Origin of the sequence: Shewanella sp. MMG014 (assembly GCF_018100775.1) — a bacterium.
Lineage (GTDB): Bacteria > Pseudomonadota > Gammaproteobacteria > Enterobacterales > Shewanellaceae > Shewanella > Shewanella japonica.
The window spans coordinates 57,672-115,342 of sequence record NZ_JAGJDZ010000010.1 but is presented as its reverse complement, the minus strand read 5'-3'; the positions used below and the strand labels follow the sequence as shown (position 1 = coordinate 115,342).

Genomic DNA, 57,671 nt, shown 5'->3' with positions numbered 1-57,671 from the left:
TTCAAGTAACTGAGTCAGCACTTGCTTATAAGAGTCAACAGGGTGAGCACCGTTTAGCGCGCTGGTGCGGTTAAATACCACAGTAGGAACAGATGAAATACCCGCTGCTGTCCATTGGTCTTTTTCCATGTTGATGCGCGTTCGCACCTCAGGGTTATCCAGTAACGCCATTGCTTCATCAACTTGTAAACCGACAGTGGCTAACTCTTCAGCCAACACTGCTCTGTCTGAGATATCTTTATGTTCAGTGAAGTAGGCAGAAAATAACCTTAGCTTGAGCTGGGTTTGCTTATCGAATTGTTTGGCATAATCTAACAATATGTGCGCATCGAAGGTATTCACTATGTGCATGTTATCGCCAAAGTTAAATTCAAAACCTAACTCAGCGCCACGAGCGGTAATATTGGCGCGGGCATTGTCACTATCTTCACGGCTCGAACCATATTTGCGAGCCACGTGAGCACGTAACTCTTCACCTTCTGGTGGCATGTTTGGGTTAAGTTCAAACGGTTGCCACTCAATATCGACTTTATCTGCAATATCCAGCTCGCGAATCGCTTGTTGTAAGCTTTGATAACCAACAATGCACCATGGACAAACAACATCTGACACGATATCGAGTTTAATTTTATCTGACATGCTTAGCCTTGTTTTTGTGGTGATGAAACGAAAACCAGCGAAAGCTGATAATGCTTTCGCTGGTGCTATGTTTTACTTGTTATCTTGCCATGCAAATGGCTGAAATGGCGCATCTACTGGAGTATGTGCAATGTGATTAACGTAGTTGCTGATCACTTTTTGCGACAAACCTAAAATAATTTCCAGTAACTGCTGTTGACCATAACCTGCGGCAAAGAAGGCGTCCATTTCTGCATCGGATAATAAACCACGTTTACGAACCATGAGTAATGTGGTGTCGTGCAGCGCTTGTAACTTGTCAGTTGGCATAGCAGTGCGGTTTCTTAGTGCTTCGGTTAATTCACTATCAACCTTCATCATGCCTGCAATAGCGGTATGTGCTGGGACACAATATGTGCAGCCATGCTCAACATTAATGGTTTGCCACACTACGGTAAGCTCTTCGGCGTTAAATGATGAGTTAGTAAATAGTTTATGTAGGTCTTGATATGCCTCAAATGTCGCAGGAGACTCAGCAAGTACACCATGTAGATTGGGGATCATGCCGTTAGCTTTTTTAGATTGCGCTAATAAATCTTTACTTGCTGCAGGCGCAGTCTCTAAGGTGTGAATAGTAAATTTGCTCATGGTGTACTCCAGAATTTATATCATTCAAATGTGTTTAATTAATTCAAATATTATTAGCAGTAATACACCATGTTGTTGGCGTACATTTGCTTGGCTTGGTTAAAATATAGAATGAATTGAACGATCGTTCAAGTTTTATTTTGAACAATTGTTCAATATGGTTTAATTATCTATCTAAGGTGATGAAAATTATCAGCAAAATAATTGTGCTGATAAAAGTGTTACATTAGTCGTTATCTGAATTGGTTGATGGAGCTGTTGGGCGAGGGGCTTTATGTTTTGCTATTCGCTTGCTATAACTAGTTGTAGCTATAGCTGCTATATTTTCGAGAGTTTTTGCCGTTTATCGTTAGTTTTGATCATTATTTGGAAAGACATCTATGAGAGGCCAGTCGCCTTATTCTCGCGTTGAGCGAATCCTTGAATATATCCATCGCCATATCGATCAAACCTTAGGTTTGGATGATTTAGTGGAGGTGTTTGGCATTTCAAGATGGCAATTGCAGCGTATTTTTCAGCAGCAAACAGGTTTAAATGTGGCCCAATATGTCAGGGAGTTAAAGTTGAGTTTAGCTGCCGAAAAAGTACTGACGACCCATGATCGTATGCTAGATATAGCGTATCAATTTGGTTTTACCTCAGAGGTGAGTTTCAGTCGATCTTTTAAACAGCTTTTTGGCCTCAGTCCGAGCCAGTATCGCAGACGAGGAACCAAAGTGGGGCTGAGAAATCCTATTACCCAGCGAGCTGAACACTTTATCGATAGTACGTCATTACAAACCCGTATTGAGCATAAGTCCGAATTTACTGTGTATGGTATTTCTAGCCCAGTTAATGGACTGTTGGATGCATCACCGAATGTGGCAACGATTGTGCCTAGCTTGTGGGAAACCTTATTAAGTCGACTGGGTAATCCTAATGACTTGAAAGCCCAATTAGTTGGTGTTGTAGATACCCAACACCATACGCCTGAGCATGCAAACCTACGTTATTGGGCTGCACTGCAATTAGATGATTTCCCAGCTGAAACCTTACAAAACTATCTCGCTCAAGCGCAGTTATCAACCTTGGTTATTCCAACTCAAGATTATGCAGTGGTGTCTTATCATGGCCTAGCCAGTGGCTTTAGCCAATTGGTTGAATGGCTGATGTGTGATTGGTTACCGCAATCTGGCTATGACAGCGTAAATGGTTTTGAATTGGAACATTACGGTGATCTAATAAGCAATATTGATACACCCACAGATATGGAGTACTGGTTACCTGTTCGCTCCCTCCCTTAACGCTGCTATTTTGGAATTGTGACTTTACTCTCGAAATCATATTATTTTTCACATTTCATCGCTTCATGCACCAAATTGTTAAATGTATCTAGATGAAACATTATATTATCCGCGCTTGATAATCATTCTCATTACTATTCATGTTTACTGACATGGAACTGAACGATATAAGGCAGAGGGCGGTATGGTCTCATCTAAGAGCAATAAGTCATTTACATTAACCATGGTTGCAGCTGCAATCACCACTTCAATGGCGTATAGCCAGCAAGTGTTGGCTGAAGATAGCAATGACTTAAGTATTGAAGTGCCAAAGTTTGAGACCATCACTGTTCTTGGTCAGGCCTACAGAAATACGGCGACTAAAACGTCTTTAACTCCACTAGAGACGCCACAAGGTGTCACCGTGATCGACAGTGAGTTGTTAGATCAACGTGGTGTTAAGTCATTAAACCAAGCATTGCGTTATGTGCCGGGTGTGACCACTGAGCAAAAAGGTGGCGCAGTCACCATGTATGACACCTTCAATATCCGTGGTTTTGATGTAAACCAAAGCTACTATGACGGCTTGGTGCTGCAATCATTAACAGGCTGGAACTTACAACCACAAATTGACCCTATTGCACTTGAGCAAGTTGAAGTGTTTAAAGGTCCAACATCAGTACTTTATGGCTCAATGCCACCAGGTGGCATGGTTAATATGATTGCCAAAACGCCACAAGAAATGCGCAGCACTGATGTGAATGTTGCAGTGGGTTCTGACAACCTGACCGAAGCATCGATTGATACTACTGGCCAAATTGGCGATAGTGATTTCTCATACCGTGTGATTGCTTTAGCACGCAGTAAAGATGGTCAAGTAGACCATACTGAAGAAGAGCGTTTTGTATTCGCGCCTTCGATCGATTGGAATGTGTCAGATAGCACTTACATTAACTTTAACTTGTACTATCAAAATGACCCGTCAATGGGGATGAATTCATCATTACCTGCATCGGGCATGATTTACGACAACCCAAATGGCAGCACAAGCTCATCGACATTTGCGGGTGATAAGAATTGGTCTGAGTTTGAGCGTGAATTTGTGTTAGCTGGTTATAAAATCAATCACGATTTCAACGATAACTGGTCGTTCTTACAAAACTTCCGCTATATGGATGCGACGTTATCGCAAAAGAACACTTACCACTTAGGCGACAACTTTGACCCTATGACAGGTGACTTAGATCGTAACATCTACAGCACTGAAGAGAGCTCAACGGGTTACACCATAGATAACCAGTTATCTGGTTTAGTCTATACGGGTAACTTAGAGCACAACCTATTGTTTGGTTTGGATTACCAAAAACTGGATGGTGTGTCAGCGTACTCAGAGTACGGCACGACGAGCCAGTTTGGTACGTTCAATATCTTCAACCCAAATAATGACATGATTGACCCATCGCAGTTGTCATCAACCTATGATGCAAAAGATGATGTGATGGTTGAGCAAACGGGTTTGTATTTCCAAAACCAAATGCGCTACAACAACCTGATCATGATTTTAGGTGGTCGCTATGATGATTACACTTCATCAAGTGAATATTCAGATGACTACGGCGATAGTAGATCAGCAGCTGATCATCAAGAGTTCTCTTACCGTGTTGGTGCTATGTACGAGTTCGACAATGGTATTTCGCCATTTGTTAGCTATGCAACGAGCTTTGAGCCAGTTGCAGGGACTAAAACGGATGGTTCAACCTACAAGCCTGAAATGGGTGAACAGTTTGAGTTTGGTTTAAAATATGGCTCTGCTGATCAAAGTAAAACAGCGGCATTGTCATTCTTTAACATCGTGAAAAGTGACGCGCTAATGGCTAACCCTGATGACCCATGGGGCGATAAGCTGCAAATCGGTGAAATCGAATCTCGTGGTGCAGAGTTTGAAGGTCAATGGTATGTGACTGACAGCTTTGATGTTGCCGTTAACTACACTTACATCGACATGGAAATTACCAAAGACAGTGGTAATGGCTTACAAGGTACACAGCCTATCTATGTGCCAAAACATGCTGCATCGTTATGGACTAATTACCATATTGATGATGGTGCGTTAGCAGGTATGCGTATTGGTGGTGGTGTGCGTTACGTGGGCGAAATGCAAATGGATGCCATGAACACAGACCAAGTTGATTCTTACACCTTAGTTGATTTATCAGTGGGTTATGACTTAGGTGAGTTCAGTACTAGTTTGCTAGGTGCCAGTGTTAACTTAGTGGCTAATAACCTATTCAACGAAGAATACTACACCTGTTATGACTCAGTGAATTGTTGGTACGGTGCTGAGCGAAACATTGAATTAAATTTCAAATATAACTTCTAATCTAGTGTGAAGTGTTTGCCATAAAGCGGAACCGTATCGCTTTATGGCCCTAATTTATCGATTGGTCAGGCCATGAGTTTAGCTGTTTTTAACGATATATATCAGCAATGTGAACAAATCTCTCCTTATCTTAAAGGGGAGATTTTGGTTTCTGACCGCCCAGATTCTTCTTTGATTTCATACCATGGTTCTAACCTAGCGAATATTCGCTCACTGTATCAAAGTATCAAGTTGCAATCGCCTGAGGCAGGTCAAGCTTATTGGCTCACTCGTAGCTGGGATTTACTGACATGGCAGCCATTGTATGTTGCCATTACTGCGATTTATCACTGCCAAGTCTTGCCTGATTTATGCAATATGTCTCAGCGTCATCAAGATGGTGTCGTGGCAGGTTTTTGTTTTTCATGTACAGACTGCGATACCGGTGAGTATCATCAGTTAGTCAGCGCCGCAGGTCAGCAACTTTTGACTATTTTCGAGCATTTTCGCCAAGAGCTAGATCAATCTGTTCGCTGTCGCCCTCGATTTGTTGAGCACTTAATTGCAGATGCATTATTGTCTCGCTTACTCTTATTGCAACAGACTAATCCTGAATTCTCTGCTACTTTTATTCGTCAACAGGCCGTGTTGTGGCTCGATGCTTTGTCATTATCTGATGAGCACATCACGAAGATTCAGCTTTCACCTATAACAAACCAATTAGTGTTTACACGTTCTAGCTGCTGCTCCGTGTATAAAACCGTTACTGGCCAAAAGTGCGCTAATTGCCCCAAGTTAAAACAGAAGAGTATTTAATGTACCAACTGAGTCACGTTAAAGTTATCCGCGATGAGCGCACCATTCTTGATATTGAACAACTGAACATAGATCCCCACGCCTTAACCGTCGTGCTGGGTCATAATGGTTCTGGTAAGTCGACACTCGTTAATCTTTTGGCTAACCAGTTTCAGCCAGAAGCGGGTGACATTACCTTAGATAACCAACCGCTGAAAAAATATTCTGCCAAAGAGCTTGCTAGAACCGTTGCTTATTTGCCGCAAAAGCTACCTGAGGTGGCAGGATTAAATGTGTCAGAGCTTGTTCGATTGGGACGTTTCCCTTGGCGTGGCACGTTAGGGCGCTGGCGTGATGAAGACCAACAAATTATCGAAAAAGCGATGGCTGAAACTGGGGTTACAGAGTTTAAAGATGCGTTAGCAGATCAACTATCAGGTGGTGAGCGACAACGCACTTGGGTGGCAATGTTATTAGCTCAACAGGCCAAAATGATGATCCTTGATGAGCCCACATCCGCTTTAGATATTCAGCACCAATATCAATTGATGGATCTACTCAGTCGCTTGAATAAAGAAACCGGTGTAGGGGTGATTGTCATTTTGCATGACCTTAACTTAGCGCTGCGTTTTGCCACGCAAATAGTGGCATTAAAGAAAGGCCAGATAGCGTTTCAGGGTGATACTGATATTTTACTTGATGAAGCCTTGCTAAGTGATTTATATGCAACGCCAGTAACCTTAGTTGATCATCCTAACAAGCCACATAAGGTGGCGATTGTATGTTAAAACCATCTGCCTTGTTATGGTCGTATTTATTGGCATTTATTGTGATTATGCCAGCGTTAGCTGAGCCTAGTGTCGCTGTCGATACTGGCAAAACAAACACCCAAATTACCATTGAGGATAGTCGTGGTATTCAGGTTTTACCTCGCACTCCTAAGCGTGTTGCAGCGCTCAACTGGGATATTGCAGAGCAAGTATTAGAGCTGGGCGTTACACCTATTGCCATGCCAGATGTTGCAGGGTACAAAGAGTGGGTGATGAACCCGTTAGTACCCGATGAGGTGATGGATGTTGGCACTCGTGTAGAGCCTAACTTTCAACGTTTAGCAGCATTAAAACCTGATGTGATAATCATTGCATCACCACAGTTAGATTTATTACCCCGACTTGAGCAAATTGCGCCAGTATTATTTTTTCAAACTTACAGCGAGCATCATGACAATGCTAAGGCGGCGTTAGATAACTTTTTTAGTATCGCAAAAGTATTAGACAAAACCTCACAAGCTCAAGCCAGAATTGACAAAATGCATGCAGTGATTGATGAGCAGAAACAACAATTACTCACGGCATACCAAGGTAAACTGCCTAACGTCAGCACTTTTAGGTTTGCCAGTATGACCTCTGTTTATTTGTATGGTGACAATTCTACCGCTCAATATGCTTTATCGTTACTTGGTATCAAACCTGCTATCGAAGTGGAAGCCACTCAATGGGGCGTGAAACAGCAGAGGTTAAAATCACTTCGACATGTGGGAAATGGCGTCGCACTGTATTTTGAGCCTTTTGCCCAAGAAGCTGAACTTGAAGAAAGTGTCATGTGGAATGCCATGCCTTTTGTGCGTCACAACAAGATGAACAGTATTGAACCTGCATGGAATTATGGCGGGGCCATTTCAATTGAATACATGGCCCAAGCTCTCACTCGCAGCTTATTAGCGATTGCGCCAACCTCTGAGATTCATAAGGGGGCGATGCATGAGTAACCTTGCGATGTCGCAGCGCTACGTATTTACCTTTGTTGCACTGGTATTAGCGGTATTGATGTCGGCGCAGATTGATACCCAAATCCTTGTTTCAGAGCAGTTGTCATTGTTGATGAACTTTTCTGACCGACTCACTTTGGCAGATAATTTTGATGCCATCATGTTTGTCGAGTCTCAACTGCCACGTATTGTGATGGCAATCATGGTTGGCGCCATGTTAGGTCTGGTCGGCAGTTTAATGCAGCAGTTAACACAAAATCCATTAGTGTCGCCCATGACGCTGGGTACTGCTTCAGGGGCTTGGCTTGCACTGGTGGTGATGAATGTGTGGTTTCCGTCGTATGTGGGTGACTATGCACCGATAGCGGCATTAATTGGCGCCATGCTGACATTGGGTTTAGTGATTTTAATTGCGGGAGTACGCAACCTCGCTGGTTTACCTGTGGTGCTGGCAGGTATGGCGGTTAATATCTTACTGGGTGCTATTGCAACGGCGATTATTCTACTTAATGACCAATATGCTAAAAACCTGTTTATATGGGGAGCAGGGGATCTAGCGCAAAATGGTTGGGCGCAAATACAGTGGCTACTGCCTAAGTTGTCTGTAGCAGTACTTATCTTCATATTCGCACCACGGATATTAGCCTTGTTGCGCATGGGACAAGCAAGTGCATCTGCCCGTGGATTGAATATCATTCCTGCCATTTTAGGTTTATTTGCCATTGGCCTGTGGCTGATTGCAGCCAGTATTACCAGCGTTGGTGTGATAAGTTTTATTGGCTTGTTAGCGCCAAATATTGCTCGGCAGCTGGGAGCAAGAACCCCAAAAGATGAACTGTTTTACAGCATGTTGCTGGGCGGTCTTATTCTAGTGTTAACCGATGCACTTGCTGTGGGGTTAAGTGTATTAACCTTTGATTTAGTGCCATCGGGTACCGCTGCTGCCTTTATCGGTGCGCCCGCATTGATTTGGTTTACTCGCCGTAAGCTATCAGCTCAAGATCAGTTGTCTTTTTCAATGCCGAAAAGTCATTATGTGATGAGCCAAGCTAAATTAATGGTGTTAGTTGCTGGTTTAGTGTTACTCGGCTTATTTACGACGATATTTAATCAAGTCACTGTTGCTCAAGATGTATCGAGTGCGCAAGACATCATCTGGACTTGGGCAATACCTGACGCCTTTGGCTGGCAAATTCAGTGGCCAAGGTTGCTGACCGCAGCCTCTGCTGGGGCCGGGCTTGCGGTCGCAGGCGTGCTACTTCAACGTTTGATTTATAACCCGTTGGCAAGTCCTGATATTTTAGGTATTTCTGCCGGGGCGACATTAGCCCTAGTGGGCGGTGCGATTTTTGTTGGGTTAAATATTTTTAGCACTGCGCCTGCCATTGCCTTTTTAGGTAGCATGTCGGTGTTAGCTATTTTGTTGGTCTTAGGCAAACGGCATCATTATGCGCCTTCAATGCTGATTTTAATTGGTATCGCACTGACTGCATTGATTGAAGCTATAGTGCAATTTGCGTTAGCCAAAGGTGATGAAACGTCTTATATCATTTTGAGTTGGTTGGCTGGCTCAACCTATCGAGTGACACCATCTTCGGCATTAACCTTAGTTGCCATGGTGATTGGTTTAATTGGTTTTGCATTGGTGACATGTCGCTGGTTAACATTGATTTCAACGGGGCGAGAGTTTGCTAAAGCCAGAGGCTTGAACGTGCCCAAAGCTTTTGTCTTGTTGCTAAGCTGCGTGGCATTACTTTGCGCTGCTGTCACTGCCACCATGGGGCCTGTTGCATTTATTGGTTTACTTGCACCGCATATGGCAGTGATTTTAGGTGCCAAAAAAGTTGAAATGCAATTACCAACAGCTGCGGTATTAGGTGCAGGCTTGATGGTGTTTTCTGATTGGTTAGGGCAAAACCTAGTTTATCCGTCGCAAATTGCCGCTGGGACTATCGTATCTGTCGTTGGCGGAATTTACTTTATCTTGCTGCTATTACAAGGCAGGCGGTCGATGAATTAGTCTTATATTAGTTAAAAACTAAGTGGTATTGGACAACAGGTGCCAATAAAAAAGCCCAGTTACACTGGGCTTTTTTGTGGTTAAAACAGGATGTTTTAGGTCGGAGGTTGGCGAGAACTAGCCGATCCTCGGGCCATTCTTGATGGCGACCGAGCGAGCTAGAATCCCTAACGTTGTCCCATTATGCAATAACGCACTCATGGTTGGATTAAGCCAGCCAAGTGCTGCAGCGAGCATAATGCCACTGTTGACGTATTCAGCGACTTTAATGTTGCTGTTGATCATCTTCATTGCGATTTGAGACAGCTGATAGGTTTCAGCAACACCGTATAACCTATCTTGCAGTAACACGACATCTGCAGCTTGTCTGGCAAGCTCTGTGCCTTTGCACATGGCTACACCAACGTTAGCTTTGGTTAATGCAGGTGCATCATTTACGCCATCACCCACAAACATCACTTTATGGCCTTGCTGCTGCAATGACTCAATGATGGTTGATTTGGTTTCTGGTGTCGCCTCTGCAAACACTCTGTCGAGTTTGAGATCTTCTCCAAGCATGTTGGCTTTGTAGACACTATCGCCAGAGATCATCATCAATTGGCTAATGCCCAACTGTTTTAGATCTTCTAGGGTTTGATAGACATCTTCACGTAGGTGATCTCTAAGGCCAATCATGCCCATTAGTTCGCCTTGATGAGAGATAAAAATCAGATGACGCCCTTTGGCTTCATATTGACGAATTTGCTCTTCATAGGCACTAAAGTCGACAGATTCGTGTGACTCAAGGAAGTGACGACTACCCATAACAAGGCAATGGTCATTGACGGTACTTTTGAGCCCATGAGCAATGACGTATTCCACTTCACCATGATCAATGTGTGGCAGTTTATGATGTTTAGCAGCATTCACTACCGCTTGCGAAAGCGGATGGTTGCTGTGCTCTTCAACTGAGGCTGCAATGGCCAATAAATCTCGAGCGCAGTGCTCACCTTGGCAATTGAATGGCACCACGTCGGTGACCTCCATATCGCCATGGGTTAAGGTGCCAGTTTTATCGAATACACACACATTGACTTCGGCTAGCTTTTCAATGGCGCTACCGCCTTTGAGTAAGATGCCTTGCTGAGCGGCGCGGTACATAATGGACTTGAACGTCACTGGTGTACTGAGTTTTAGCGCACAGGAGTAATCGACTAAAAAGACAGATGCGACACGATTAATATCTTGAGTCAGTGCAAATACTGCAGCACCGATCCCTAAGGTAATTTTTACGCGGCGATTCGCCATGTCTTGGGTGACTTGCTGGATCTCGCTTTTTTCGCTCAGAGAGTCGTAAATCAGTTGAGCAATTTTAGCGGTAGTCGCTTCACTGCCGACCTTATCAACTCTGACCTTAATCGTGCCTTCATGCACGCTAGAACCTGAATACACAACGGCATCGAGTTCTCGTCGAATAGGAACACTTTCACCCGTCAACGCTGACTGATTAATTAGCGCAGCGCCATCAATGACAACGCCATCAATCGGAACAGGGTCACCTGGCACTAATTCGATAATGTCGTTCACCGCAAGCTCAATTGAGCTTACCTGCAAGCGAGTGCCATCAGGCATGATCTGCCAAACAATAGACTCTTGTGGGATCATCAAATCAGCGAGCAACTTGTCACTTTTACGACAGGTTTCTTGCTCCATGAATTCGCCAAGACTAATCAGCGTTTGGGTCATCATCGCAGTGCGATAATCTCCGCGATAGGCTGATAAACCTACGGCGATAGCATCAAGCACTTCAACTGATACACGTTTTTGCTTCAGCTCTGAAATGCCTTCAGCAAGGGTCGGTGCTATCAGAGTGGCAGTGGTCAACGCACCCCATTTATTAGGCAGCAAAGCCGCAGATAAAGTACCAATGACATTCATGGCGATATCGCCACGGGTAAATTGATGCTCAGACTCTTCAAGCTCAGCTTCGCTAAGATCAATCTGGGTTAGCCTAGCCTCGATAGTGTGAGGCTCTAGTAAGTTGTCATCGTAATCAATCACAATCGAGTGAGCGGCTTCATTAACCCGCACAGCACTGACTCCTTGGATCACCATGAGGCTTTTTTTGATCCACTCGCCAGTATCTTCAAGCTCGGTTGCGCGATTGAGCTTGAAGCGTATACGACCCGGAATATGGTGCTTAATTCGCAACGGGATCATTATTCACCTTTATGCAGATTACGGTAATAATCTAACTCAGCTTGGGTGTCTTCGAGGCGCTCTTTGAGCTCTTCTACTTCACCACGTACTGTAGACCAGGCTTTTTCGCCGGTTGATGCCACACTTTGTTGCACCTTTTTATTGCTGATCAAATACGCCACGGCAGCGCCTGCGGCTAATCCCATCATAAAGTGGGTTTTGGTGTTTTGTGCTTTATATGGTGCAGCGTTTTCAGTCGGAGCAGATTGTGCCTGTTGAGCCTGACCTGCTGGGCCATAACCGTAACCATAGCCATAAGGAGGATAATTATTCATGGTGATTTTTTCCTGAAAATTGATCGACGAGGTAAAGTCCCGCTGCGCCTGCAGCCAAAATCGTCATTAATGACAAGACTGGACGGCCAGCCATTTTACCAGCAGCATAAGTGGTGAGCCCACTGATTGCCGCCGCTTGAATGGCTGATTTAGTCGCCTTAGACACCATCATTTCTGCTTCTATCTCACCTTGTTTGTAAGATTGCCACTGGGTGGCGACAGAGGCGCCACCGCCTACCATGGCACCGACAAGCAAAGCACGGCTGGCAGGGCTTAGTTGGCTGTATGTATTACTCATGCTGGTTTCATTTCATCTGATGATTGCGTTGCTAGCACTGGTGCTTCTTCAGTTGGAGCTGGCTCTGCTTCAGCAGTCGCTTCTTCAGCTGGTGCTTGATAATGACGCTCTACAGATGCTTGAAAACCTTCTTTACCCGCACTGTAGGTGTCTTTAAATATTTCACTGCTGTTAGTCACGTTTTCTTTAACGCTACTCGCTGTTTGGCTTGCGGTTTCTTTTACTTTACCGCCACCCGTTTTGAGCATGTCACCTGCGCCAGATACTACGTCCATTAACTTGCCGCGGACTTTATCATTGCTAAGTAATAATGCGGCTGCAGCGCCAATCATTGCGCCTTTCCAAAATTCTTTATCGTTCATACCTAAGCTTCCTAATATGTCTTTAAACATGCCTGCGTCTTCACCTAATGCTTGTTCGAGCATGGCTTGCGCCTGTTCCATAAATGGATCGTTTTGCTCTGCATTTGCGTCAGGTTCTGACTGAGGTGGCATGTTAGGGTGAGGATAATATGCGGGGTGCATCATGTGCGGTTGTGACCACATTGGATGATGTTGCGCATAGGGTGAGTGATAGTGTGGATGCCCGTGTGGGCCATTAAAACCTGGGTGCATATGCGGATGGTTATGCTGCATGCCTTGATGCATGCCCGGATGCATATGAGCATGAGGGTGTTGCATGTGAGGGTATGCTGCATTAGGCGGCATACCGTAACCATAACCTGGAGGCATATGTGATTGGTAAGGATTCATTTCTGGTGGTACTTGAGCCTGCTGTGGCTGAGCTTGCGGATTTTGCTCTTGTTGAGGGACGCTTTGATTGTCGCCTTGTTGAGCATACTGTGGGGCATAACCCTCGGATGTGTATTTATGGCTCATGTTCTAATTCCTTCGGCATTTAAGTACTGAGCAAGGGCGAAATAAGCGTGTTCTGCCTGCTCATCTGTTCCTGCGAAAAGATCATCAACCAGCTCAGGTTTGACGAGATTGGCGTTGTATTCAATGACGATGCTACCAGTCGATTTATTGATCTTATAACTGACAAAAGCGGGTACTTGAGCAATCACATCGTCAACATTTTGCAAATTAAACTGCATCAGGTGTGACATGATCCCAAGCTTGTATTTGAGACGAATTCGGCCGGGAATATGATGAGCTATCATGACCCAGCGTCTCATTTTGATAACTTTGTTTAGATATTTGTCCATTCGAGCATTATACGAACCGAAAATCTTGAGTTATTTGTTTAAGATCACGTTTGAGTGAATTTTTATGGCAGGGATCGTTAATCATCCGTTTAAATTTGAAGTTGAGCGAAAAAGTGCTGTAGGGAGTAGCGTTAAGTTGATGATATTGAATGCTTTAATATATATATGCTGAAATAGACTTGGTTTTGTAAGTTTTGTAAAGATTGTGCGGGAAGGGGATATGTTATTGAAGTAAGCAGAACAGGGATAAAGAAATAATGTTTGAAGGTCAAAAATGTGATCGAGTGCTTTACGTACAATTGCTGTCAGTGATAATATTAGTGTAATGATAATGATTATCAATTATAGAGGTGTTCGATGAGTGTTTATGTTCATAAAACAAAGCAAAGATTAAGAGTGAGATCTGAATATATTCGCCACAATAAAGATCAAGTTATTGAGCTTATTGAGCAGCTAAATGAAATTGATGCTATCAAACATATTAAACACCAATGCCATGCTGGTTCAGTTGCAATTACCTTTGATGATAATGAGCTTGATTGTGAAAGCTTGTTAGAAATTCTAGAAAGTCATGATTGGCTAGTTGAAAGCAGTAAATCATCATTCGTTGAGAGTGCTGTTATTGCGGGGACTAAAACGCTAGTAAAAGGAATGGCAGGTATTGCATTATCTCGCCTCGTTGGGCCATCAATTAGCCGCGTTATTCTAAGCGTTTAATGGGTTATTAATTCAGATTAAATTTTTTCATCGCACATTTACAATTCCCCCCAGCGAGTGCTGGACAGCGTTTACAAGGTGGCGTTTTTAGCGGCAGTTGCGCAATCGAACGTGGCTGAATTTGGACGGCGTTTGTCGCTGCAGGTTTTGCTGTAGAGATAGGCATTTTTACGCGGCTAACAGGCCCAATATGAGATGGCTGACCACTGTCATTAAACCATGATAAAACTGGATTGAGTGGCTGAATAAGTTCCGATACGACATTACCAACAACTTGTCCTGACAACTGATTAAGCTCTTGCTTTAATTGTGGATTAAGCAAGGTGACTTTACTGGTGTTTGCCGTTAACGCATTCAATTGCTTTAATGACTTATTGGTCAATTTTTTTGACTTCTTCTTTAGCTTTTTTAGCGCGCTTTTTGAACTCACTGCAATGCCTACTACGTCATGGACTTGATGATAAAATAGCAAAATTTACAACGTAAATAAATATTATTCTCATTTGGTTGTGGTTTTTTTATACTTGCTAAGGTTATTCATCCCATAACAATTTATAAATTGACTCCCTAAGTTGGACTAATTAGGTCATTATTAGTCACACATCGAATTAAATTAACGGTAATTTCATGTCTTTAACCAAACAATTGGCGCTATTTGTTGATGTCGTTCAGCAAGGCTCGTTTACCAAGGCTGCAACTTTGCATGACATGGACAATTCGTTGCTGTCTAAACAGATTAAAAAATTAGAAACGGAACTTGGTGTGCAGTTATTGAATCGTTCAACACGTTCGTTTTCATTAACCTCAGCTGGGGAAGAGATTTTAGCTCAAGCGTTACAACTGACTGATACCTTATCCCAAGTTCAAAATATTGCAGATTCATACCAGTCAAAGCCTAAGGGGATTATTCGCATTACGTCTGGGGTGTATTTTGGCCAATTATATTTGCAGCCAGTGATCACTCGTTTTATGAAGCAATACCCTGAGGTAAAAGTCACCCTAAACTTAGATGATAAGCGCACTGACATTATTACAGACCATTTTGATGTGGCATTTCGAGTTGGCAAACTCACCGAGTCGAATTTAATTGCACGGAAAATTGCTAAAACTCACTTTGCCATTGTGGCGTCAGAATGCTTTATTCAAGAACATGGCATGCCTATGACACCTGAAGAGCTGATTCAACTGCCCGCAGTGGTCTACGGCAATGGTAATGTGAATTTAGATCAGATGTGCTTAACTGAAACTCCCCATGGCGATTTGTATAAAATGTATAAAATGCGTGGTAATTATAAAGTCAGTGATGTGCGAACGTTAATCGATGCAGTTAAGTCTGGGCTCGGTTACAGCTTGATTGATTTGTTTAATTTAGAAGAGCCTATCGCGCAATCTAAGTTAGTACCATTACTGACTAACTATGGTTTATCAACGATGGATACAGGCATATATGCGGTATACCCACATCGAAAACAGACTTTATTAGTCAGTGAGTTCATTAAGGCGGTGCAAGAATATATCGGTACACCGCCATTTTGGCTCGAACATATCCCCAACTACAAACAGCTATACCAGTAATCCTTGTGTCTGAATAATTAAAAAGCCCTGAATCATCAGGGCTTTTTATTGGTTAGGTTTGTCCTGTCCTAAAAGCTTACTCAGACTCAGCTGCTTTGGTTTCAGGATAAAGCGTGTTCCACCATTGTGGCTCGTCTTTCAAATGTAAGTCGAACCATGCCAAGGTTGCATCCCACCAATCAAAGCGAGCTTGGCGACCATTTATATGATGGTCTTGGCCGTTAAACTCAATGAGTTCAACTGGTTTATCTAGCATCTTTAATGCGGTGTACATGTAGTGGCTTTCACCTACAGGTACATTGGTATCAGCATTACCGTGAAGCAATAACATTGGGGTGTTAATCTTGTCGGCGTTATAAAGCGGGCTGTGTTCAACATACAAATCACGGTTATTCCATGGGAAACTGCCTTTACTCGCAATTCCTGAGTAGCCGTAACCCCACCAACCATGGCCCCAGTAAGCTGATAAGTTACTGATCCCAGCATGTGCCATTGAAGCGGCAAAAATATCGGTTTTAGTGGCTAAATACATGGTCATAAAGCCGCCGTAAGAGGCGCCCATGTTACCAACACGTTTAGGGTCGACAAAGTTATGTGCCTTCAAGAAGGCTTGTGTACCTTCGATAATGTCATCAGCGCTGTAGTCGCCCCAAGCGTTAACGTGACGACCACTGAATGCTTGGCCATAACCTGTCGCACCATTGGGTTGTAGTACATACACGACATAACCTTTGGCAGCCCATAGGTTAAATGGCCAACGACCAGTAAAGTTACGGGTTACTGGCGATGTACCGCCATAGTAATAAACAAGTGCTGGGTATTGTTTATTGGCGTCAAAATCAACAGGCAGATAGACACGGCCATCAATGTTGTGGCCATGTTTGTTGGTAAAATCGAAGTCTTGAATATCACCTAAGCGCGTATCAGCATAACTGGCTGCTTGGCTATCAAATAGCAGTGACTTTTTACCCGATTTCATCAAGTAAGCTTTTTGTGGCACGGTGGCAGAGGTGCCAGCATAAGCAATAACAGGTTTTGATAAGTCGCTGGCTACGCTGAAGCGATTAACCATATCCATGCCTGCATTAATTTTATTAAAGCGCTTTTTGCTAATATCGAACAAATATAATTGGCCACGGTCGCCTTCGCCAACGCGCAATACTAAGTCGTCATTACTCAGTTTTGCTGCGCCGCCAATAGCAGGATCAAAGTCTTTGCTGAGAGCGGTGACTTTACCTTCATTACTACGCCAGTAAAGCTGACCATCATAGTTATTGACAACCACGCTAGTGTCTTGAACCCCTAGACCGTTCATAAAATCAGGCCCGGCCATGATGTACATTCCATCATCAGTATAAGTGGCTGAATTGAAAGTACGGTATTCACCAATGAGCTTTTCAGATAGGTCTTTTACATTGAGCTCAACCAGTTGAGTTAAGCTATGAGCTGGTTCTTTATAATCAACAGGTGAACGAGTCAGCAGTAGTGTTTCTTTATCGGCATGACTGTCGAGCAAGTAGCTGCTGAGTTTGTCATTGGTTAACTGGCGAATGAAGCCTGATTTAACATCTAATTGATAAATTTGGCTGTTGTTACGCCAGTAACTCCATCTATCTTGCAGGGCTTGGAAGCGTTTATTGGTTGCTTTCTCGTCTGCTTTATAGGGCTTCTCCCAGCTAAATAGTAAGTTATCGCCGTACCATTGAAGGCCCGAGACGTTTTCCATGTCATTAGCGAGGATAGCAAGGTTAATGCCATCTACAGTGAGCAGTTGTATTTGATTGTCGGCAACAAAAGCCAATTGTTTGCTGTTATTTGCCCAAGCGGCGCTTGCTGGAGCACTGTGCTGCCAACGATAAAGCACATCTTTACTTGAGGTACTGATTAACTCGGTGACACTGACAGGTTTATTGTCATTATTGGCCGGATAATGGCTTTTGCTTTGGAGTAAATATTTGCCATTTGGCGATAGGTTCAGACTCGTGACGACTTCAGAGTCAAACAACTGCTCAGGAGACACTCGATGGGTTTTAGTTGCTGTAAAACTCGGATTATCAATATCTGACTTACCTTGCCAGTCAATACTGAACTCAGATTCATCATCACTGCCATCGGCTAAAATCATGAATTGGTAATCGCCACTTTGCAGTGCGATTTCAGCTTTAGCAGATGCTTCAAGTAGCACACCGTTAAGGTACATCTGCGGCTCATTAAGGCCTGAAACCGTTAATTTACCTTGGGTAAATCGCTCTGCACTAAGCTGGACTTTATAGCCAACCCAACCGGCTGCGGTTTTAGTATCAACAGCTTGCCATTGGTAGCTGTTACCAAAAATATCGATATCACTATTAGCAGACAAGCTTGATGCAAGGTTGGCTCTTAGAGCATCACTGTGACTGCCAGCAGATAAAGATTGTGAAGTGGGAATGGCGACAGGGCCAAATTGTTGAATATGACTATGGTCGATTTCTGTGCTGTGGCTGAATCCTGAAAACGCCAAAGCGATACTGGCACAAACCAGTGAAAGTGCTTTCATGGGGCATCCTTGTTGTTATTAATTCTTTGCTTGAATTTAAACCCAAAATTAGCGCTACAGTGTGTCAAAAATTGTGCGCTTATGCACCATGTTTTAATTCGTTAAAGTTAGTTGGCTTGTAAAAGAATATGTCACAATTTTTTAGAGCTCATGGCTAGTCTAATAGTGGAATACGATAAATATCAGCATCATTGATACCCTGCATACTGACAATTAAGTGACCGTCAGTGCTACTGGCAAGGCTGCGTTCATTGCGAATACTCATTGCTGGTAAGGTAAACGCTGTACTGATTTGGCCATTGGCATCACGTTTTTGAATGAGGTCATTCTCATCGCTTCGCTCAAGGTAATACAAGGCATTTTGTTGATAGAAAAAACTGCCCCAATCTTTGGCTCTCAGTGAGTCATTCACTTTGGTGTGAGTGCTTTGGGTTTCATCATTAGCGGCTTGAATAACTGACCCATCGCTGATGGCCCAATAATAAATTCCAGGCTCATTATCTAACGTGTAGTAAATACCATTTTTATCGTCTTCGATGGCAAATTTTATGTTTTTATCAAGGAGTAGGCTGATTTTTTTGGTGGCAAGGTCGAAGTGATAAAATCCCCAATGTTCGTTAACAAATGCCGAGTAATAAATAGCGCTACCGTCATTAGAAAAAGAGGCGTAGCGCACATTGCCTTTCACTTGTTCAATCTTTGCTAAGGTTTGGTTTTGAGTATCACCTAAGTACAGTTCATTGTAGTCAATTCCATGGGTGCGAATAGGCGCAGCATAAAGAGAACTGGTTGGAGAAGGGGAAGGGATTGAAATCATACCGATATCATTGGTTAGCATCATATTTTCATTTTGACGCTTAAGCCATAATTCCCAGTTCCCTGAGCGATTAGATAGAAAGATTAATTCGTTGGTTGCGGTAAAGTATTGCCCATATAAATCGCGAGATGAAGAGATTAGCTGTTTAATGATTTGCCCATCTCTTAACGAGCGATGTGTGATGTGTTCTTGTGAAATATGCCTTGCATAATACAGGCTCTGGTTAGCTTCATTGATTGTAATGCTGCTGATGGTCTCATCTTGGTGAAAAGCGCTTAATGTTTGGGTGTCGAAATCGTATCGTTGTATGACAAAGTCCGCTTCCCTTAGCGCAGTAAAATACAATTGATTTTGTGTATGTTCCCAGTCCATTCCAATGATAAGGGTTTCATCTGAAATAAGGTTGGTTGTGGTGTTGCTATCGAGTGAATACAGCATGATCTTTGCTTGCATGTTATCTTGGCTTCGCATGACAGCAAGCTGAGTTGAGTCTGCTGACCAGCTCATCATTAGGTCATGCTCACCAGCTAATGGGGCGGTTAACTGAGTCACTTCCTGAGTATCGAATTGATAGCTAAAAATAGCTGATGCATCTGTGGTCGCTTTGACATACGCAAGCGCTTTACCGTTTGGCGACCATTCAAGACTGTGTAAATACCCCTTACTAACACAGGCATTATCCAGTTGTTTATCTTGGTTTGTGATGAGATCACGAACATGCACAAAACACTGATTATCGACAGTGGTTCTTAGGTAGGCCAATGATTGTCCGTCAGGCGACCAGCTTGGCGTTGCTTCGGTATCGTGACTCATTGAAATTTGTCTTAGTGGGGCATCTTCGTCTTGTAAATTCTTAATGTATAACTGACCTTTTGTCCCACTTTTACGCCATTGAAACGCCATAAACCGTCCATCAGGTGAAATGGATGGTCGCTCTTCTACACCTTCAAAATGTGTGATTCGCTCTGGTTTAACCTGAGCATTAATCGGAGGCTGGGTTAACTTGGTTGCTGTTTGGCTGACAAAAAATGCAATACATGCAATTAACGCCAAAGAAAACCCTATAAATATGGGCTTTTTATTATCAGATTTTTGCTGTTGATGAGTGACCACCTTAGTAATGGGGACCGGATCAATTAATAGCTGGTAACCCACTTTTGTGACGGTTTTGAAGTAATCTTCAGGCTGTTGTCCAAGCTCAGAAAATGATTTTCTTAACTGCCAAATGGCATTCCCTGTTCCACGCTTTCCTACTTCAGTATTACCTTGCCATACTTTTTCAATTGCTTGTTCTTTAGTGACTGTTTGTTGAGGATGAAGCAGCAATAATTTCAAAAATTCGAATACTTTTGCAGGTAAGGCAACCGTATTGTTTTCTGAGGTGATGGTCATGTCGTAACAGTTGATAATGCATTGACCAATCTGGTAGCGCTGATAAGGAAGGGAAATCATATTAACAGCATAAACTCCTGAGCGTGTTTCTATTCGTTATTATGTTCAGAGTAATATTTGGTTATGGTGTCTAAAAATATTATTTAACGGTGCTGGTATATTTTATTAATGCGTTTTAGGCATGACCAAATAGCTTTGAGTAACATAACTGATTTATTATTTTTTGAAATACGCCATGCATTTTGGGATCTTGGATAAGGTTTACTGATAGGAGTGTTTTTATAACAATTACAGCGTCTTAAGTTATATTGCTTAAATGTTAAATTAATGTTTCAATTTGTATCTCGAGAAATAAAAAAGCGCCCTAAGGCGCTTTTTATTCATTTTAGATCTTATCTAAGGTTAGTGTTGTCTACGGCGTAACCCGAGTAAAGCGAGCAAGCTTAAGCTTAACCAGCCAAGGCTACCACCATCGTCACTTTTAGGTTCTGGCGCCGCTTCAGCCACAGGTGCATTAATGGTCATGGTAAAGCCAGTTTCGGTTTTATTGACCATGTCATCAGCTGTTACAACCACCTCATAAGTCCCAGCAGCAGCAGTACCAGTAATCATACCTGTTTTACTGTCGATACTGATGCCTTCAGGTAGACCCGTCGCGCTAAATGTCAGTGCATCACCTTCAGCGTCGCTGAAATACATTGAGGCATCAATTTCAGCCGTTTGTTGAGCATCCATAGTGACAGCTGGCATTTCAGCGACAACTGCTGGTGCAATATCATTAACGTTATTAATGTTAATCGTCACTGTCGATACCGCAGTGTATGCGTTACCTTGATAGCCAATGACTTCTAAGTCATAGCTCATGTGGCCTGCATCATAATCGATAGCATCAGGATTGTTGACGGTGATTTCTCCGTTGTTTGCAACCGAGAAAGGATCGCCAGGAATTGCTTTGGCTAATGCCAGTGTATATGGAGACCATTCTGCTTCATATTGACCATTAGCAAAGAAGGTTTCTGCATCCAGCTCAACATGGGCAACCACTTCTCCCATTTCTGCATCTTCATTAATGCTGTGACTTTGGCCGTCTTTGGGATGTGGAATAAAGGCATAATCACCTTGGCCCATAGGCGTCGCCATTGCCCAGTTATTTTCCAGGCTCATGATTAACATCCCGTCATTTTGACAGCCACCGCCACCAAACCCGAAAGAGAAGTTACACTCACTTGCCATCGCAAGTTCAGCTGTTTCACCAGCGGCTAGAGTGACCATCGGGCTGTAATCTTTGGCTTCACCTTCTTCCACTAAGCGAGAGATTAATGGTAGTCCACCATCTTTACTTTGTGTTTCGACCATTTCGCCGGTAAACCAGTCGAAATACTCAGTTGTGGCTGTCTTACCATATTGGACCGGATTAAACAGAATAATGGGTTCACCAAGGTTTGCTAAAGCGTCGCGGTCGGTGCCAAAAAGCCAGCCTTGGTTTTGGTCAAAGTCCTCTAAGCTCGCCATGTTTTCGCCATGATATAAGTCATCGAGACAGTATTGTGCGACAAAGTTTTGGCCATGACCTGTGACATACGTGGGTAAGCTAGATTTTGTGTAGCGGCCATAATGATCGGTCCAGTCGTACTCTTTGTTAAAATCAATGTAGTAGGAATGTGGCTGACCATTTTCATCAACTTCAATAAAACCACTCATGACCATTTGAGTCGCTTCATCCCATGCATAAGGATCGCCATTAACTGCTTTATCGAGTTCGTTGTCGATAACAAACTGCTCTTGGTAAGTACTCCAATAGACAAGTGCTGCACCCGCTTTATCAAAATGGTTCGCCATCCCGACATCATTCGGTTCAAAGAAGCGGCCAGCAACAACCATTTTTTTACCTGACGAACACATCGCTTCATCATAAATACCACCAGCAACCGTGTTGAGCATGTTACCTTTGGTATGCTCTTTACCGACATTGATGTTGGGTTGGTGTTTCATGGCAGGAAACACGGCAAATGTTGTTTCTGTTTCACTGTCATTGGTAAATTGCTGTGCATATGCACCAGCTGTTTCGCTAAATTTTTGAGTAAACTCAGTACCGTATATTTCTTCATACGTATCAAAGTGACGGGTGATAGACGTTTTCGCGCGTGGTTTGGCAAGCCAATTCACACTCAGTGTTGGTCGTTCTTCAGCCATTAATTGCAGCTGGCCTGAAAGCTCGATTTTTTGCCAATTTTCAATAGTTAAATCACTGCCCATTTTCATCGGCCAATTAGCCAGCTTGGTGTAATCAACAACCATAGTGACTGGGAAAACGACCGTTTGTCCTGCAGGGACACTGATATTGGCTGGGTGCTCCCAAGTCAGGGCCATGTCGCCATCTTTGCCCATGCTTGTTAGGGCAACATCGTATGTGACGGTTTCTTCTGAAAGGTTTTTAAGCTGTACTTGTTTGGTATAACGCTGCGTGCCAGTGCCCTCTGAAAAGCCAAAACTGAGGTTAGGCTGATATGAGCCTTTTTCCCACACAACCGCTGCAGAAGCTAATGCGTCTTCAAGGTTTTCAGCGCCGCTACCAATAAGCGTTAATTCACCTTGCTTGTTGTTTAGATCCATGACTTTGTTGTTGGCTGTATTCATGAGCAATGCTTTGATTTCAGTCATCGACAATGAAGGGCGTTTTGATTTTAATACCGCAGCGGCGGCAGCCATGCGGGCAGCAGCCATGACAGTGTCAGATTGGGTGTCCATTTCATCACCACCACCGACAACGGCGACTTCGATATCTTCAGCGTAGCTGACCATATCAGGTTTACTGAATGTTGATGCACCACGAACTGGGCCATATGGAGTCTTTTCTGTGACCATCATATTGCCTTCTTCGTCAGCAACCATGCCACCAACTGTTAATGCACTCGGCGCGGCGCCGCGCCATGTCATATTAAAACTATTGTCGTACCATTCTCCGCCATTACCAGCATTAACTACCACTAAGCTACCTAATGCCGAAGCCATTTCAATTGCATAAGCTTCAATCACTGCACCTGATACGCCATCATCATGCTCAGCATAAAATGCATTACCACCTAATGCATCGACGACAATGATGTCTGCTCGATCGTCAAAACTGCCGTCTTGATTTGGGTCAAGAGCGTATTCTAGAGCCAACATAAATGTGCTTGAAGTTTCTGATGACAAGCTATAGCCGTAGCCATATGGATCAGACACATTTGAGGTTTTATACGCTGCAATTTTGGCTGCAGGCGCTAAAGCGTGAACAACGCTGGCAAGTCGAGTACCGTGGCCTGTATTGTGTGTCGCGCCGTCGTAATCACGGGTAAAATACACATTTTGGTCGATTGGGTTTGGATCTAATCCCCAGCCTGCATCACTGGCTAAGTCCATCCCTTCAACAACCACATCGGTTGGAAACCCATCAAATGCATTAACGGCATTCTCCATTGCTGTTGCATAGGATTCATCGCTGCCATCGCCGCCAAGTCCTGTATGGGTATAATCAACACCACTACCAATGATGGCAACTTTAACGCCTTCACCCGCTGTCATGTCGTCAGAAAATGCTGGCGCAGAAGCTGGAGTGATAGAGTTAATCGAAGGACTTGTTGCTGTACGAAGTGCATTTGTTGGCACGCTAATAGGTGCTGCAGCCACAACCACGGCTTGTACACCATCAAGTTGTTTAATTTTTTCAATATAGCTGCTGTCGGCTTGTACTCGAATAAAGTTACCTACGAGTTTAGAACCAGGAAGCGTCTTGATATTGCCATCAAGTGCCATGATGTTATTAATCACTTGCTGCTGGCTTGCTTCTATTTGTTGTAGGCGCTGGGCAAATTTACTTTTGTTGTTGATAGTTGCTTTAGTTAACGACCCTTTATCAGATAAGTAAACATATAAGGTCGCATTTTCGGTTTGTTGAGCTGAGGCTGAGTAAGGTGACAACACATCAGACTGACTGGCAACGACGCTAGCTGCTGGCATCATTGAGGCGATTGCAATGCACGTCGCTAGTTTTGACTTGGTAAATGACATAGGGTTTCCCTTCAAATTATTGTTTTATATTTTTGCTTAACTTCATTTCTTTTTATTTCAAATAGAGTTGCCGCACTCTTAGGCTCATTGAGTCAGAATTCCTCTGCTCAATACTCGTACATAGGTTTTCATTGAAACCACCACAAAGCTCAAGCAAATGGGCGTTGATTTTGTTTCTTTTATCTTTCAATAATTTTTCATTTACTTAATAAACAATAAGATAGCATCTGTTTTTTATTGTTTAATTTGGAGAGTGCACCATAAAACTGTCATGAAGCCCTGTTATGGAGTTAAAAGAGAATATATCGCTAAAATTGGATACATTTAGATACAATTTGTTTTTGTAAGTTTATGATTAAAAAGGAATTGAAATAAAAGTGAAGCTTAAATGAAATGGAATAGTCGCTGTATATTTGCCTCAGATTATTATCTTCGAGTATCAAGGTTACAGACATCGTTATTGCTGCGAAATGTTGTCGTTAACAGCATGATTTATTGCCAAGCAATGGCTAACGAAAACAGATAAAGACGCGATAGATAATAATTAGAACGAGGAAGATATTGTGACATCGATATATAAGAAAAGCTTAATTGCAGCAGCGCTAACGCTGGCATTTAGCCCTAACTTGCAAGCGAAAGTGGTTGATACCCGAGGTCTTGATACCGATAGTGGTCAGCGAGGATACCAACCAACGACCAAGAATCCACGTCAAATTGATAACCTTTATATGGTGTTATTAGATGACCAGCCCCTAGCGACTTATCACGGTGATAAAGGGGATCTTAAGGCCACAAGCATTTTAGCTAACCCATCAAATTCCCGAGCTAAAACAGGCGTGCTGAATGTTAACAGTGCAGTGAGTCAGCAATATATTCAATACCTTAATACCCAGCGTAGTAAAACATTGTCTCTGGCGAAATCAACATTGAACCGCCAATTGGCTGTGCATGACGAGTATCAAATTGCCTTAAACGGTTTCAGTACTGAGTTATCAGAAAAAGAAGCACAAATGCTGGCCTCTGTTGCGGGTGTAAAAAGCGTTCAAAAAGTCGAACTACGTCATTTGAATACTGACTCTGGGCCAAAGCATATCCAAGCGCCAAGTGCTTGGGATGGCTCAGCAACAGGCGTTTCTAGTATGGGTGAAGGCATCATCGTCGCAATCATGGATACAGGGATTAACCATACAAGTGCTTCTTTTGCTGATATTGGTGGTGATGGTTATGACCACACAAACCCACTTGGAGAAGGTACCTACTTAGGTCATTGTAGTGATTCTGATTTAGCGCATTATTGTAATGACAAATTGATTGGTATTTGGGCGCATGAAGCGCTTTTAGACGACTATACCCCAGAAGGGGACGACCGAATTGGTATTGACCATAATGGTCATGGCTCTCATGTGGCTTCAACCACAGCAGGTAACATCGTTAAAGATGTGACGGTTTATAACGCCGTTGGCGAAGAAGCTGAATTTAGCTTTGGTCAAATTAGTGGTGTTGCCCCTCATGCCAATATTGTGTCTTATCAAGTATGCGCCGCCGATGCAGGATGTTGGCCTGATGTCACTGCATTAGCGGTTGAGCACGCAATTGAACATGGCGTTCAAGTTATCAACTATTCAGTCGGTGGTGGCGCAAGTGACCCATGGAATGATACTGATGCATTAGCATTTCTTGCTGCGCGAGAAGCAGGTATCCATGTTGCGGTCGCAGCAGGTAATGACGGCCCTGGCGCTGAGACCGTTGGTTCACCGGGTAATGCGCCTTGGCTTACCACCGTCGCCGCTTATACACATGATCGTAGCTTCACAGACAAGGAAGTCACCTTTACAGGCGGTGATTACGATCTTGAGCCATTAATAGGTAAAGGCGCAACAAGCGGTATCTCTGGCGAAATCATTAGTGCTGCAGATTTAGGCATGGCAGGCTGTCTTGAGCCTTTTGACGCTGACACAGTAACCGGAAAAATTGTTGTATGTGAGCGAGGTGATATAGCAAGGGTAGCTAAGGGGACTAATGTTCGTGCTGGTGGCGCTGCTGGTTTAGTCTTGATTAACTTAGAGGGTGGCGCTGAGACAGTCGATGCTGATTTACACGTCTTACCCGCAGTACATTTAGATGCTGATCAAGGTGCACTACTGACGGATTGGCTATCGTCTGGTTCTGATCATACTGTGAGTTTTAATGCGTCAGTACTTGAAAGCGATCCTGCTAAAGCAGATATTGCGGCGGAATTTACCTCACGAGGCCCTGAGTCAATAATGAACCGTTGGCTTACACCGCATATTTCTGCTCCTGGCGTTGAAATTTATGGGGCGAATACAGAGTACCAACCGTGGCGAGATACTGGAGATAAAACAGAATCTCCGACGACCTTTATGAGCGGTACTTCTATGGCGAGTCCGCATATTGCTGGTGTATATACCTTAATTGCTGCTTTAAAACCGGAGTGGACACCGGCTCAAGCTCAATCTGCTTTAATGCTCAGTGCTGAAACAAACACATGGATGGAAGACGGTGTGACGCCATCCAGTTTATTTACAGGTGGAGCTGGCAGCGCACGTGTCGCAGATGCATTAAACGCTGGCTTGGTGATGGATGTATCGCATGAAGATTATACGTTAGCAGATCCTAGTTTAGACGGCACACCCGAGTCATTGAACCTACCTTCAGCATTAATGAATAACTGTATGATGGCCTGTTCGTGGACAAGAACATTCACAGCAACAGCATCGTCAACATGGACTGTGGGCGAGTTATCTCAAACCCCTGGTTTGTCTATCTCTGCAACCCCTTCAAGTTTTACCCTTGCAGCTGGCGAAAGTATTAGCTTAGATATCACTGCAGCCATTGGTGAAGGCTATGCGTCAGAATATGGCATGGGATATTTAGTATTAACGCCAGAAAATACCGCGCTAACTCCCGCCAAGGTGCCGGTAGTGGGGAGCTTTGTTGCTGGCAGTATGCCTGAAATAGCGCAGTTAACCACAGGGCAGAATAAAGGTAGTGCTGCGATTTCTGGCATTAAGACCGTCGGCTCAAGTGATATTCAGGTTGGGGTCTTTGAGTTAGCTGAAGTTGAAGTGATTGAAACAACCATACCTCGAGACGACAGCGATACATCGAACTGGCCAACGAATGTGTATAACGATAGCAGTAAGTATTATTCGCAATTAGTGAACATTACGCCGAACACTAAGCGTCTTATTGCACGTGTTAAACATACCAGTTCACCGGATTTAGACTTATATATTGGCCGTGATAGTAACTATAACGGTAAGCCTGATAATGCACGGGAAATGGATCCTTTAACGTGTATGAGCGCAACAGAAACGGCTTATGAGTTATGTGAAATCAATGACCCAGATCCAGGTTCTTACTATGTCACAGTGCACAACTATGGTGATACGTCTGCGCCGTCAGATGTCGAAGATGATGTGGTGATTGAACTCGCTGTCATTGGCAAAGATGATGAAAGTGTAACTGTTGACTTTAAATCTGCTGTGGCAGCCGATGAGGATATTGGGTTAGTCCTTAACTGGGATAAAACACTTAAATCTGACACGCTTTATACGACTGTAGTTGAAATTGGTACCGGTGTGGATGCTGCAGATAACGTGGGATTAATGCCAATTGAGTTATACCGAAAAGCAACCTATGCCCAAAGTCAGCTGGATGTCGAATCAGCAGATACTGGCGATATGATCACATTATCTATTGCGCTTGCAGACAATGACACTGATGAGGAACGCACCTTATTAGTCACTGCGCAGTTGCCAGTCGGTTTGGTTATCGAAAGCGACAGTCATCAAGGGAGTGTTGATGGTGAAATGGTTTCTTGGGAAGTGGTGCAAGCGGCCAATGAAGCTGGACAAGAGATTGTCGTGGAACTTGATACACAAGCATTGGTGATGAGCCAAGACTTGGTATTCAGTGTCTCGCATACTCTTAATGAAGTGAGTCATACTGAAATGCTAGCGCCTGTAATGTTAAGTGGTGTACCTGTTGCCAAAATCAATGGTGAACAATCCATTTCGCTGACAGCTGATGAAGGCACGACAGTGAGCTTATCTGCAAGTGATAGTACCGCGCCTAATAGTGATGATGAGTTAACTTATGCTTGGAGCCAAGTGTCAGGCCCTGTGGTGATCTTCGCAGATGCAATGGCCATGGATACCGATGTAACGCTGCCAGCGGTTGATGCTGATGCCAGTGCCGTGATTGAGCTAACGGTCAGTAATGGTGTTAAAACAGCGGTAGCTGCAACAGCAACTATTGCTGTGACTGCTGAAGTGATAGCACCAGAGCCTGAACCTAAGTCTGATTCAAGCGGTGGTGCAATGGGATTATGGTTATTTGTGCTGGGCTTGTTAGGCCTTAGACGCAGAAGTTAATCTCAGCGCATCTTTATCTAAATTCTAAACTTTATATTTAAGCCGCTTCAATGATGAAGCGGCTTTTTATTTGTGTACGCTTTATGTGATTTTATCTATAAATTTGTCAGATTAAGTCTAGATTAATTGAGCTTAATCATCTTTTTTAGCTGGTTTTTATCATATTGTATGTCTTATTGGTTTTAACGTGTTTTGAATAAATAAGAAAAATAATATGAAGCTAAAACATAAGTTTAATCTCATTATTGTGCCAGCGGTTGTGTGTGGTTTTATGTTATTGGCAACACTGACTATTTACTTTAGTTTGACCACCATGAAACAAACGGCTGAAAATACAGTAAGTGGTAATAGTGCATTGCTGCAAAAGAACATTGATAGTTGGTATCAGCATAACCAAGGTATTATTAGCGCACTCATTCGCAGCCCATATATACGTGAAACGTTACAAGCTAATAATGCTCACATTGACAATCGCATCTCGACAGGCAATAACGTCTCGCAGGTTGCTGAGCAACTCTCTAAGCACTTTGCGGCCTTAGCTTCTGAATTTCAATTTAGAAACCTCGCTTTACTCAATAAACAAGGTGTCGCCATCGCAGCAAGTAATCAGCAGCGTATTGGCCAAAGCTATCAGCAGCTTCCTTATGTTAACGCTGCATTTAACCAAGCAGATATTGTTATCTCTAACCCGAGAAAAAGCCGAGTAGACGGTAAGTTATTGGTCACTTTTGCGAAACGGGTTCAAGGTGAAGGGGTGTTATTTGCCAGTATCCCACTGGATAATTTTTACCATGACTTTGTTGATATTAGCCAACATGATGAGCATAGCTATGCGTTTATTTTATCAGCGCAATGTGAGCTTATTGCTCACCCATTAATAGACAGTCAGCGAACGTTTGCGTCACACCAAGCATTGTGCAAACAACAAGGTGGCATCGTTGATTTTGAAGAGAATGGGGTCGCGTATCTTGGCTCAATCAGGCAACAGGCTAGTACGGGGTGGATCATTGTCAGTGCTACCGATAAAAAAGTTATGGCCGCAAGCCAGTCTCAATTAATACTGCTGAGCAGCATTGTGGCCTTAGTTTCATCATTATTGATCACAGGGCTTATTTTAGGGTTAGTGAATGCAATAACCAAAGGGTTAGGGACAATGGTCACCGCAGTCGATGATTTATCGGTAGGAGATAGTAATCTGACCCACCTTGATGCCAAAAAGTGGCAAGCATTATTACAACGCACTGATGAGCTAGGCCATATGAGCCAGTCAATGAAGCAATTAATTGAGATGCAAAAGCGCCAAGTTGCTGCGGCTGAAATTATCGCATCTGGTGACTTAACTTGTCAGCCGTCGGTAGCCGGTGAGCGAGATCTGTTAGGGCATGCGTTGGTTGAAATGGTGCATAACCTCACCTTGTTGACGGTATCGGTAAAGCAAAATACCCAGCAAATTATCAGTGCGACAGAAGATCTGAATCATCACAGCAACAGTCTGGCACAAAGTGCCACTGAGCAGCTAACGTCAGTAGGCTCGATCAGTGCAGCGTTGCAAGAAATAGACAGCCAGATCCATTTAACAGCTAACGCAACAGAAGAAATGAACCAAAAAGGTCAATCCGCTTATTTAGCTGCTAAAGCTGGTAATGATCGAATGCAAGCCTTGAGGGTCGCTTTACAAGATATTCATGTTTCAGGTGAACAAATTGCCACTATCATGCGAGAAATTACCCAGATTGCTGAACAAACTAACTTAATTGCACTTAATGCAGCCATTGAAGCGGCACGGGCAGGAGAGTTTGGTCGAGGGTTTTCTGTGGTGGCAGATGAAGTAAGAAACTTAGCAAGTCGCAGCGCTGAAGCGGCTGATAAAACGGTGAAGTTAGTGCAAGTGTCGTTAACTAAAATGGATGAAGGAAATCTCGTTGCAGAGCAAACTGGCCTCGCATTCAACGATATTGTGGCTCACATGAGTTATTCAGCAGAGCAGCAAGATTTTATCGCTCAGGCAAGTAAGGAGCAGGCGTTAGCAACGTCGGAATTAACAGAAGGCTTGGCGCAAATAGATGAAGTTGGCCAACAAGTGGGTATGATTGCTAATGAAGTCTCTGAACAGTCTCAAGGACTGTCGCACTTAAGTACCAATTTAAAAGCTGCGAGCGATAAATTTACTATAATAGAAACTCACTAATGGAGTTATCGATATAACCTAGGTGATGTGATTGTGGCTGGCTACAATCTACCTCTATGAAAGTGCTCGCTAAATTGGCATAGGTACAGGTAAAGCAACAATCATATCCCGGTGTATATCGGTCGCGGCAAAAGGACTTATTGCCATGAAAGTGTTTCTTAATGTTTTCTTATTTCAGTTTCTTTGTATGTTCATTTGGCTAATACCTGTCGCTGGTGCGATGGCAAAACCCTATTCTTTTGTTGGTATCCAAGGGCTAGCAGAGCAGGAAGTCGGTGCCAGATTATTTGATGGATTTTGCAAAAAGTACCAATTAAATTGTGAAATTGAAATGTTGCCTGCAAGCCGAGCTGAGCTTAATGTGTGCGAAGCTAAAAGTGCCGGTGAAATCATGCGCATATGGGAATATGGCATTGATAATCCCGATCTCATTCGCGTTCCCACTCCTTATTACCACTTAAAAACGGCATTACTGGTTCGCAGTGATAATCGCCTCAATATTTACTCGCTAAAAGATATCGTCGATGTCAATGTGGGAGTGATCCGTGGTGTTAAACATACCGAACAAATTGACGTAAACCCAGATAAGCTATTAAAAGTGGCGTCTACTGAACAACTCATGCAGCTTTTAGTTAAAGGTCGTATTGATGTGGCGGTGACCAGTCGTTTAGATGGTGCAAGTACATTGAATAAGATGAATATCGACAATGTGATGATATTGCCTGTAGAGCTACAAACTTACCCCTTATATGTGTATCTGAACAGCGAATATGCCCATTTGGCTCCTATATTGGATAGCGCCATTAACGACAGCATTAACGCTGGATTAATGGAGCAATGGCAGGTAGTCGCTGAACAATCCGTGATATCAAAAATTCATTAGCTTTTTCACTCATTCATTGGTTATGCTGACGTTATGCCGTTAAAAACGTGAACTAACTGAACATATTACGGGGTGATAGCTTATGTTGAATAAAATGATAATTGCGTTGGTATCGTTAATGTTATTGGGATGCAGTGCGTCAGAGGCAAGCAAACAAAAAGCTGCACTTTATCAATTTGATGAGCTGACTGAAGTCACCAGTATTGATAACTTTAGGATGGACGGTTGGCGAACTATGGACAATCGCACAGTGTTTGTTGATAGTCGACCAAAACAAACTTACCTCATTGTGTTAAGTGGGGTAAATACGAATTTAACGTTTGCAAAGGCCTTGGTTATTACATCTCGCATGGGTAAGGTGACAGTTGGGTTTGATACCGTATCAACTGGCGACGCTCCGCAATTTAAAAGTCAAATTAAGAAAATTTATCAAATCGATAGCAAGGAACAAGAACAGCAAATTCGTGACAAGATTGCTGGATTTGAAAACATCAAATAAGCCTTTCAGCTGTTAATGTTCAACAAGGGAACTGGTGTACTCAAGTTGAGTCGCAGAGGTTAAATAGTGAAGATCTTATTAAAAACGGTTTTTTACTTGAAAACGCCATTCCCAGTCATCGACTTTCTCCCCACTGGTAAAAGGCACGGCTAAATCAATATGACCTACGCTACCATAGCTTGATTTTGAGGAGAAAACTCGCGCACCAATGCCGACACTGCCTATAGGGGAGCTGACCTCGTTGTTTTCATCAGGTCCGCCAAAGGCTTGCCCTATATCAACAAAGGTTGCCCAACCTAATTCAGCTAATTGGTAAAGGTTGATGTTGGGATAATACCTAACTTCACCTGTGAGTAACCATTGATTATCACCATATTGGTAATCATTGGGATACCCCCGAACTCCAGTGTCATCACCTAAAGCAAAAGGTTTATCAAGGTAATTGTTTTTCGAGGTTGCCAGCCGAGTTTTAGCGTAGGCAGTCCATTTAGGATGAATTTTATAAAAGTACTCAGCTTGAGCGCTAACATTATAAAAGTCTTTTTGGCTGGTATTGATGCTAGCTTGGCCACTGAAATTGAGTAACAGTAAGTCTTTTTCTAGTTGATAACCTCGGCTAGAGCTAACATTAAAATGGTAGCCGATATTACTCCCCTCACTAACATCATTGGTTTCAAAACCAACTCGAGCATAATGGCGCCAGCCTAAATTAAAATCCTCATTATTGTTGATCAAGTGAATATTGGTAAAAACCTGATAGTCATCTTGCAGGTATTCATAACCTATCCAAGGGTAAATAAAATCTCTATTTTGAGGTAAAGGGCCATCGGGGAACGTGTCACTGGCTGCAAATTGATGTTTATCCTGGGTAACACCGAGCGTTACTCTTGAAAGATCTGCGTCTGTTTTATTTAATAACCAACCAAAAGACAAGGCGGCATAATCAACGTTATGTTCGAATTCATTAACGTCTTCACCATTTTGTCTCGAAGTATCAATACGTTGATCTGTTAAGTACTCTGCAAAATACTGATCCTTTGTGTCCAATGAGTAAAAAGGCTTAGTAAAGTACAAGTGGGTTGCTTGGCCATCACTGTTGTCATAAATATTGGCAGATACAGTGGCATGTTGAATAATTTTGAGTGGGGCGGTAACGCCAAATTTATAACCCGTTCTATCAGCATTAGATTGATACTTAAGGCGAGTTTTAATCCCAAGTCCCATTAAGTTATCTTCTTTAATCCCGATTGAATATTTGGTTTCACCGCCACTCGAACTCAGACTAAATGTGGGGAGTAGCGACCAGTTATCCCAGGTTTCAACCACCACGGTTTGCTCATCGGAGTCCGCATCGGGCGCTTTCTGGGCAACATATATTTTTGCATCACGTAAGTAAGGTTCAGCACGCAATAACCGTTGTGCTTCTGCAAACGTTTTTTGAGTGACTTGTTCACCCTCTTTAAAAGTGAGCTTGTCGAGAATGGTGGGTTCAGTGGTATTAATGTGTAGCCAATTCGCCCAATGATGGATAAAAAAGGCATCAGGGTCACTTTCGTCAAAAATAGCATTACTCTGCACGATAATGTTATCAACAGTAATGGTGTTATTTTGATTTGCTGTCTCACGGTCTTTATCGCTTTGATTGGGTACAGTTAGCGGTGCTTGTGAGGCTAATGCAAGCACGGGAGACATCATGATGACTAACATAAAGCTCCAAGCGCAATGGGTAAGCTTTATTGATGCGTTCGTTGTTTTTATTATGGTTACCTATACTTATTTTAATGGCCACAAATGAGAAGTCTTGAGTGCTATGTATAATTGAATTAGCTAATTAAGTTATTGACCTAATAGTAATTAATCATTGCACGATCATTTTTAGTGCAAAGGTTTAGTGGCTAAGATTAAGTATGGCGGGTATTTGAAATTTCGCAGATTATTTACAAAAATTATTGGTTTGACTGAGAGAGTCAATAAAAAAAGGAGCCTCATCATGGCTCCTTTTGGGTATCAGGGGAGATAGTAAGCAAGGTTTAGAAGCGACCGACAATACCGATACTTGCGCCAAAGCCATCTACATCAGAATCAAGTACTTTAGATACTTCAAAAGTTGCAGAGAAGGCGTCTGACATACGCAACCAGTACGCTGTCTTAGCTGCAAAATCATTATCTGAACCGTCGTCAACATATCCAAGCCCAACAGACCAAGCTTTAGTCACATACCAGTCAGCATTCAAATTGAAGATGTCGTCATTGTCAGTGTGAGTCCACATAGCACCTAAATCGATGCCTGTTGTGGTTTCAAAGGCTAGAAAACTGCGAATTTCAGCACCGTAGAATGACTCAAAATCATCACTGCCATCGACATAGAATGCCGCGACTTTCGAGCTGTCATTGAAGTAGTAACCCGCATCGAATTGATAAAGGTTGCCACTGAAATCGCCGATTTCAAAGCGATTGTATTCAGCACCAACAAACCATTTTGAGTCAAATACATAAGTTCCATCAATACGAATTGTGTCAGTATCTGCATCATCAAACATTGAGTAACCAGCACCAATATTAGTGGTTTGCGCTAAAAAACCATTCAATGCATATGGGCCATTATCTTGTGATACTGGCTTGATGTAGTAGCGGTAGTTTAGATCCCAAATACCATCGCCGAATTCTTCAGTATTAGCTGAATATTCAAGACCAGCTTCGTGTTGAAACGGAGCATCTTGTGCTGCGATTGCAGGAAGTGCGAATAGACCAGATAGTAGTGCTAAAGCGGTAACGTTTTTCATCAATCATTCCTTTATTTGATTATTATCGCTAGGTGATTCAAGCAAATAAGGACATGGAGATATCAAGGTAGGTTGATTCATCCATTGAACCTGAATTACGGCCTAACATCATAGTCGGTGCCGCATGCTTTCCTAGCGGCGCAGAAGGTAATACAAATCAGAATAAAAAGAAAATAAAAAATACGAAATAACATAAAATTAATTATTTATCATGATGTTATTACGTAATAAGTAATGTATTTGACTGATTGAGACATACTTTGAGGTAAGGGAAAGGTCAAACCGTGTGCTCCTATATTAATAGGGATGACATGCTTTGACCTTAACGCTGAGATTAAAGGCTACGTTTAGGAGGTACAATCACGTTTGCAAAAATTAAACCTGCGATAAGTGACATAAAAATTAAAAATACCTGTGTGCCTAAATGAGCCTGGTTTAGCATGGTCTCACCTGAGATCATTGCATTTAAACCAATATAAGTTTTACTACCAGGAACCAAAATAACAATACCTTGAAGCAGTGCAATTGATACGGGTGCTTTCATCCAACGAGCATAAAGGTTTGAATAAATGCCAACAGCCAGTGCACCAACAAATATACCAATTGACTCCCCTAGGTAAAGACCGCCTAACATGGCAGAAAAGTACGCCACAATACCCGCGCAAATACCCCAAGGTGAGTCTTTGATACGTGCTTTAAAAATGATAACCAACGCCATAGACAGTAATGGAACGGCTGCCCATGAGGCATAGCGAGGGAGTAAATCGGGTTCAATATACACAGATTCACCAAACATCACTTTACCCAAAGTCATGCCGAGTACAGCACCAAAATACAATTTAAAAAGCAGCATGATCGCATCCATGATCCTTGCTGTGCCTGATATTAAATCTCGAGCGGCAAGCTCAGCTAAACCAAGGGTGAGCGCTAAACCAGGGATAAAAATAATGATCCCTGACAAGATGACCACGGGTATATTGATGCTGGGATCAACCACCGCTGCAATACCACAGGTTAAAATCGCGCAGACTACAGCCGCTAACGGTTCAAGCATTTCAGCGACACGTTTAGATTTTTCTGCCCAAAATACCAATCCATAAACTAGCAAGCCCAGCATGCCAGACCAAAAAACATCGTTCCAGCTGGTATCCATTAGCATCGCAAACGCGCCAGCACTCACCCCAAAGGACAATAACGTTAGCCCATGACCGTAAGGGTTAGGTTTATTGGCAATTTCTTCTAAACGCTCGAGTGCTTCACTCAGGGTACGTTGCCCTGTACTAAGTTCTTCAACCAAATCAAAGGTGCGCGCCAAAGAGCCTAAATCCAAGTCACCGGGTTTAACCCTGGCAACATGGTTATATTCTTGTTCGGTATCGTGCTGCAAGACGAAGGTCATTGAGGTGGGTGATATTAAAAAGTATCCCTCAATTCCTAAGGTCGAAGACACCGTTTGTAAGTGGGATTCAAGACGGTAAGCGGGCGTACCGAATTTATGCAGGGCTTTGCCTAATTTTATGATAAATCTGCGTTTTTCAATGAAGTTGTCATCGTTCATTAGGCGTGCGTCACTCTAGTTAACATGGGTAGTAGGTCAATGGCGCGAATAGTAACCGAAATGAGGTTGGCTGAATACCTAAAAAGCAGCAAAAAATTGTTAAAAAGTTGATAATTCCATTTTGTTTCAATGTGTATAGAATGAATACTCGATTGTAGTCACTATTTGGCTAAATGCCGTAAAAATAATAAAAAGGAAATATCACACATGTCATTGATGATTTCAGGGTTCTACGCTAGCTTAACCGTGCTACTTGCAATAGGTTTGTCCATCAGAGTGATTAAGCAGCGAAGAGTCAATAAAGTCGGTATTGGCACTGGTGGTAATGCTGATTTAGCGTTGGCAAAGCGTGTCCATGAAAACTTGCTAGAAAATGCGCCCCTTGCACTGATTTTATTCATGCTGGCTGAGTTTAATGGCTTACCTGCAGCAATATTGCATTGTTTTGGTACCGTGTGGATTGTGGCGAGATTATTACATGCCATAGGGTTAACTGCAGCTAAAGGCGGTGTGCACTTTGGCCGCGTTTGGGGCGTCTTGTTAACTTGGGTTGTGATGGTTGGCTTAGCGATTGTAAATATTGGATTTTTTATTGGTTTATAACAATCAGCTTTAGCCTTAAAGACAAAAGTCATTGTTTTTAATAAGGTTATAGAAACCTATAAATAGCTTAAAAACCTTATTTATGCTGCTTTTTTAGTCACACTTAGTGTGATGTAACTGCTATACTCCGCCTCCAGAAAAAAGTTGGCTGGGTTGGACTAAACTTGATGTAGTGCAACCCACCAAATTGATGATGTTTTAATGTAGGCAAATTTCATGCAAGTTGAATCCACGTTATTTAATTACCCTAGATACTGGGCCGAGTGCTACGGCACAGCGCCGTTTCTTCCTATGTCTCGTAAAGAGATGGATCAGCTTGGTTGGGATAGTTGCGACATTATCATTGTCAGTGGTGATGCTTATGTCGATCACCCAAGCTTTGGCATGGCTGTTATTGGTCGTATGCTCGAAGCACAAGGTTTTCGCGTGGGTATTATTTGCCAACCTGATTGGTCGAACAAAAACGACTTTATGAAACTGGGTCGTCCCAATCTATTTTTTGGTGTGACAGCTGGCAACATGGATTCAATGATCAATCGCTACACGGCAGATCGCCGTATTCGTAGCGATGATGCTTATACGCCTAATGATGAAGGCGGTAAACGCCCTGATCGCGCAGTCACCGTTTATACCCAGCGTTGTAAAGAAGCCTTCAAAGAAGTACCTGTTGTGATTGGTGGTATTGAAGCCAGTTTGCGCCGTATTGCTCATTATGACTATTGGTCAGATAAAGTGCGTCGCAGTGTTATTTTTGATGCCAAAGCCGATATCCTAATTTATGGTAATGCCGAGCGTCCGCTGGTGGAAGTCGCTCACCGTATTGCTAACGGTGAGAAAATGGCTGACTTGCACGATATTCGTGGTACCGCAGTTATTCGCCATGAGCCATTGCCTGGCTGGAAAGGCATGGACTCACGTAAATTGGATCAATTGCATAAGATTGATCCGATCCCAAACCCATATGGTGCAGATGATGTTGGCTGTGAAAAACTGTCAGGGCCAACTGATAAGAAAATTTTTGATAACGATGCGCCAAAAGCTATCAGTGTCCAGCCGCCAAGACCCAAGCCATGGGAAAAAACTTACGTACTATTGCCAGCCTATGAAAAAGTCGCTGATGATAAATATTTATACGCTCATGCATCACGTATTTTGCATCAAGAGCAAAATCCAGGCTGTGCGCGTGCGTTATTTCAAGCCCAAGGAAATCGCTCTGTTTGGGTCAATCCGCCAGCTTGGCCATTGAATACTGACGAAATGGACGCAGTATTTGATTTGCCGTATCAACGAGTGCCGCACCCAAGTTACGGTAAGGCGAAAATTCCTGCATATGACATGATTAAAACCTCGATTAACATTATGCGAGGGTGTTTCGGTGGTTGTTCATTCTGTTCGATTACAGAACACGAAGGGCGCATTATTCAAAGTCGTTCTCAAGAATCCATTATTAAAGAAATCAAAGATATTCAAGAAAAAGTACCCGGTTTTACTGGGGTTATTTCAGATCTAGGTGGCCCAACGGCGAACATGTATCGTCTTGGCTGCACGAGTGTAAAAGCGGAAACAACGTGTCGTCGTTTATCCTGTGTTTATCCAAGTATCTGTGGTCATTTAGGGACAGATCATAAACACACCATTGATTTATACCGAGCAGCACGTGACGTCCCAGGTATTAAAAAGGTACTGATTGCCTCTGGAGTACGTTATGACTTAGCCACAGAAGATCCACGCTATGTTAAAGAGCTGGCTAAACACCATGTTGGTGGCTATTTAAAAATTGCCCCAGAGCATACCGAAGATGGCCCACTCAGTAAGATGATGAAGCCGGGTATGGGCAGTTATCATAAGTTTAAAGAGTTATTTGATTTTTACTCTAAAGAAGCGGGTAAGAAGCAGTACTTGATCCCGTACTTTATTTCTGCGCATCCTGGGACTACAGATGAGGACATGTTGAACCTGGCGTTATGGCTTAAATCAGAAAAGTTTAAGCTAGACCAAGTTCAGAATTTTTATCCATCGCCAATGGCTAATGCGACTACCATTTATCATACTGAGCTTAACTCACTTAAAAATGTGAAACACAGCAGTGAAGAAGTGACTGTACCGAAAAAAGGTCGTCAACGTCGCTTACATAAAGCATTGCTACGTTATCACGACCCAGCAGGTTGGCCGCTTATTCGTGAAGCACTTGTTGCCATGGGCAAAGAGCATTTGATTGGCCACGGCGTCCAGCATATTGTTCCGCCAGAAGCACGTAATGAGCGCAAAGGCTATGGTGGCAAGCAAGGTGCTAAAAACCGTGGCAGTAAGAGTGACGACAGTAAAAAAGCTTTCACCCGTTTTTCTGGTAATCAGTTTGATGATAGAAAGTCATCAGGCAAGAAACCCACACCTGCGAATAAAGCCAAGTCAGAAGGCGGCACTAGTGGAAGCGGGAAGTCATCTGATAAGGGTAACAATGCAGGCAAAGGCAAAACTGGCTGGTCACAAAAGAAAAAGCCGTTTAGCGCTAAAGGCACTGGTGGCGCAGGCCAAAAGCAAGGAAAACGCCCTGCGAGAGCGAAATAATATAAGGCATGGCTATTGTTAGCTCTTTGACTTAACCTTGTTACATTAAAACCGTCTTTATAGACGGTTTTTTTTCAGGTTTAATTAAACAATCACTGTTAGTGTGATGTGTGAATAAAAATAACGAGATCGATACTAAAAGGAATAATAATGAAAAAAATATTGATCGCTGGTGTAATCAGCAGCATGGCGCCTGCTATTGCAATGGCACATGCCCCTAAAGACAACCCACAACATCAATATTTTGATGCAATCGCCGCATACTGCGGTAAAGCGTTTGCCGGTGAAGTGACAGCTGGTAATGAAGCTGACTCTGCTTTTAGTAATAAAGCGTTAATCATGCACGTACGTGAGTGTAGCGATACCGAACTTAAAATTCCTTTCCATGTAGGTGATGACCATTCACGTACTTGGGTGATTACCAAAACTGAAACAGGCTTGCGTCTCAAGCATGACCATCGCCATGAAGACGGCACTGAAGATAAAGTGACTATGTATGGCGGCGATACTGCTGATATGGGCAGTGCGACTCAGCAGTCATTCCCAGTTGACCAAGAGTCGATTGATAACTTTAATGAAAACGGTTTAACGGCGTCAGTAACTAACGTGTGGCACATGTATATTGAGCCAACCACATTCACCTATCGTTTAACGCGTGAAAACCGCGACTTTAGAGTGGACTTTGATTTAACCAAGCCTGTGGCATTACCGCCAACGCCTTGGGGACACGAGTAATGTCGCTGAAAGCGTGCATTGGTATTAGATAAGTAGAGTTAACTTTGAAATTCTGCTGAAAATGATTAAAACCTCTTCTCATTATGCGGGGAGAGGTTTTTATAGAAAATTAACGAATAAGTTTGCATTTAGCTTTCATGCTATATAACTCTATTTGCGTTTGGCACTCATTAAGAGCTCTTTCTTTCGCTTTTTTAGGTGAACTATATGAATGTGAATAACCAATTACCTCGCGACCATCAATTCCTCTAGCTAATGCAAAAGCTTTATTTGAATCCATGTTATCAAAATCTTGAAGTAACCTAAGTGTTTTACTTTGATAAATTTCTCTATCGAGATTCTTTATTAAATTTGTATACTCAAAGCCCCAATATGTTTTTAAACCTTGGACTATAATATGGTCACCACTTTTTAATTGTGACCATATTGACCTTGATACGCCACAGAGCCTACCGTTGGCAAAGTTGGAATAACCTTTTAAATAAATTACCCCTGCGCAATAAGCACTACTATATGTACTGCTTACATAATCCACCGTTAGTTCTAAATTTACTTCTTTACTTTTTCCAATCGAAGAAAGCAATATGTGGCCATACCTAGCGGTAGAAAGCGGTCCCGCAACAAGTATAAAAATAAAAACTAAAAATGCCGAAATTTGATGTTTTATTCTTTGTTTTTGATTTTTACTAGAATGTAACCCTGGTGAAAACTTCCAAAATAAATATGCAGCCCCTGCTCCTAATATAATGTAAAGAAAACTTGAGCTTACTAATGTACTTTCATCAGAAATAATTCCTGATAAAAAAAGGCTTATCGCTATTAAAATCAGTATCGAGTTACCAATAAATTGAATAATTTTTTTCATCTTCTAGTCGTAACCTTGATGCAATCTTATAAAGGTTACAATAATTTCCCTATTTATTATCTCCCTTTCATAAATATATCACTATTGTCGATTTAGCCTTTAATTGCAATAAAAAAGCGCTTGCCTTGTATGTGGGCAAAGCGCTTTTTTTAGTGGTGTTTTTAGCTACTCTTTTACTTCAGAGCCTTAACACTGCCGTTTAGTTTCGGTGCGGTTTAATACTTTTTGCAGCAATTGTTGGCACAGCTATTGGTCGTTGCTGACTTACTGCGCTTTGCTTACAGCACTTTACTTACTGCGCCTTAGCGATATTAAACGGCGCCATGACTCTGGTTAACAACCCTTGCAGTTTTGAAATAGCGATACCGTAATTAGTTATAGGGATACCTCTGCGCTGGCATTCCCGTAAGCGGCGGAGCATTTCGGTGCGATTAATCATGCAGCCGCCGCAATGCAGTACCAGCTTAAACTTGTCTAAATCTTCGGGGAAGTCATGACCAGAAACCACAGTAAATTGAATATCTTTGCCACTATATTTTTTAATCCATTTAGGGATTTTTACTCGGCCAATATCATCTTCTTGCACGTTATGACTACAGGCTTCGGCAATGAGGATATGATCACCATCGGCTAGCGTATCTAGCGCCTCCGCGCCTTGGTTCATAACGGTAAGGTCGCCTTTTTGGCGGGCATATAAGGTGGAAAAGGTGGTCAGTGGGATATTGGCTGGGACAATGTGATCCACGGCTTTAATCGCTTGCGCATCGGTGACCACAAGCTGTGGTTTAAGTTTGATTGCTGCGGCTAATTGATCGACTTGCACTGCGGTAACCAGGGCTTTTTTATCTAGCGCCTCACGCATAACCTGCACTTGCGGCAAAATAATGCGGCCTTTAGGGGCGGCGCTATCAATCGGAGTGACGCATACTAGGTGCTCATCTTGTTGGTATAAATCCCCTGCCAATACGGGTGTTTGGCGCATTTCTTTGGGGGCAAGCTGCATTAACTGATGCTTTAACTCTAAGCTTCCCAGTTGATTGTGTGCGCTGACTCTGACAAAAGGCACGTTAGCTTGCTGGCAAAAAGCGATATCAGTTGCGTCACTCTCGTGAATGTCTTGTTTATTAAACGCAACTAACACAGGCACATTAAGTTGCTGTATTTCTGTTAATAAGGCGCTATCTTCTGCGGTTAGGCCATGTTCATCGACAACCATCAAGGCAATGTCTGCGCGGTAAAGCACTTTGCGGGTGGCTGCAATGCGTTGTTGGCCTAATGCGCCCTCATCATCAATGCCTGCGGTATCGTAAAACAGGACAGGCCCCAATGGCAGTAGTTCATAAGCTTTGGCAACCGCATCTGTGGTTGTGCCTTTGGTGTCTGACACAATAGAGATTTCTTGGTTGCACAGAAGGTTTAATAATGACGATTTACCTGTGTTTCTGCGGCCAATGAGTGCAATGTGACAGCGTGCACTGCGCGGGGTTGAGTTGCCAAATCCTTGAGGCTGCCGAGGTGAGTTTGGTTGTAATTGAGCTTGCTGCTCTGGACTAATTCCTTGACACATATTGGCCTCGTTTAGCATCGCCGCGTGCTGATGATGGTTGGCGATTATGGAGTGAAAAAGCCTGCTTCAAGCCGTTTAGGCGAGCTTCGACTTCAATTTGGGATTGGTTTTTACCCGGATAAATAGCGTATTGATTAGAAACCTGCAGTGGCGTAAAGGACGGCATGACCACATTGCAGCCACAATTAAGGGCGCGCTCTCTTGCGCCTGCTTCAAGCGCATCAAGTGAACTTGTTGCTGGGATATTGGTTCCAGGGTTCATTAACCGTAAAATCGCACTGACGCGAAGACTCAGTTTTACGTCACCGTTTGCTTGATCTGCCATCGGTGTTTGTGGGTGAGTAACATAGGGACCGCAGGCGATCATATCGAGCTTTAAGGCATATAAGGCCAAAATATCATCGGCAAGAATGTCTAAATTCATGCCCGGTAAACCAACAATAATGCCTGAGCCAGTTTGGTAACCCACAGCTTGTAAATGTTTGATGCGCTCAATACGTTCATCGTAGTTTGCATTGTGGCGATGTTGATTAAACAACACTCGGTTAAAGGTTTCCATTTTTAATAAATAGCGGTCGGCGCCCGCTTCTCGCCATAGGGTTAACTCATCAAGCTGTCGATCCCCTAATGATAAGGTAATGGCTAAGTCATGTTTGGCCCTGATCGCGCGGATAACCTCAGCAATAGTATCAGCGCGATAGGTATAATCATCACCCGACTGCAGTACCACACTGCCCATGCCAAGGCTGGCGATATGGTCAACTGCCGCGAGAATTTGTTCAGTGTTGAGGCGATAACGATGCACGTCTCTATTAGCACTTCTTAGGCCACAATATGCGCATTTATTGACACAGTAATTAGAAAACTCAACGATACCGCGTAGATAAACGTCGGTGCCAAATTGCTGCTCTGTGAGTTGATTGGCGCTGTCAAACAGCCAGGGGTCTGCGTCGCCATTTAGTAGCGAAAGGATCTGCGCTTTATCAAGTGGGTAGCCTGATGAAACTGGCTCTAAATGGGATTTAAGTTGTTGTAACATAATCATCTAGCCTTGATTTAAGAAAGACACTGTTGATAAGCAAAACGGCACTCATCGATATAGCGTAAGGTGATGTTATCCAGTGTTGTTGTGAGCTTTGGAGTTAAAAAACGTGTTGCTATTTGCTGTTGTTCTGCCACGGCAATTTCCAGCCATAATCCATCAGCAGAGGTGGTTTGACTATGGGCATATTGACCAGCAAATATACGGTTACCAATGAGTAATATTGGCTGTAATGGTAGTGATTTAATCAAGTGAAAGTGCAGTTGATGTGGAAATTGCTCTTGCAACTGCTGGCACCAAGCATGCGATTGCTGATACAAACTGGGTATCGCTGGTTTTTCTATGGGTTTAGGGCGTAAAATAGCGGCAAATTCATCCTGCCAGTGAGCATGGGGCTGCAGTTGTAAAATATACAACTGCTTAAGTTGGCCAATTCGTAACTGTTCTTGCAGCATTTTTCCGACAGCATTGTCGGCAAAATTACTATAAATAGCAGCATGGAGCACGGCAAAGGATGCCGTCTCCAGTGCTTGTAGCACTAATTTAAGCGGTAACCGCTGATGCACTTTCACATCTAACCTTGGATTGCTCATTACAGGTAAATATCCCGCTCGCCGTTGTCGGTTTTGGCGAGGCAAATGCGGATATTTTTTTGCCTTGCTGGGCTGAGTTTTATCAGCTCTTTTTCAATTAATGCATTGCCTGCAGCGCGGGTGGCTTCTGAGCTGTAATCGTTGAGGTATTCTTTAAAGGTGATCAACGCATTAGGCTGACAAAACTTACCAATAAACTGCTTTTTGGCTAGTCCCATAAAGTGATCGCCAGTGCGGCCTTTGCGGTAACAGCCGGTACAGAATGATGGAATTGAATCTGAGTCGGTGACTAATTCGTGGATGATTTCATCCATTGAGCGGTGATCGCCCAAGCTAAATTGTTCACTGTCTTGTCGTGTGTCGCACTTATTTTGTTGCTCTTGCTGACTTTGCTCATAGCCTCCGGGAGAGGTGCGAGAACCAGCACTGATTTGCGACACGCCTAATTCCAATAACTCTTTACGTAGTTTTGGCCCTTCACGAGTACTTAAAATTAACCCAGTGTAAGGCACGGCTAAACGAGTAATGGCTACTATGCGCTTAAAGCATGCGTCATCGACTTCATAGGGCGGGCGCTCACTGAGATCAGAGCCGTGAGCAGGTTCAATACGTGGGAATGAAATCGTATGCGGGCCGACACCGCAGTCAGCTTCCATTTGCTGAGCGTGCTTAAGCAAAGATAACAATTCAAAACGGTGATCGTGCAGGCCAAATAGGGCACCAATACCTACATCATCAATGCCGGCTTCCATTGCGCGGTGCATGGCATATAGGCGGTATAGATAATCTTTCTTTTTACCTTTTAAATGAACGCTTTCGTAGGTAGGTTGATGGTATGTTTCTTGGAAACACTGGTAAGTACCAATATCAGCTGTTTTTAATACTTTAAATTCTTCCACTGACAGTGGTGCACAGTTGACATTAACTCTGCGAATTTCACCGCCGTTAGGCTGCTTGGTGGCATATATTGTCCGAATGCTTTCCACCATATTTTCGGCATTATTACGTGGATGCTCGCCGTATACTGCGAGAATGCGCTTGTGTCCCATATTTTCTAGAATTTCAACTTCACGGACTAGCTCGTTGTGCTTGAGCGTTTTACGCTTAAGTTCATGGTTATCGGCACTAAACCCACAGTAACTACAACTGTTGGCACAGTGGTTTGAAATGTAAAGTGGAGAAAATAAAACGATACGATTACCATAAATAGTATTTTTGATTTCTTTGGCGACGTTAAATAACTGCTCATCTAAGGCTGGATCTTGGTTTTGTAATAATATCGCTGTTTCTTCAAGGGTTAAGCCTTCACATAATTGTGCTTTTTCTAAAACTGCTTGTACTTGTGCAGGGGTTGGGTTGCTGGCATTTTCAATCGTTGCCTCTATTTGTTCTGGTCGGATAAAGCTTACATTGGGGTTATAAGCTTGCATTTGAATGGAGTGCCCGCACATACTTTTTACCTACTTAGAATGACATTTTTAATGGCAATAGAAACGGCAACCTTGGGCTGCCGTAGCATTAATAATTGCTTTTTGATTAATTGGCTTATTTGTTTAGTGATTCTTCATTGGCGTTCACAGCGACAATTTCTTTTTCAACCCAATACGGAGTGTATTCGGCTGCATCATGATATGGCACGTTACCGTGGATCATCATGGCTTTGAAGTCATCAAAACGGTAAACCGCTAAGAACAAATGAATCGGTAAAAAGGCGGTTAACAACAGACCAAATACCAAGTGTGCTTGACCCATAAACCAAACGATATCACGCGGTGCAGCATGAGGGATTAACCACAGTATTAAGCCGGAAATAATCAGTACAGTACCGCCAACCAATACACACGCGCCAAATAATTTTTGGCCTGAGTTGTACTTGTTCATTGGCGGAACAGGGACTTTTTTACGTAAGATGAATTTTTGTGGGTAACCACCTAAAACCATAAACCATTTAACATCACGCATTGAAAAGCTAAAAACTCGAGCGGTAAATAACACCACACGGTCGAATGCTATCAAGGTGAAAGCTACGGCATCTAAGGCTAGGATTACACCGCAAATCATATGAATATCATATGTTAGCTGCATGCTTTCTTGGGTAAGCGGTTTGAAGAATAACAGTAACCCTGTTACCGCTAATGGTAAGAAGCTTAATAGTAAAATGTAATGGAAAATGCGCACATTCAATGGATGCTTTTGAACCGGGCGCATGTCATGTTGTTCGTGACTCATTTTTATTCCTTTTTAGGGTAGTTAGCCTTTAAGCTTGGTGCGATCAACAAAGTGAGTGTGTAGCAAGTCATGTGAAACGTGGCCTAATGGCTCACCACCAAATTCTTTGTAGTATTTCTCAACCGCTTTATTTGCGTGGCTTACACGCACCTTTGAGATGGTGTCATCTTTATAAAGGCCTGAACTACGGGATCTAATGTAGTCGTTACGTGTTGAGATACGGCTTGAAATCCAACCGATTGGTAGTGCTATGGCGGCTGTGATAGCTGCACCAATTACCATAAATTTACGACGTGATAAGAAGAAGGTATCTTCTGCAAATACATGAGTTTTTTTAGACATAATGTGTTTCCTTAAAGTTATAACGTCACGTTACCTAACCAGGCTGAACCGCTCTTATCGATAGGTTGTCCGCCACCATTAACGCAACCGCCAGCGCAGTTCATCACTTCAATAAAGTGGTAAGGGGAAGTGCCTGCCATCACATCATGTAATATCGGTTTTATGTTGGCTGCCATGTCATGCACAATCGCCACTTTGATGGTAATTTCTTGGTTTAGATGTTTATCAAACAGGGTGATTTCAGTGTCTTTTACCCCTTCTAAACCACGAACTGGTTCAAGCTCTAACTTGGCCATTTCCTCGCCAGTTAACACCTTGTATGCCGTTCTTAATCCCGCTTCCATTACACCACCTGTGGCACCAAAAATGGTGCCGGCACCGGTATATTGGGAGAACATACTGTCTCCGCTGAAGTCTTCTACGTTGGCTAAATCAATTTCAAGTAACTTGAATAACTGTGCCAACTCGCGGGTAGTCAGCACGGCATCAACATCTTGGTAGCTGTCTGAATGTGCGTTGTTATGCTCTTTATGGTATTTCCATGCAGAATTGAACTCTGGGCGTGATGCTTCCACTTTTTTGGCGGTACATGGCATGATAGAAACAGTGAAAATGTTTTCTGGATCCATGTCATACACTTTTGCGCCGTAGGTTTTTGCTACCGCGCCCGACATTTGTTGTGGTGATTTTGCCGTTGATAAATTAGGCAATAATGTTGGGTATTGGTTTTCAAGGTAACGCACCCAACCCGGACAGCATGAAGTAAATTGTGGCAATTTACCGGCATCAGCCTCACCGTTGAGGTTGGCATGTAAGCGGTGAATAAGTTCGCTACCCTCTTCCATAATGGTTAAGTCAGCGGCAAAGTTACAATCAAAAATGTTAAAGTTTGCTTGGTGCATTGCGCCATATAACTTTGGTGTCACCAACTCGCCACTGTCAAAGCCAAATTCATCACCAATAGCGACACGAACTGCGGGGGCAATAATGCCGACAACTTGGGTTTTTGGGTCGGCTAGTTTTTTGATAACGGTATCAAGCGCGGTGTGCGTTTCTTCAATTGCATCAAAAGGGCAATTGATGAGGCATTGGCCGCAACTGATGCATTGATCATTATTAATTGAGTGTGCGGCACCTGATGCCCCTTCAATTGCATTAGTAGAGCAGAACTTCTTACAGGCATCGCAGCCTTTGCACTTATCGGCATTAATGCTAATAAGGGCTTGAATTTCTCCAGTTTGAGAAACGGTCGACATAAATAAAGTTATCCTTAATTTAATAATGTGTCACAAGGTGGTTTTCAATATTTAGCCTTGTGTCGATTAGGTTATGTTTAAATTCATGATTAGTTTTATATTCCGATTGTTTTGTTTAGTTTGTAGTGTTTTATTGATTAACGAATTTTTAAACTTTTATAATTTTTACGTTACACGTGATAGTGATTTCTTTAAATACTTACTTGATGATTTAGGCTGGGAATTTTTATTTATGTGGATTATTTCGCATTTGCTGGAAATTGAAATTTCAGAAAGTGGAATAGTGGTTTTTTGTTTTAGTTTTAATTGTGTTTTATTTGGCTTTTTTGTTGATTTTATTGGTTTTTATTGGGGTTGTGGTTTTGTTGTATTTTTAGTTTTAAATTCTGTGTTTAATATAATTTAAGTATTTATATATTAACTAGGTTGCTATTTTATTTTGTAAGGCTAGCTAGTTAATGGTAGTTGTTAAATATATATTATCTATTTATATGCTAACGGGTGCATCAATAAGGAAGTGTTAAATTGTTTTGTGGTGGGATTGGTATTTATTCTTGAGTCTTGGTTTTAATATTTACTTGTATCAGGATTTTGGTAATAAACAGCTTGAGTGTGTGTAATTGGTTGTATTTGTTAAATGTGGTTTTAATGAATATTGGAAAGTTATCGAACAATAAAAGACCTATGGAAGCCATAGGTCAAAAATGCTTTAAGTTTGTTACTGTTCTCAAAACATATAAATTTTTATTTTGCTTTTTTATTGAATTTTTAAAAGTTAAATCGATAGAAGTTAAATAGAAAGACCCCCATAGTTAATGGCATCAATAGTTAAAAGAATGGAAATAGAAAGACACCCATAGTTAATGGCATCAATCTCGACTTCCTACTATGCTTGATTTGAGCATTAAACATGGAGGTTATGATGCCGCGCCCTCGTAGAAGCCAAATTAGTCTTGAACTTTTGTCAACGAGATAGTCCCTATTACCATTGCTGTAGCCGCGTGGTTCGCCGCGCTTTCTTTTAGAGTAAAGAGTATGTGGTGATGATAAATGCGGTGCAAATATACATAGACACCCATAGTTAATGGTATCAATCGTGACTTCCTACTAAGCTTGCTTTGAGCATTAAACATGGAGGTTATGATGCCGCTCCCCCGTAGAAGCCAAATTAGCCTTGAACTCTTGCTAACGAGATACCCTTATTATCATTGCTGTAGCCGCGTGGTTCGCCGTGCATTCTTTTAGAGTAAAGAGTATGTGGTGATGATAAACGCGGCAAATATACGTAGACACCCATAGTTAATGACATCAATCGTGACTTCCTACTAAGCTTGCTTTGAGCATTAAACATGGAGGTTATGATGCCGCGCCTTCTTATGTGGTGATGATAAATACACAGGTAACAACTATGACCACTGACGAGGATGGATTGAATCACTCATTCTTGAACTGACGGATGTGTTTGCCATTGATATCGCAGCTTATGAGTAAGACTAATAACGATAGAGACTTCTGCGGGCGTAAGCATATCAAGCAAGTCTATTGACTTGTGGCAGTTTAACAATATTAAGCCACTGCCATTGTTGGTCAAGGATATGTCGATAGACCTATTTACAAGTGAATGTGCAACCCATTACGGTCGAGTTTCACCGTGCTCCACGAATTTAAGGCAATCAAACTGGCAAAGTAGTGCTTCAAATCTTCGGTTGAAAGGTTATCAGGACATGCATCGAAATAAGCTCTAATGCCCCTGACTGCGTAGCTTCGTTCAACAAGATCATTAATGATAAATCACAATCCATACGAATTATCGTACAGCTTATTATCTGTTTATTAGTTCTGAACTGTAATCTCATCACATCATCTATTGGTAATGCTTACATTAGAATTGGTAATAGCACTTATTGTTAGTTGGTAATAATGTATCTCGTTGATTGGTAATGCGGCCTGACCGCTGGTTAAGTTTGTTATGTTATTTGGTCATGTTGTCATATCCGTTGGTAGTGAATATAAAAACTATTCAGCAATAACAGCTTAACTTTCCTTTAAGTTATTGTTTATATGGTTTCTTTTTGTTATGCAGGAAATATGTCAAGCCAATGCATTAGTCTTTTTCTATGCTTTAGTTACTACCAATTTAGTTTTTTGGTAATGCTTGGGTCGCTATTTTGGTTGACAAGGATGTGTTGTGGTGGTTATATTTTGTTTAACACAAAGTTATAGGTGTGAATAAATTGTTAAGGATGCGGCTGTGTTAGGTAAGTTATCTATGATTCTATGCATTGCAATTAATCATAGCTCTTTGAGCATATACAACAAAGAGTTCTGCTTCTTTTTACAACGAAATTAGATAATTTTTGGTGTTAATTAGAAGCAAAGTCTTACCTATTTTTATTACGTTTTTCGGGGTTAGTTAAGTTCATGTGTAGGTGCGCGACTATATGCTGCGCATATAGGTATTCTAAGAAAGCGTTGAAAATAGTTAAGCCGAACAATACACGAACATATTCAACAAAGAGATCGTAAATTATCAAGGATTCCAATATCAACACATATAAATCTTACCGACATTTTCAAAGGAAAATGTGTGACGTTTTTGCTGCGCTAGTTTTTGCTTTAGCTGTTTTTAGCGCATCACTCAATGCTCAGGAAATTGAGGGGAATACGCTTATTCCTAAGTCACACACTAGTCTTGCTGAAGGTGTTTTACTGGGGGATTTGTCAAAACTCGATCCGCTTAAAAAGCCAGGTGAAAATTTTGACTTACTCGATTGGTCATTAACGTTGCCAACCGATCTCAACGAAGATAAAAAAGCTGATACCGTCTATGAGAAATCATTAAGTAAAGGCTTTAACTTAAAGCCATTTTTTTATACAGCAGATGATGGTGGCTTGGTATTCGCTTGCCCAAACGTAGGTGCCAAGACCTCAAAAAATACAAAATATGCGAGAACCGAACTACGCGAAATGCTACGTAGAGGTAATAGTCGAATAAAAACGCGTGGCCTGACTAAAAATAACTGGGTTTTCAGCAATGCGCATGGTTCGGCGAAAGCTAAGTCTGGGGGAGTTGAAGGCAGTTTGGAAGGGACTTTGGCAATAAACCGAGTATCTACCACTGGTGATGAAAAAAAGGTCGGACGCGTGATCATCGGCCAAATTCACGCGACGGATGACGAACCCGTCCGTTTATATTACCGAAAATTACCTGGCAACTCGAAAGGGTCTATTTATTTTGCCCATGAAATAAATGATGGTGATGATATTTGGATAAATATGATTGGCTCACGTTCACATACTTTGTCAGATCCTGATGACGGCATCGCCTTAAACGAAAAGTTCTCTTATAAAATTTCCGTCGAAGATGAAGTGTTGTTCGTCACTATAATCAGGGAAGGTAAGCCTAATATTACTAAGTACTTTGATATGAAAGATAGTGGTTACAGTGCTAGTAACCAGTATATGTATTTTAAAGCGGGTGTTTATAACCAAAACAATGGCGGCGCTGATGGTGATTATGTGCAAGCTACTTTCTATCATATCCATAACACGCATAAAGGGTATAAATTTTAGCGCAGTTAATACATCAATTTAAAATTCGTAACTCGTAACTACAACTATTGGTTATATTTTTATTTAAATTAATAGGTTAGAACTTTTGTTTGGGTTTCGTCTGTTGAAATTAATATAGCGCTAATTTAAATATAAGAATTTAAGGCAGTCACCTGCTTGCAATAATAAATATAAGAATTTAATGGCAGTCACCTGCTTGCAATAATAAATATAAGAAGTAAATGGCAGTCACCTGTTTGCAATAATAAATATAAGAATTTAAGGCAGTTACCTGCTTGCAATAATAAATATAAGAAGTAAATGGCAGTAACCTGCTTGCAAAAATAAATATACCAATAAATGGCATTAACATGCTTATTAAAATACTAAGGGGAAGTACGGTATGTCGACGAAGTTAAGTAAAAAAACAAAACCCATCCATAAAATAGGGAAGTTCAAGCTTTCACCTATAGCAAAATGGATGAAGCTTGCTGCATTTACTTCTGTAACCAGTTCTTTTGCATTTTCGGCAATAGCACAAGAAGCCGAAACTGAAAATCTAGATAAAGTTGATAATGATATAGAAGTTGTTGTCGTTACTGGTACACGTAAAACAATTCAAGACCAAATTTCAATAAAGCGTGAATCTACCACGGTTGTTGACGGTTTATCTGCTTCAGATATTGGTGATTTACCTGCACTTTCAATTGGTGAGGCGCTAGAAACATTAACGGGGGCATCATCTCACCGTGAAAATGGTGGTGCTACTGAAATCAGTATTCGTGGTTTAGGTCCATTCTTAAGTGCCACTAACATCAATGGCCGTGAAGCGACCAATGGTAGTGGTGACCGTTCAGTTAACTTTTCTCAGTTCCCATCAGAGTTGATGCAGAAAGTCGCTATTTATAAAACACAAGATGCTTCCATGATTGAAGGTGGGGTTGCCGGTGTTATTACCCTGGAGACACTTAAGCCTTTAGATTTTGGTAAGCAACGTTTTCAGGCTGAAGTAAAAGGTAACTACAACCCAGACCAAGCAAACGTTGACAATTCACTCCAAGGTGATTTGGGCTACCGTGGAACACTAAGTTATGTTGATCAATTTGAGTTTGATAACGGTCAAGCATTTGGTTTGAGTGTAGGTTTGCAGCGTCAAGATATTAGTCAGCCAGAAGCTGAATATAGAAGCTCAAGCCCAACGGGTTCATCTTTATGGGCATGTTTGAATGATCCAACCGATACCAATACCGGTTTTTTCCGTAGCTCAGCGGGCGATTGTGAAGATGAAATTGTTGGCTCAAATAACCAAGGTTATAATAATGATATTGATCCAGACACAGGTCTGGCAGTAGATGATGGTAGAGAATACGCATGGACTGGCTCAAGCCGAAGCTTCCGTCAAAATGAAACATCTGATGAAAGAGACGCTTTATTCTTTGCTCTACAATACCAACCCTCAAGTAAATGGGATATCAATTTTGACGCGCAAATTTCAGATCGTACCCAAGCAGAAGCGCGTCATGATTTAATTTTCTTACAAAAGCGCGTTACACCGGGTGTAACGGGACAAAATCTGATCACAAACGATGTTGGCGGTATTCTACATTGGGAAGGTGAAGAACGCATTGAGTCAGCGGGCGAGCAATTTTCGCGTGAAGAAAAATATCGTGGATATGGCTTGAACGTTGAACATTTTTTCTCTGATGATCTAAAGATTAGTCTTGACCTTGGCTACTCTAAAACCAGCCGTGAAGAACTACAAATAACAAACCGAGGAAGAACAAGCTCTCGTCCTTTCTTATCTTGGGATTTAGGTGAATATATTCCTCATTTCACAGTGACTGATTTTGATGTGACTGATATTTCCAATTTTACTGATAGCCTTCGTACTCGTATCGACAGAGAAAATGTCCGCGACAACGAAATTATGGGTGCACGCCTTGATGTTGATTATATTCTAGACAGTGATTTTTTTAGTAGCGTTCAAGCTGGTGTTCGCGTTTCTGAGCTAACATTTGTTCAATTTGGTGGCACGAACGGTAATGGCTCAAGAACGACATATAATTTAGATGAATCTGCAACATCGGCCATCGATGTACTTGAAGGTTGCCAAATAGCCTTCCCTGAGACTGATTTTTTATCCAGTGTTTCTGACGGTGATATTATCACCCATGTTGACAGTTCAGGTAATGTTGTAGAAAGCGGTACAGGCGCTTCGTGGGCAACTTACAATAACGAGTGTTTCTCTCAAGCAGTAGCAGCATCACAAGGCGGCGAATTCGCATACCCAGATGTTACATACGAGAATGCGGGTACTATTGACGTAACAGAACAAACTACCTCTGCTTACGCCATGCTTAATTACGACACTGAAATGTTTGGTAAATATATTCGTGGTAACTTTGGTGTTCGTGTGGTGGATACTGACGTTACCTCTATTGGCTTTCGAGAAGGTTTCGACGTTGTCACTGATCCGGCGACAGGTATCGTCGAATTAGTACCAAACGGAAGTATTGAAAAGATTGAAAGTGGTGGTGATTACACTGAAGTACTACCAAGCTTTAACTTAGTCGTTGATTATGATGACAATATTCTCCTAAGGGCCGGTATTTACCGAGGTATGTCACGTGCAGATCCATCTGATCTAAGTTATAGCCGCACATTCGTAACCGATGACTCGGATGACCCTGAATCAGTTGAAGACTTGTTGGTTGGTGTTAATGGTTCAGGTAACCCTGATCTTCAACCATTAATGTCATGGAACTATGACGCTGCTTTTGAATGGTATCCAAGCGATGACTCTATGGTAGCGCTAGGTGTTTACTATAAGCAATTCAATGGCGGTTACCAACAGCAAACACAGTTAGAGAATTTTATCGTTGACGGTGTGGAAGTTTCTTTACCTATTACTAATTCAGTCACTACTGACGAAAACAGTGACCTTTATGGTTTCGAAGCGACATTCTCGTATCGTTGGGATTTGGGCGTTGGTGTGAAGCTTGGTTATAACTACGCCGATACAACCTATGAGTTTGAAGATAGTAACTACGGTAATACCTTTACTACTGGTTTAGATGGTGTTGTTACTCAGGAAACCGTAGGTATTGTTCCTCCTGCTTCAGTACCTGGATTTTCTGAGCATGTATTCAATGGACAGGTTTACTACCAAATAGGCGGTTTTGATACTGCGCTTATCTACAAGTATCGTAGTGAATACTTCCAACCATACACTTCTAACGGCACAAGACTGCGTTATGTTGATGAGGCAGGTATTTGGGAAGCTCGTGCTGCTTACAAAATCAATCAACACCTTCGTATTAAAGTTTCAGCAATTAACTTGTTCAGTGAGCCTCGCAGTGATGACTTCTATACCCAAGGTAACTTGGGTCAAGTAAGTGATTACGGTCCTCGCCTGTTCGCAGGTGTCAGCTTTAAGTACTAGCCAAGGCTAGTACTTATAATAAAACAAGCTAAATTTGGAAAAGAATCTTTTTGGAGTCATAAAAATGAATAATAAATCTCTTTTATCGCTCATCATTGCGACAGGCCTATTAGGTTGTGGCGGTGATGACGGTGCTGAACTCGATGGAAATACTCGCGGTAGTATAGCAATAACCGGAAGCAATTTTATCGCTGGCGAAACAATCTCTGCAGCAGCTACTGATGCTGACGGAATTCAAGCAGACACCATTACCTATGTTTGGTCAACAGGTACAATCGGCACATCTTACACAATTACTGAAGCTGATGAAGGCACTGTCATTTCTGTTTCTGCTAATTATACCGATGATGCAGGCTTTACCGAAGGCGTAGGTGCATCTACACCCACTATCAACCCGACCTTAGATGTTTCTGCTAGCATTATTAAGGGACCTATTGATGGTGCAACTTGTGACATATTTGAAGTTGATGATAGTGGTGCTGCGGTTCTTCCTGAGCAAGGCACTGCAACCTCTGACACTTCAGGTGGCGTTACTTTTATTGACGTACACTTCGAAGGTGCGGGTTTAATTGCGTGTACTGGCGGTACTTATACGGACGAGTCAACAGGTTTAACCTTAGATGCTCCTCAACTAAGATCTGTAGTGAATGTAGTTGAAAATATTATTGAGACTGATGATGAGGGTGTGGAAACCATACTACCACCACCTACCTATGTAGTTTCTCCTTTAACCGAAATGGCTGTTCAAAACACGGGTAGTGATTTAAACCAGTTTGCTGACGCAGCTGAAATAATTAATGCTCGTTTTGGTATTCGTTTTGATACAACAGAAGTGCTTCCTACTTTAGTTGGTACTGTTGAACTTGGTGCTGATGGTGCTGAAGATGCTGATAGATATGGTTCTGTGCTAGCGCTACTATCACAAGTTGATGCAGACAACGCAGACGCAGATTTATCTACCGTTATGGAAGATCTTGCTAGTGACGTCGCTGATGGTTCTTTTTCTGAAGAGTCTTTAGTTACACTTGAGACAGCACAAATTAATTTGCAAACGACTTCACAAGTTGCTAGTTCTGTTGATGAGGCGTTACTTGACGGAATTGGAGCCGCTGTTGGTTATAACAATGACCCTGTTGCAGCAATCATCGAAGGTGAATTTGGCGGTACTGTTCAACATACTGCTACGGATCCATTAACTGGTTCACTAAGCATTATCGATCCAAACTTCGAAGAAGATGCTTTTGTTGCTCAAACTGATGTGGCACTTGATTATGGTACATTTAGTATCAGTGCCAACGGTAGCTGGTCTTACACGGTTAACACTGCAAATGATACTTTAGCGAACCTTGAACTAGGTGAGTCTGTAAGTGATTCAATCACTATTGCTTCTATTGATGGTACCACTGCTGATATTAATATTCGTGTTGCTTCACTTACTCAAGTTGTAAAAATAAGCGATACAGGCGGCGATACGGGTGAGATTAGATTTAGCGTTGATAACCTTCGTCAAGGTAAGTTGACTGCATCTATATCTAAAGAGGTTGCGCTTGGTAGTGATGGAAATATTAAAGATGCCTACATTACGCTTTATGGCTCATCTGGTAGTTCTAGTGAATCGCTTATAGATTTGCGTATTCAAGGAACTCAAACTCAAGACGACGGCACTGTCATTGACCCTCGTTTCTTTGTTCGAAATACTGACAGTGACGCTTACCCTGGCAATATAATCACTGCCCCATTTGTTGAAGAGCAGTTTTATGATGTAGAAATCACATGGGACTTAGATCAGGCAGATCAAATCACCGTGACTATTGATGGTGAAGTGATTGGTGGAGGTTCATTCTCTACTGCAGCAGTTGTTGACTCTGATTATACAGGCTTAGACCAGTGGTTCGCTGATGGTGTTAAAGCTATTCAATTTAGATTCGGTGATAATGATAGAACGATTCCTTTCGGTTCTTTCTATGCTGATAACATTGAAGTATTTTCTGATA

41 protein-coding genes (2 of these 41 cut by a window edge) are annotated in these 57,671 nt (G+C 42.3%); 19 read left to right on the top strand and 22 right to left on the bottom strand.

Annotation, left to right across the window (positions count from 1 at the left end; genetic code table 11):
* A protein-coding gene (locus J8L86_RS15960) for a DsbA family oxidoreductase (protein WP_211031007.1) crosses the window boundary here: on the bottom strand, positions 1-639 show its 5' portion. The gene continues 15 nt to the left of window position 1, outside the view; the window shows 639 of its 654 coding nt (coding positions 1-639); its start codon is at positions 637-639; its stop codon lies off the left edge, out of view.
* Positions 640-711: 72 nt separating this feature from the next.
* Positions 712-1,266, bottom strand: a complete 555-nt coding sequence (locus tag J8L86_RS15955; protein ID WP_055025546.1) for a carboxymuconolactone decarboxylase family protein — start codon at positions 1,264-1,266, stop codon at positions 712-714.
* 380 nt (positions 1,267-1,646) lie between these two features.
* On the opposite strand from J8L86_RS15955, the gene J8L86_RS15950 reads away from it, so the two are divergent.
* The 6 genes from J8L86_RS15950 (at position 1,647) to fhuB (ending at position 9,470) form a co-directional block, all read left to right on the top strand.
* On the top strand, positions 1,647-2,549 hold the full coding sequence (locus J8L86_RS15950; RefSeq protein ID WP_211031006.1) for a helix-turn-helix domain-containing protein: 903 nt from the start codon (positions 1,647-1,649) through the stop codon (positions 2,547-2,549).
* A 184-nt stretch (positions 2,550-2,733) separates the two neighbouring features.
* Complete coding sequence (locus J8L86_RS15945; RefSeq protein ID WP_211031005.1) at positions 2,734-4,908, top strand: TonB-dependent siderophore receptor; 2,175 nt, start codon at positions 2,734-2,736, stop codon at positions 4,906-4,908.
* A gap of 72 nt (positions 4,909-4,980) precedes the next feature.
* Positions 4,981-5,703 (top strand): siderophore ferric iron reductase, encoded by a 723-nt coding sequence (locus tag J8L86_RS15940; protein ID WP_065110379.1) that lies wholly within the window; start codon positions 4,981-4,983, stop codon positions 5,701-5,703.
* A complete protein-coding gene (locus tag J8L86_RS15935; RefSeq protein ID WP_247663467.1) occupies positions 5,673-6,470 on the top strand; it encodes an ABC transporter ATP-binding protein in 798 nt (265 codons plus the stop codon). The genes J8L86_RS15940 and J8L86_RS15935 overlap by 31 nt, the downstream gene beginning before the upstream one ends.
* A complete protein-coding gene (locus J8L86_RS15930) occupies positions 6,464-7,450 on the top strand; it encodes an ABC transporter substrate-binding protein (protein ID WP_065110377.1) in 987 nt (328 codons plus the stop codon). Before J8L86_RS15935 ends, J8L86_RS15930 begins: the two co-directional genes overlap by 7 nt.
* Positions 7,443-9,470 (top strand): Fe(3+)-hydroxamate ABC transporter permease FhuB, encoded by a 2,028-nt coding sequence (fhuB, locus tag J8L86_RS15925; RefSeq protein ID WP_247663465.1) that lies wholly within the window; start codon positions 7,443-7,445, stop codon positions 9,468-9,470. The genes J8L86_RS15930 and fhuB overlap by 8 nt, the downstream gene beginning before the upstream one ends.
* A 117-nt stretch (positions 9,471-9,587) precedes the next feature.
* Here fhuB and J8L86_RS15920 read toward each other — a convergent pair whose 3' ends face one another.
* Genes J8L86_RS15920 through J8L86_RS15900 form a run of 5 tightly spaced genes read right to left on the bottom strand, consistent with a single transcriptional unit; the run spans position 9,588 to position 13,443 of the window.
* Positions 9,588-11,669 (bottom strand): heavy metal translocating P-type ATPase, encoded by a 2,082-nt coding sequence (locus J8L86_RS15920; protein ID WP_211031004.1) that lies wholly within the window; start codon positions 11,667-11,669, stop codon positions 9,588-9,590.
* Complete coding sequence (locus J8L86_RS15915) at positions 11,669-11,983, bottom strand: YtxH domain-containing protein (RefSeq protein WP_055025539.1); 315 nt, start codon at positions 11,981-11,983, stop codon at positions 11,669-11,671. The genes J8L86_RS15920 and J8L86_RS15915 overlap by 1 nt, the downstream gene beginning before the upstream one ends.
* On the bottom strand, positions 11,976-12,281 hold the full coding sequence (locus J8L86_RS15910) for a hypothetical protein (RefSeq protein WP_211031003.1): 306 nt from the start codon (positions 12,279-12,281) through the stop codon (positions 11,976-11,978). The genes J8L86_RS15915 and J8L86_RS15910 overlap by 8 nt, the downstream gene beginning before the upstream one ends.
* The gene (locus J8L86_RS15905; RefSeq protein WP_211031002.1) at positions 12,278-13,159 is read right to left on the bottom strand and encodes a hypothetical protein; all 882 of its coding nucleotides are present in this window, start codon (positions 13,157-13,159) and stop codon (positions 12,278-12,280) included. The genes J8L86_RS15910 and J8L86_RS15905 overlap by 4 nt, the downstream gene beginning before the upstream one ends.
* Positions 13,156-13,443 carry an HMA2 domain-containing protein gene (locus tag J8L86_RS15900; protein WP_156003384.1) on the bottom strand — a complete coding sequence of 96 codons (288 nt, stop codon included), beginning with the start codon at positions 13,441-13,443 and terminating at the stop codon, positions 13,156-13,158. Before J8L86_RS15900 ends, J8L86_RS15905 begins: the two co-directional genes overlap by 4 nt.
* A 402-nt stretch (positions 13,444-13,845) precedes the next feature.
* Here J8L86_RS15900 and J8L86_RS15895 point away from each other — a divergent pair, with 402 nt between their 5' ends.
* On the top strand, positions 13,846-14,205 hold the full coding sequence (locus J8L86_RS15895) for an HMA2 domain-containing protein (RefSeq protein WP_247663463.1): 360 nt from the start codon (positions 13,846-13,848) through the stop codon (positions 14,203-14,205).
* A gap of 7 nt (positions 14,206-14,212) precedes the next feature.
* Here the strand turns inward: J8L86_RS15895 and J8L86_RS15890 are convergent, their stop codons facing one another.
* Positions 14,213-14,635 carry a hypothetical protein gene (locus tag J8L86_RS15890; RefSeq protein WP_211031000.1) on the bottom strand — a complete coding sequence of 141 codons (423 nt, stop codon included), beginning with the start codon at positions 14,633-14,635 and terminating at the stop codon, positions 14,213-14,215.
* Positions 14,636-14,832: 197 nt separating this feature from the next.
* Here J8L86_RS15890 and J8L86_RS15885 point away from each other — a divergent pair, with 197 nt between their 5' ends.
* Positions 14,833-15,780 carry a LysR family transcriptional regulator gene (locus tag J8L86_RS15885; protein ID WP_055025534.1) on the top strand — a complete coding sequence of 316 codons (948 nt, stop codon included), beginning with the start codon at positions 14,833-14,835 and terminating at the stop codon, positions 15,778-15,780.
* Between the two features lie 76 nt (positions 15,781-15,856).
* On the opposite strand, the gene J8L86_RS15880 is transcribed toward J8L86_RS15885, so the two are convergent.
* The 3 genes from J8L86_RS15880 to J8L86_RS15870 all read right to left on the bottom strand — a co-directional run bounded on the left by J8L86_RS15880 (position 15,857) and on the right by J8L86_RS15870 (position 24,575).
* Positions 15,857-18,316 carry a prolyl oligopeptidase family serine peptidase gene (locus tag J8L86_RS15880; protein WP_211030999.1) on the bottom strand — a complete coding sequence of 820 codons (2,460 nt, stop codon included), beginning with the start codon at positions 18,314-18,316 and terminating at the stop codon, positions 15,857-15,859.
* A 154-nt stretch (positions 18,317-18,470) separates the two neighbouring features.
* Positions 18,471-20,585, bottom strand: coding sequence for a winged helix-turn-helix domain-containing protein (locus J8L86_RS15875; protein ID WP_211030998.1), 2,115 nt, complete (start codon positions 20,583-20,585; stop codon positions 18,471-18,473).
* Between the two features lie 342 nt (positions 20,586-20,927).
* Positions 20,928-24,575 carry a S8 family serine peptidase gene (locus J8L86_RS15870; protein ID WP_211030997.1) on the bottom strand — a complete coding sequence of 1,216 codons (3,648 nt, stop codon included), beginning with the start codon at positions 24,573-24,575 and terminating at the stop codon, positions 20,928-20,930.
* 563 nt (positions 24,576-25,138) lie between these two features.
* Here J8L86_RS15870 and J8L86_RS15865 point away from each other — a divergent pair.
* From J8L86_RS15865 to J8L86_RS15850, 4 genes are all read left to right on the top strand, one after another.
* The gene (locus J8L86_RS15865; RefSeq protein WP_211030996.1) at positions 25,139-28,972 is read left to right on the top strand and encodes a S8 family serine peptidase; all 3,834 of its coding nucleotides are present in this window, start codon (positions 25,139-25,141) and stop codon (positions 28,970-28,972) included.
* 214 nt (positions 28,973-29,186) lie between these two features.
* On the top strand, positions 29,187-31,160 hold the full coding sequence (locus J8L86_RS15860) for a methyl-accepting chemotaxis protein (protein WP_211030995.1): 1,974 nt from the start codon (positions 29,187-29,189) through the stop codon (positions 31,158-31,160).
* 145 nt (positions 31,161-31,305) lie between these two features.
* Entirely contained in the window at positions 31,306-32,043 is a 738-nt protein-coding gene (locus tag J8L86_RS15855) for a transporter substrate-binding domain-containing protein (protein ID WP_055025528.1), read from the top strand.
* A gap of 82 nt (positions 32,044-32,125) precedes the next feature.
* Positions 32,126-32,542, top strand: coding sequence for a DUF6491 family protein (locus tag J8L86_RS15850; RefSeq protein WP_065110367.1), 417 nt, complete (start codon positions 32,126-32,128; stop codon positions 32,540-32,542).
* A 78-nt stretch (positions 32,543-32,620) separates the two neighbouring features.
* On the opposite strand, the gene J8L86_RS15845 is transcribed toward J8L86_RS15850, so the two are convergent.
* The 3 genes from J8L86_RS15845 to J8L86_RS15835 all read right to left on the bottom strand — a co-directional run bounded on the left by J8L86_RS15845 (position 32,621) and on the right by J8L86_RS15835 (position 36,883).
* Complete coding sequence (locus J8L86_RS15845; protein ID WP_211030994.1) at positions 32,621-34,249, bottom strand: ShlB/FhaC/HecB family hemolysin secretion/activation protein; 1,629 nt, start codon at positions 34,247-34,249, stop codon at positions 32,621-32,623.
* 323 nt (positions 34,250-34,572) lie between these two features.
* The gene (locus tag J8L86_RS15840) at positions 34,573-35,325 is read right to left on the bottom strand and encodes a putative porin (protein WP_055025526.1); all 753 of its coding nucleotides are present in this window, start codon (positions 35,323-35,325) and stop codon (positions 34,573-34,575) included.
* A gap of 334 nt (positions 35,326-35,659) precedes the next feature.
* Positions 35,660-36,883 (bottom strand): threonine/serine exporter family protein, encoded by a 1,224-nt coding sequence (locus J8L86_RS15835; protein WP_055025525.1) that lies wholly within the window; start codon positions 36,881-36,883, stop codon positions 35,660-35,662.
* Positions 36,884-37,090: 207 nt separating this feature from the next.
* Between J8L86_RS15835 and J8L86_RS15830 the strand changes: the two genes are divergently transcribed.
* The 3 genes from J8L86_RS15830 to J8L86_RS15820 all read left to right on the top strand — a co-directional run bounded on the left by J8L86_RS15830 (position 37,091) and on the right by J8L86_RS15820 (position 40,789).
* On the top strand, positions 37,091-37,486 hold the full coding sequence (locus tag J8L86_RS15830) for an MAPEG family protein (protein WP_055025524.1): 396 nt from the start codon (positions 37,091-37,093) through the stop codon (positions 37,484-37,486).
* Positions 37,487-37,702: 216 nt separating this feature from the next.
* Complete coding sequence (locus J8L86_RS15825; protein ID WP_065110364.1) at positions 37,703-40,054, top strand: YgiQ family radical SAM protein; 2,352 nt, start codon at positions 37,703-37,705, stop codon at positions 40,052-40,054.
* Positions 40,055-40,240: 186 nt separating this feature from the next.
* Positions 40,241-40,789, top strand: coding sequence for a hypothetical protein (locus tag J8L86_RS15820; RefSeq protein WP_240433843.1), 549 nt, complete (start codon positions 40,241-40,243; stop codon positions 40,787-40,789).
* 109 nt (positions 40,790-40,898) lie between these two features.
* Here the strand turns inward: J8L86_RS15820 and J8L86_RS15815 are convergent, their stop codons facing one another.
* The 8 genes from J8L86_RS15815 to J8L86_RS15780 form a co-directional block, all read right to left on the bottom strand.
* Entirely contained in the window at positions 40,899-41,654 is a 756-nt protein-coding gene (locus J8L86_RS15815) for a hypothetical protein (protein ID WP_211030993.1), read from the bottom strand.
* A gap of 292 nt (positions 41,655-41,946) precedes the next feature.
* Complete coding sequence (hydF, locus tag J8L86_RS15810; RefSeq protein ID WP_211030992.1) at positions 41,947-43,221, bottom strand: [FeFe] hydrogenase H-cluster maturation GTPase HydF; 1,275 nt, start codon at positions 43,219-43,221, stop codon at positions 41,947-41,949.
* The gene (hydE, locus tag J8L86_RS15805; RefSeq protein WP_247663461.1) at positions 43,205-44,260 is read right to left on the bottom strand and encodes a [FeFe] hydrogenase H-cluster radical SAM maturase HydE; all 1,056 of its coding nucleotides are present in this window, start codon (positions 44,258-44,260) and stop codon (positions 43,205-43,207) included. Before hydE ends, hydF begins: the two co-directional genes overlap by 17 nt.
* A gap of 17 nt (positions 44,261-44,277) precedes the next feature.
* The gene (locus J8L86_RS15800; RefSeq protein WP_211030990.1) at positions 44,278-44,856 is read right to left on the bottom strand and encodes a hypothetical protein; all 579 of its coding nucleotides are present in this window, start codon (positions 44,854-44,856) and stop codon (positions 44,278-44,280) included.
* Positions 44,856-46,307, bottom strand: a complete 1,452-nt coding sequence (hydG, locus tag J8L86_RS15795; protein WP_211030989.1) for a [FeFe] hydrogenase H-cluster radical SAM maturase HydG — start codon at positions 46,305-46,307, stop codon at positions 44,856-44,858. Before hydG ends, J8L86_RS15800 begins: the two co-directional genes overlap by 1 nt.
* A 94-nt stretch (positions 46,308-46,401) precedes the next feature.
* Positions 46,402-47,085, bottom strand: coding sequence for a cytochrome b/b6 domain-containing protein (locus J8L86_RS15790; protein WP_211030988.1), 684 nt, complete (start codon positions 47,083-47,085; stop codon positions 46,402-46,404).
* Positions 47,086-47,106: 21 nt separating this feature from the next.
* The gene (locus J8L86_RS15785) at positions 47,107-47,427 is read right to left on the bottom strand and encodes an iron hydrogenase small subunit (protein WP_211030987.1); all 321 of its coding nucleotides are present in this window, start codon (positions 47,425-47,427) and stop codon (positions 47,107-47,109) included.
* A gap of 17 nt (positions 47,428-47,444) precedes the next feature.
* On the bottom strand, positions 47,445-48,683 hold the full coding sequence (locus J8L86_RS15780) for a [FeFe] hydrogenase, group A (RefSeq protein WP_211030986.1): 1,239 nt from the start codon (positions 48,681-48,683) through the stop codon (positions 47,445-47,447).
* A gap of 133 nt (positions 48,684-48,816) precedes the next feature.
* Here J8L86_RS15780 and J8L86_RS15775 point away from each other — a divergent pair, with 133 nt between their 5' ends.
* The 4 genes from J8L86_RS15775 to J8L86_RS15760 form a co-directional block, all read left to right on the top strand.
* Positions 48,817-49,089 carry a hypothetical protein gene (locus tag J8L86_RS15775; RefSeq protein ID WP_211030985.1) on the top strand — a complete coding sequence of 91 codons (273 nt, stop codon included), beginning with the start codon at positions 48,817-48,819 and terminating at the stop codon, positions 49,087-49,089.
* 2,177 nt (positions 49,090-51,266) lie between these two features.
* Positions 51,267-52,256: a polysaccharide lyase family 7 protein gene (locus J8L86_RS15770; protein WP_211030984.1), complete on the top strand. Its 990-nt coding sequence runs from the start codon at positions 51,267-51,269 to the stop codon at positions 52,254-52,256.
* Between the two features lie 382 nt (positions 52,257-52,638).
* Positions 52,639-55,677, top strand: coding sequence for a TonB-dependent receptor (locus J8L86_RS15765; RefSeq protein ID WP_065108875.1), 3,039 nt, complete (start codon positions 52,639-52,641; stop codon positions 55,675-55,677).
* Between the two features lie 64 nt (positions 55,678-55,741).
* Positions 55,742-57,671 carry the 5' portion of a VCBS domain-containing protein gene (locus J8L86_RS15760; RefSeq protein ID WP_211030983.1) on the top strand. It continues 1,664 nt past the right edge of the window, so 1,930 of the gene's 3,594 nt are visible here — the first part of the coding sequence; the start codon lies at positions 55,742-55,744; the stop codon falls past the right edge of the window.

Coding starts and splice junctions, on each gene's coding strand:
- J8L86_RS15825 (WP_065110364.1), top strand. CDS start 37,703: ATGCAAGTTGAATCCACGTTATTTAATTACCCTAGATACTGGGCCGAG.
- J8L86_RS15950 (WP_211031006.1), top strand. CDS start 1,647: ATGAGAGGCCAGTCGCCTTATTCTCGCGTTGAGCGAATCCTTGAATAT.
- J8L86_RS15875 (WP_211030998.1), bottom strand. CDS start 20,585: ATGATTTCCCTTCCTTATCAGCGCTACCAGATTGGTCAATGCATTATC.
- J8L86_RS15765 (WP_065108875.1), top strand. CDS start 52,639: ATGTCGACGAAGTTAAGTAAAAAAACAAAACCCATCCATAAAATAGGG.
- J8L86_RS15940 (WP_065110379.1), top strand. CDS start 4,981: ATGAGTTTAGCTGTTTTTAACGATATATATCAGCAATGTGAACAAATC.
- J8L86_RS15955 (WP_055025546.1), bottom strand. CDS start 1,266: ATGAGCAAATTTACTATTCACACCTTAGAGACTGCGCCTGCAGCAAGT.
- J8L86_RS15835 (WP_055025525.1), bottom strand. CDS start 36,883: ATGAACGATGACAACTTCATTGAAAAACGCAGATTTATCATAAAATTA.
- hydF (WP_211030992.1), bottom strand. CDS start 43,221: ATGTGTCAAGGAATTAGTCCAGAGCAGCAAGCTCAATTACAACCAAAC.
- J8L86_RS15800 (WP_211030990.1), bottom strand. CDS start 44,856: ATGAGCAATCCAAGGTTAGATGTGAAAGTGCATCAGCGGTTACCGCTT.
- J8L86_RS15905 (WP_211031002.1), bottom strand. CDS start 13,159: ATGAGCCATAAATACACATCCGAGGGTTATGCCCCACAGTATGCTCAA.
- J8L86_RS15820 (WP_240433843.1), top strand. CDS start 40,241: ATGGCGCCTGCTATTGCAATGGCACATGCCCCTAAAGACAACCCACAA.
- J8L86_RS15895 (WP_247663463.1), top strand. CDS start 13,846: ATGAGTGTTTATGTTCATAAAACAAAGCAAAGATTAAGAGTGAGATCT.
- J8L86_RS15930 (WP_065110377.1), top strand. CDS start 6,464: ATGTTAAAACCATCTGCCTTGTTATGGTCGTATTTATTGGCATTTATT.
- hydG (WP_211030989.1), bottom strand. CDS start 46,307: ATGTGCGGGCACTCCATTCAAATGCAAGCTTATAACCCCAATGTAAGC.
- J8L86_RS15880 (WP_211030999.1), bottom strand. CDS start 18,316: ATGAAAGCACTTTCACTGGTTTGTGCCAGTATCGCTTTGGCGTTTTCA.
- J8L86_RS15855 (WP_055025528.1), top strand. CDS start 31,306: ATGAAAGTGTTTCTTAATGTTTTCTTATTTCAGTTTCTTTGTATGTTC.
- J8L86_RS15885 (WP_055025534.1), top strand. CDS start 14,833: ATGTCTTTAACCAAACAATTGGCGCTATTTGTTGATGTCGTTCAGCAA.
- J8L86_RS15785 (WP_211030987.1), bottom strand. CDS start 47,427: ATGTCTAAAAAAACTCATGTATTTGCAGAAGATACCTTCTTCTTATCA.
- J8L86_RS15830 (WP_055025524.1), top strand. CDS start 37,091: ATGTCATTGATGATTTCAGGGTTCTACGCTAGCTTAACCGTGCTACTT.
- J8L86_RS15790 (WP_211030988.1), bottom strand. CDS start 47,085: ATGAGTCACGAACAACATGACATGCGCCCGGTTCAAAAGCATCCATTG.
- J8L86_RS15915 (WP_055025539.1), bottom strand. CDS start 11,983: ATGAATAATTATCCTCCTTATGGCTATGGTTACGGTTATGGCCCAGCA.
- hydE (WP_247663461.1), bottom strand. CDS start 44,260: ATGTTACAACAACTTAAATCCCATTTAGAGCCAGTTTCATCAGGCTAC.
- J8L86_RS15840 (WP_055025526.1), bottom strand. CDS start 35,325: ATGAAAAACGTTACCGCTTTAGCACTACTATCTGGTCTATTCGCACTT.
- J8L86_RS15815 (WP_211030993.1), bottom strand. CDS start 41,654: ATGAAAAAAATTATTCAATTTATTGGTAACTCGATACTGATTTTAATA.
- J8L86_RS15870 (WP_211030997.1), bottom strand. CDS start 24,575: ATGTCATTTACCAAGTCAAAACTAGCGACGTGCATTGCAATCGCCTCA.
- J8L86_RS15845 (WP_211030994.1), bottom strand. CDS start 34,249: ATGTTAGTCATCATGATGTCTCCCGTGCTTGCATTAGCCTCACAAGCA.
- J8L86_RS15780 (WP_211030986.1), bottom strand. CDS start 48,683: ATGTCGACCGTTTCTCAAACTGGAGAAATTCAAGCCCTTATTAGCATT.
- J8L86_RS15920 (WP_211031004.1), bottom strand. CDS start 11,669: ATGATCCCGTTGCGAATTAAGCACCATATTCCGGGTCGTATACGCTTC.
- J8L86_RS15860 (WP_211030995.1), top strand. CDS start 29,187: ATGAAGCTAAAACATAAGTTTAATCTCATTATTGTGCCAGCGGTTGTG.
- J8L86_RS15900 (WP_156003384.1), bottom strand. CDS start 13,443: ATGATAGCTCATCATATTCCCGGCCGAATTCGTCTCAAATACAAGCTT.
- J8L86_RS15910 (WP_211031003.1), bottom strand. CDS start 12,281: ATGAGTAATACATACAGCCAACTAAGCCCTGCCAGCCGTGCTTTGCTT.
- J8L86_RS15850 (WP_065110367.1), top strand. CDS start 32,126: ATGTTGAATAAAATGATAATTGCGTTGGTATCGTTAATGTTATTGGGA.
- J8L86_RS15770 (WP_211030984.1), top strand. CDS start 51,267: ATGTGTGACGTTTTTGCTGCGCTAGTTTTTGCTTTAGCTGTTTTTAGC.
- fhuB (WP_247663465.1), top strand. CDS start 7,443: ATGAGTAACCTTGCGATGTCGCAGCGCTACGTATTTACCTTTGTTGCA.
- J8L86_RS15945 (WP_211031005.1), top strand. CDS start 2,734: ATGGTCTCATCTAAGAGCAATAAGTCATTTACATTAACCATGGTTGCA.